Here is a 54256-nt window from a genome sequence, read left to right as displayed (position 1 = left end):
GCTCCCGGGCGGCTCCGTAGGCGGTGAACGGGTCGCTCGTGACGGCCGGATCAGTCAGGTCGAGCTCGGGAACGGGCGGTGCGGGGGACACGGACGACCTCCAGATGGTCATTTCAGATGATCTCATCATATGAATGGTGGCGGTATCTTGGCAAGGAAGCGGACCGGGAGGACTCACGATGGCGCGGCTGACCAGGGCGCAGACGCAGGAGCGCAACCGGGCGAAAGTGCTGGCCGCCGCCCGCGAGGAGTTCACCGAGCGCGGCTTCCGCGACGCCAAGATCGACGTGATCGCCGAGCGCGCCGAGCTCACCCGAGGCGCGGTCTACTCCAACTTCCCCGGCAAACGCGCGCTCTACTTCGCCGTGCTCGCCGCCGAAGCGGAACGGTTCGCCGCCCAGCCGCCTGAACCGGACCCGGGCCTGACCCCCGCCGAAGCGCTCGGCGCGTTCGCCCGCGCGTGGGTCGCGCGGCTGCCGCTGGCCACCGATCCGGACGCGCGTCTCGGCGTCGACCTGCTCCCGGAAATCCTCGCCGACGAACTCACCCACCGGCCGTACGCCCAGTTGCTGCGGTTCGACGCGATCGTGCTCGGCCTGGTGCTGGAGCGCCTTTCGCCGTCGTCCGGACGGCTGGTGCGGGTGGCGGAAGCGGCGCTGACGATGCTGCACGGGGCGAGTCAGCTCGCCGCGGCGGCACCCGGTTTCGGGGAGCCGTTCAACGTCGTGCGCGCGTGTGAAGCGTTGCCCGCGCTGGGACTTGCCGACACGTGGCCGGAGCCGCCGATCGTGCCGCAAGCGAAAGCAGTCGGGGAAACCTGGGCCCCGCCGGAGGTTTTCGACGCCCTGCGCGAGCGTTCGGTCCGCATCGACGGCGACGGGGTGGTCGCGGTGATCGGGCTGCACCGGCTGTCCGCGGTGGAAGAAGCCTTGCGTGCGGCCAAGAATGTCACGCTGGTCGTGGTGACGGGTCAGCCGGGAGAGCTGGTGCCGCTGACCAATCTGGTGCTGGCGGATCTGCGCGGTCTGCTGAAGCGGTCGTGTCCGGGATCGGCGTGGCCGGACGTGCGAGTGATCGTGGACGAGACCGGCGCGGTGGCCGCTGCGGCCGGGGTCTCGGCGGTCAGCGACGCGACCGAGACCGCGGTCCGGGTCCACAATGGACAGATTGTGCTGCGGGCGGAGGGCTTCGGCGCCTGCCACGCCGCCGCGACGAGCACTGTCCCCGCGGAAACCCGGTAAGCCGCGCAAACCCTTCCGACGTCGGTGGACAGGGCAGGCGCCGCGGCAGATAGTGGAGCGAAGATCGGCCGAAGGGGGCGGCGATGGCCGAAATCGCTCCGGTGGACCGGCAGTTGCGCAGCCTGCTGCGGCACGGCACGTTCGCGCAGGTCCTCGACCACGCGCTGAACATCCGGGGGCTGAGTCTCGAACAGGTCCGGCAGCGGCTCGCCGGGCGGGGAGTGCGGGTCAGCCGGGCGGCGCTGAGCTACTGGCGCCACGGCCGCAGCCGTCCGGAACGGGCCGAATCGCTGCGCGCGGTGCGGGCGCTGGAGGCGGTGCTCGGGCTTCCGCCGGAATCGCTGGTCGCGCTGCTCGGCCCGCCCCGGCCCCGGGGCAGGGGAGCGGCGGCGGAACCGGGGGCCATCGACCGCAAACGGCTGTGGCCGGGCCACCGGCCGCTGCTGGCGGAGCTGGACCTGCCGCCGGACAGCCTGGTGCGCCGCCTCGACGTGCACGAGCACCTGCGGGTGGACGAGCACCGGCGGCTGACCCGGGTGCACACCCGGCTGGTCGTGGAGGCGATGGCCGACCGGGTCGACCGGTGCGTGGTGTTCCTGTGGGCCGAGCAGTCCGCCCCGGCGCTGCCCGCCGAGGTCCGGTACTGCCGACCCGGCCGGGTCCGGGTCGACGCGGAAGCCGGCGCGACGGTCTGCGAACTGCTGCTGGACCAGCGGCTCGCGACGGGCGAGCGCAGCGTGCTCGAGTACACCGCGGTCTACCCGCCCGGCCCGGAACTGACCTTCTACCACCACCGGTTCACCCGCCCGGTGCGGCAATACCTGCTGCAGGCGGAGTTCGCCGGCGCCCCGCCCGCCACCTGCGTGCCGTTCCGCCAGAACAGCGTGCAGGCGCCGCGGCGGCCCGGTCCGCCGCTGTGGATCGGGGCCTCCCGGACCGCGCACCTGGTGCTGACCGACGTCCGGCCGGGCATCGCGGGCTTGTCCTGGGAATGGGCTTGACCGGCGGTTTTCCGGGAACCGCCGGTCAAGCCCCTCCTCACCCGGTCAGTAGACGAACCAGGGGACCTGCACCTTTCCCGCCGTGCCTGACGTGTCGGTGGCGGTGATCGTCGAGTTCAGCAGACCCGAGGTGGTCTGCGGGTTTCCGGAGATCACGCCGGTGGCGCGGTCGATGGTCAGCCCCGAGGGCAGTCCGGCGGCGCTCCAGGAGTAGCTGCCGGTGCCGCCGGAGGCGCGCATCGCCAGGTGCACCGGCGAACCGTGCGGCACCGCCTGGAAGCCCGGGTCGGCCACGGTGACCGGACCGGACGAACCGCCCTGCACGGTGAGCGTGAACGTGGTGTCGTGGCTCGCCGTGGCGTTCTTGCCGGTGATCGTCACCTGGTACGTCCCCTGCGGGGTGGAGGCGCTGGTGGCGATCGTCAGCTTCGCCGAACCGCCCGCGTTGACCGACGCCGGATCGAACGTCGCGCTCGCCCCGGAGGGCAATCCGCTGGCGGACAACGCGATGTCGCCGCCGGACGGAGGCGTGGTGCCGATCTGCTGGTTCGCCCAGTCGCCCATCGAACCCCACAGCTTTCCGTGCGCGTTGTAGGACGCACAGTCGGTGCGCAGCCAGGAGAAGACGCCGTAGATCTTGCCGTTGTAGTAGTACGGCCCGCCCGAATCGCCTTGGCACAGGCCCTTGCTGCCGTCGCCGTAGCCGTCGCAGAACATGTATTCCGGCTTGAACACCGACGAATCAATGGTGCTGCAGTTCGAACCGTCCACTGTGGGCAGTACGACCTCGCGCAGCTTGGTGTTCTTGGTGGCGTCGTTGGCGTCGGTCTTGCCGTAGCCGATGGCCGTGCCTTGGGTGCCGAGCGGCAGATTGTCGGCGGAGGACGCGATCTTCGGGTAGGTCATGCCCGCCGGAACGGGGATGTCGGTCTTGGTGAAGATGATCGCGACGTCGTTGCCGTTGCGCCAGCCCTGGTCGCTCTGCGGGCTGTAGTCCGGGTGGATCCGGAACTCCGCGATCTCGATCCGGGTGCCCTTGCTCGTGTCGTTCAGGTCGTCCCGTCCGTAGATGAGGTACTTCGGGTCGCCGTCGGCGAACTTGCAGTGCGCCGCGATCAGCACCGCCCGTTTGGCGACCACGCTGCCGGTGCAGGACTGCTCCTGCGGGCGCACCCCGCCGGTGCGGTGTTCGGAAATGATGAACGGGTACTTGGCGACGGTGGTCGTCTGCCCGTTGATCACGCTCGGGCTCGCCGACGGCGCGGTGCCGTTCACCGCGGTCGTCGAGACGGTGGCGGTGGCGGATTGCCCGGCGTTGACCGACGCCGATGCCGGGTCGACGCTGAGTGAGAAATCGCCTTGGCCGGAACCGTTGACGGTGAGCGTGACCGGGGTCGTGTGCGTGGCGTCCGTGGCTTTTCCGGTCACCGTCACGGTTGTCTGCCCGGGTGAGGCCGAGGAGGATGCCGCTAGGGTGAGGGTGGAGGTGCCGCCTGCGGTTACCGAAGACGGGTCGAATGTTGCTGTGACACCGGCCGGGAGCCCGCTCGCCGACAACGCGATGCTTTGCGCGCTGCCCTTGACGACCTTGGTGGTGATCTTCGTGGTCGCCGACTTGCCCGGGTCGACGCTGAGCGAGGCCGGGTCCGCGGCGAGGGAGAAGTCGTTGGCCGCGGGCGGCGTCGCGCCGTTGATCAGCGGGTCTGCCAGGTTGTCGCCCTGCATGGAACCCCAGCCGGTGCACAGGTCGTAGCCGGTGCCCGCGTCGTAGGTGCCGTTGTTGCCGGAGACGACGTCGTGGAAGGCCGAGGAGTACTGCGAGGACTGGGCGATCGAGTACACCGTCGGGTTGATGGCGCCGAGGTTGCTCTTGCCCGCGCTTTTCGCTTTCTGGTTGACCATCGCGAGATATCCGGCCCACAACGGGGAGGACAGGCTCGTCCCGCCGACGTCCTGCCAGCCGCCGTTCATGTACACCGAAAGCGCGCCGGCTCCGTAGTCGGCGTCGAGCGCGACGTCGGGCACCGAACGGTATTTGCTGCTGCCCGGCTGCCAATCGGGCTTGCTGTAGACCGCCGAATACCCGCCGCCGGAGCGGGTGTTGCCGGTGCCGCCCTGGTTCCAGCACGACTCCGACTGGTAAGTGCCCGCGCTGTCGCTCGTCCGCAGCTGCGTGCCGCCGACGCCGGTGAACAGCGGGTCGCTGGCCGGGTAGTCGGCCTGCACGGTGGAGTTGTCGCCGTTGTAGCCGCAGCCGGTGGCTCCCCAGTCTCCGGAGGCCGACAGGAGCGTGACGCCCTGGGCGACCATTTGGGAGTAGGAATCGTGCGAGGCGGCGATCGGGTCGGACTCGCATTTCTCGCCGAGCAGCCACGAGCCCGACAGGATCGTGATCGCGTTGTCGCTCGCGATTTTCGCCATCTCGTCGACCCAGGCTTTGTCGCTGTTCGGTGCCTCATAGACGATCTGGCTCGCGCCGGGCGCGGTGGCCGCGACCGCCTGGATGTCCAGCGTCACCTCGAGCTGTCCGCTGCCCGGCTGGGAAACCCCGCCGTCCACCGGCACTACCTGGGGCTTGACCGAGGGCTGCTTGAAGTAGTTCGTCCAGGCGTCGATGTCGGACTGCTTGAACGAGTCGAACTCGATCAGCCCGACCGTCTGCCCGGATCCGTCGTAGGAACCGGAAAGCTGCTTCATGCTGTAGGCGGTGCGGAACTGGGCGGGGGTGTAGCCGCCGCCCGGGCCGCCGGGACCGGCCGGAGCGGAGGCACGGTGCGCGATCGGCCGGTTGGTCAGCCCGGTCACCGTGCGCACGATCTTCGCTACCGAGGACGGCACGCTCGGCGCGGATTCCCTGGCGTAGAAATGCTTTCCGGCCGAGTCGGCGTAGTCGCCGAGCCGGGTGCCGAACGCCGCCTCGACCTGTCCGACGGTCCCGACCGCGTCGACCACCTGGCGGTTGGCCGAGACGTCAGTGACCCGCAGGCCCTGTTTCTCCAGGTACGCCTTCGCAGCGTCCACATCGGACTCTCGCGGCGCGTAGCGGGCCGAATAGTCCGCACTGGACAGGAAATGCCGGTAGTCCGGCGAACGCGGATCGCTGACCGAGGCGACGAACTGGGCAAGCCCGGCTTCGTCGTGCGGCCGCAGCGACAGCGCGATCGGGATCTCCCGGCCTGGATCGGTGGCGCCGAGCCGTTGCGCGCCGGCCGGTGCGGAGCCGGTGGGCGCCAACGGCGTCCGGGGCTCTTGGGCGGCGGCCGAACCCGGTATCGCCAGGGCGGCCGTCAGGACGAGACCGGCTGCCGCGGCGGCCGGTCTCGCCCACAGGGAACGAGGGAGCACGATTCCTCCAAAGCGAAGCGGAGAAGAAACAGCCGGCCAAGGCTAGCCGCGGCGGCGGTCTGCGAATCGTGCTCGCTGAACGTTCGACGACGTTCAACGGTCATTCTGAACGAAGACGTTTTCCCTGGTCAGAAGGGGTGGGGTGAAACAGTTTTCCACAGAATGGCGGGTTGGTTCACCGCGCCGGGAGAACGAAACGGGAAAGGAAAACCGGCACGATCATCAGTGCGATGGCGGTCCACGGCAGCGCGCCTGTGCCGAGCAGAACTCCGCCGGTCAGCGCGCCACCCGCGACCGCGCCGTTCCAGCTGGCGATGGTCAGCGACTGCGCGATGTCGGCCCGGCGTCCGGCGAGTACCGCGGTGACCGCTTGGAACGACGTCGGCGCGCCGCCGAAAGCCAAGCCCCACAACGCACACGCGGCGAGCAGCAGTACCGGTTCCCGGCCGCCGAAGACCAGTATGCCGAAACAGCAGGCGGTGACGGCGGCGCAGCACGTGAGCACCGCGCGGGGATGCCGGTCGAGAGCGAGCCCGACCAGCCACAGCCCGGCCACCGTCGCGGTGCCGAACAGCAACAGCCCGGCGCTCAGCAATGGGAGATGTCCGCGAGCGGCGTAGAATGGTCCGAGATAGGTGTAGAACATGTTGTGCGCCAAGGAAAACGCGATCACCAGCAGTAATAGCGGGCGCAGTCCTGGCGTGCGCACCACTGTGCGGAGGCTCGTCCGGGCACCTGGTTCCTCGCCGGACAGTGGCGGAACCACCGCTACGATCCACCACAGCAGCGGCACCGCGACGAGGGCCATCCCGGCGAACACCCAGCGCCAGCCGACGAGTTCGCCGAGCGCGGCCCCGGCCGGGACGCCGAACGCGAAAGCGACCGGGGTGCCCGCCATCGCGACGGCGAGTGCGCGCCCGGCCCGTTCCGCGGGGACGAGCCGCATGGCGTAGTTCGCCACGAGGGACCACAGGATTCCGGTGAGCGCTCCCGAAGCCACTCGCGCCACGAGCACCAGCGCGAACCACGGGGACAGCGCGATCGCCAGGTTGGTCGCGACGAACCCGGCGACGAGCAGGAGCAGGAGTTTCCGGCGGGGCATCCGGGCCGACGCCGCGGTCAACGGCAGCGCGGTGAGAGCGGTGGCGATCGCGTACACGGTGACCAGCTGCCCCGCGGCGGCCGGGGACACGCCGAGATCAGCCGCGGCCGGGAGCAGGATCCCGGCCGGGACGATCTCGGTCAGGCAGCCGAGGAACACCGACGCGGCCAAGGCCAGCAGAGCGGGCAGGGGAAGCGCGGTGCGGGCGGGCGGCGCGGTGACGTCCATGGCGGGTCCTTGGGGTCGTGGCGGTCGGCCGCGTCGGTTGTGCAGGGCGGGGCGGGAGTTTGGTGGCTCGGCTGGTTATGCGCTGGGGTTGTGGTGCCGGGCTGCGTGGGTTGTGCGGGGCGGGGGTCGAGGAGCTTGACGGCCCGGCCGGTTATGCGTTGCGGGTGCGGCGGGGCGCTGGGGCCAGGGATTGTGCTGACCGGGTCGGCTATGCGCGGCGGGGTGCTGGAGTTGCGTAGCTCGCGCGGGAGGGGAGCTGGCGCGGGGATTGTGCTGGCCGGGTCGGTGATGCCTGAGCGCGGGGATGCGGCCGGGCGCTTCGGGGGCAGTGGCGCCCGGCCGCGCGCGGTTACGTCGTGTGCAGCAGCAGGTTGTGCGATCCCTCGCCCGGATCGACGACCTTGTCCTTCGTCGCCGCGTCGGTCATGCCCTTGAGCACCTGGTCCGGCGTCGCGTCCGGATGCGCGGACAGGAACATCGCCGCCACTCCCGCTGCTTCCGCCGAGGCGATCGACGTGCCGGAAACCACGCTCGACGCGCAATCGCCGGTGTTGCCCGCCGTCGGAATGTCCTTGCCTGGTGCGTAAAGGTCCACGCAGCTGCCGAAGTTCGAGGACGGCACCCGGTGGTCGGCCTGGTCGGTGGCGCCGACGGTGATCCCGGTGGTCTGCCGGGCAGGCGTGATGTCGCAGGCATTCACTCCGGCGCCGCCGGTGCCGTTGCCCGCGGCGACGGTGTAGGCGAGGCCGTTCTGGGTCATCTTGTAGAGCTGGATGTCGAGGACCGTGCCGCTGGGGCCGGCGAAGCTGAGGTTCAGCACGGCCGGGCGCTGTGCGTTGAGGTTCACCCAGTCCAAAGCGGACAGAATCTCCTCGGACGTGCCAGTGCCGTCGCAGCCGAGGGTGCGCACCGATTCGACCGAAGCCTCTTTCGCGACACCGTAGTGGCGGCCCGCGATGGCGGCTGCGACCTGGGTGCCGTGGCCGTTGCAGTCCGTTCCGCTCTGGTCCGCGTCGGGGTCGACCGCGTCGTACGCGGCGTGGGCGCGTCCGCCGAAGTCGTGGTGGCTGGTGCGCACCCCGGTGTCGAGCACGTACACGTGCACGTTCGCCGCGGTGTTCGGGTAGGTGTAGCTGCCGTCGAGCGGGAGGTCTGCCTGGTCGATCCGGTCCTGTCCCCACGAAGGCGGGTCGTCCTGGGTCCCGGCCGCGGTGTAGACCTGGTTGTCCCCGACCGTGGTGACCGCGGCGTCGGTGAGGTACTTGTCGTGCTGTTCCCGGGTCGCGGAAAGGGAAAACGCCTGCGAGACCGAGTAGTAGACCCGGCGCAGCGTGCCGCCGTACTTGGCGATCAGCGCGTTCGCGGCGGCGGTGACCTTGTCCTTGTCTTTGTCCATCGGCTTGAGCCGCACGATGTACACCGCGGTGTCGTCCGGCGCGGCGGAGGCCGCCGCCGGCAGCACGCCGGCCGCGACCGAGAGCAGGGCCGCCAGCACGACGGCTTTCGGGGTGCGTTTCATGGTCGTCCCTTCGGGGAGCCTCCGCCGGGATCCCGGGGAATCCCGGCGGAGGCGGGCGCGGTCAGAGGTTGTTCAGCCAGGTGCGCAGGTCGTCCGGGCCGCTGCCCTCGTCGAAGCCGACCACCCGGCTGCCCTTCTCCTGTCCGGCGGAGATGTCGATCAGCGTGGGGATGTACTCGATGCCGTACTTGTCGGCGATGTCCTTGTTCTGGCCCTGTTCGCTCAGGTCCACCTTCGCCCAGATCCACTTGCCGCCGTCGGCCGTGTGGTATTTCTCCAGGTACGGGGCCATTTTCTGGCAGGGACCGCACCAGCTGGCGTAGAAGTCCAGCACGACCGGCTTGGTCTTGGACATCTCCATCACCTGGTCGTAGTTGGCCGAGGTGACGTCGACGACGGTCTCGTCCTGCGGGGCCAGCGAAACGTAGGACGCCGGGGCGGCGCTCGCCGGCGTCGCCGCGGCGCCGCCGAGGACTCCCGCCGTCATCGCCGCGACGGCCGCGAACATCCGGATTCTCGTTCCCATGTTCTCTCCTCTATTCGGGGTGGGTGACGGGCACCGGCGCCGGACGCGCCGGGGCTTCGGGGGCGGGGCCGGTTTCGGTGGGATGGCCGGCGCCGACCCAGTCTTCGATTCCTTCGCGGTACTTGCGGACGTCCGCGTACCCGAGTTCGAGCAGCCGGGCGCCGACGAATTCGCTGTTGCGGCAAGGGGTGTTGGCGCAGTACACGACGATCGCCGCGGCCTTGTCCGGGACCACCCGCGGCGCGTGCTCGTCGGTGAACGCCGCGGCCTGCTCGTAGGGGAAGCCCGGGATGTTGCGGGCGCCGGGAAGGTGTTCGCGGGCGTAGTAGTCGGGCGGCATGGTGTCGACGACGATCACCGTGCCCTCGTCCATCGCGGTTTTCAGCTCTTCGCGGCCGATCAGCGGCAGCATGCCGGTTCCTCCCGGGTTCCGGCGGCGGGCGAGCAGGCCCGCCGCGAGGTGACTGACGAACGCCACGACCACCGAGTTGATCGTGGGAATCCCGAACTCGAAGACGAGCGCGAAAGCCGTCCCGAGCGCCCAGCTGACCAGCGCCGCGAGCTCCCAGTCGCGCCCGGCGACCGCTTGTCCCCGGCGCAGGGCGGCGAAAACCGGACGGCACCGGCGAAGCACGAAGTACTCCGCGATGAGCACCCCGGCGACCGGCGGGGCGAGCACGCCGACCGCGGTCAGGAACCCGGCGAAGTGGTCGGCGATCCCGAGTGCGGACGCCGCCGTGCCGAACACCCCGAGCACCAGGACCACGCGCACCCGGCTGACCTTCCGGTCGAACAGCACGTCGACGACGTTGACCAGGCCGAGCGACGACGAGTAGAGGTTCCAGTCGTTGATCTTGAGGATCGCGGTGGCCAGCACCAGGGTGCCGAGCAGCCCCGAGGAGGAGGTGACGATGCCGACGACGTCCGAGGTCGCGGCGGCGTGCGCGAGGAGCACGCCGATCAGCCCGATCAGGTACTCGCCGAGCGTCACGCTGAGCACGGTCTGCTTGACGACGTCGGCGCGGGTGCGGTTGAACCGCGTCATGTCCGGGGTCATCAGCGCGCCGAGGATGAACGCCCCGGACACCAGCGTGGTCGCCGCGCCGAGCGACAGCGGCGGTCCCGGCGGGGGAGCGGAAACCAAGTCCGCCAGCGAGTGCGTGTGCAGCGCGTCGAGCACCGAATACCCGGCCAGCAGCAGGAAAGCGGGCACGGTCAGGTAGGCGGTCCAGGCCATCAGGCGGAAGCCGTAGACGGTGATCACGGTGATCGCCGCTCCGCCGACCAGCGCCCAGCCCCATTCCGGCACCGTGCCGCCGAGGGCGTGCATCCCGTGCGCGAACACCCCGTTCTGCACGCCGAACCAGCCCGCGAGGCTGACCGCCACCAGCAGGCCGACCAGCGCGGACCCCTTCCGGCCGAACCCGGCCCAGCGGGCCAGCACCGAGGTGGACAGTCCTTCCCGCACCCCGGCGATGCCGAGCAGCACGGTGATGACCTCCAGCAGCACCGAACCGATCGTGATGGCCAGCACCGCGTTCCAGAACGTCATGCCCCAGCCCAGCAGCGCGCCGACGATGAACTGCTGGAACGAGGACACCTGCCCGAACCGCTGCACCGCGACCGAGGGCCAGGACCGGCGGGCGGCGTCCGGGACGCGGGTCAGCGAATAGTCGTCGTGGCGGTCGCTCATCGGCCGGTCGCTTCCAGCGCGGCTTCGGCGACGACCAGGAAACCCTGGCCCGGCTCGGGCCGGAACGCGAATTCCCGGTCGAAGAACTTCCGCAGAAACGGCACCCGCTGGTGGTAGACGAACATCGACCGCGGATTTCCGGTGATCAGCCCGGAACCGGCGAACAACGGGAGTTCGGCGAGGAAGTAGCGCACCGCGAGCCGCAGCGCGCCCTCGTCCGGCACGTTTCCCGTCCGGCCCTGCAGCACCCAGGTGGAAGCGCCGTAGCAGGCTGACCGGAATGCGCTGTCGGTTTCGAAGTGGTTTTCCGCCGCCGCCAGCAGCCGCCGATAGGCGGGCAGTTCGCGCAGCCGGGCCATGCCGAGGATCCGGCTCTCCGGGTCGGGCACGTCCAGCGCGCGCAGTGCGGCGGCGATCTTGTTGTGCACGTGGCAGGACTGCCGGTGCGCTTTCTGTTTCGCCCTGGCCGGCGGGTATCCGAGCGCTTCGAGCGTGTAGGCGGTGACCTCGTCCGGGACGAAAAAGCAGAACTCGGCGAAGTGCTCCGCGGTCCACGCGGCGAGCCGGGTCAGCCGGTCCGCGGTGAAATAGCCGTTGAACGGGCTCACTCCGACACAGGCGTGCCGGACGTCCGGATACAGGCGGGCGCAGCCGGAAGACAGCGGAGTCGCGTCGAACATGGAAATCCTCCACCTTTTCTCGTCTCGATTCCGCGTTTCTCCCGGCGGGGCGGGACTGGTGCGGATCACTGTGCCGGGATCCGGGCGGCGCGGGTAATGCCTGCCGGTTATGCCGTCGCGGGACGGCGAGGCCGGCGGTTCGGAAAGAGGATTTCCTACTTTGGTCGGGCGATTGCCACACTTTCGCCGGTGCACTCGCGCCGGCGGGCGTCATATCGTGAACTTTCGTGGAGTTGGAACTCAAGCATTTGCGCCACCTCCAGGCGATCGCGAAAGCGGGCAGCCTCAACCGCGCGGCCACCGAACTGGTGCTGCCGCAACCCGCCCTCAGCCGCGAACTGCGCAGGATCGAGGAACTGCTCGGCCGGGCGCTGTTCGAACGCGCCCGCGCCGGGGTGCGGCCCACGCCGTTCGGGCAGCTGATCCTCGACTACGCGGACGGGATCCTGGCGCGCACCGCCCGGATCGGCCCGGCCCTCGCGCAGCACTGCGCCCAGCGCGAAAGCGCGTTGCGGGTCGGCTGGTCGGAAACCGTCCTGTCCGGCCCGCTGCTCCGCGCGCTCGAGACGACCGGGCTCGGCGACCGGGCGGAGATCCGGACCGCCGAGTCGACCGCGGAGATGCTCGGCTGGTTCGGCCGCGGCGAACTCGACCTCGCCGTCCTGTCCGAACAGTGCGACGTGCCGCTGCCCCCGAACACCGGGCGGATCGACCTCGCCGAGGACCCGCTGCTGATGATGCTCCCGGACTGGCATCCGCTCGCCGCCCGGCACGAGGTGGACCTGGCCGAGCTGGAACACGAGCGGTGGATCTCCTCGACCGGGCCGGACCGCTGCCGCGAGTTCCTCGCCCGGGTGTGCGGCCCGTACGGCTTCGCCCCGGTGATCGCCCACTACGTGCCGGTCTCCGGCCCGCGCGACGAGATCGTCCGCTACCAGGGCGACGTCACGCTCGTCCAGGCCTCCCGCCCGCTCGCCCCGGGCGTGGTGCACCGCCCGGTTCCCGGACTGCGGGCGCGCACCAGCCATTTCCTGCTGTACCGGGAGGACAGTCCGGTCGCCGCGCGGGTCAGCCTGCTCGCCGGGTTGATCCTCGACGCCTATCACGACCACAAGGGCGGCTTCGACGGCCCGCGCGCGATTCCGGGGGAACTGCCGTGGCTGACCGCCCGGACCAGCTGATCCGCTCCGGTGCCGACCTCGAGCTGCGGCAGCTGAAGCTGCTGGTCGCGGTCGCCGAGGCGGGCAGCGTGGCGGCCGCCGCGGCCGCACTCGGAACCACCCCGGCCAAGCTCACCCTGCGGATCCGGCGGCTGGAACGGATGATCGGCGCCCCGCTGCTGGCCGCGGAACCGGCCGGGAAGCTGTTCACCGAAACTGGCGAGCTCCTCCTCGAACACGCCTCGGCGGTGGTCCCGCAGTTCGACCGGATGCTGACCGCCGCGCGCGCCGGGCTGGAGCGCCCCGTCGCGCAGATCCGGATCGGCTCGGTGCCGACGCCCGTGCTGCCGCGGCTGATCCGCGAGGTAGGGCTGCGCAATCCCGATGCCGGACTGGCTATCCGGACCGCCGAATCGGCTGCGGAGCTGGCGGAAGCGTTGCTGAGCGAAGAACTGGACCTCGGCCTGCTACGTCAGGACGCCGTGCGGGAACGCCCTCTCGGATGGGTTTCGGTGGCCACGGAACCGCTGGTGGTCGGCATTCCGTCCGGACATCCGCTCGGCGTTCCGGACTCGCTCACCCCGGCCGCGCTGTCCCGCCAGCGCTGCGTTCTCCTCGACCAGGCCGTGCAGCCGCGTACGCGGGCACTGCTCGCGGCCTTCGCCGACGCCGGTGCTGATCCGCGGCTTTGCTACGCGGACAGCGAATGGGCGGTGCTGTGTCTCGGTTACGGAGCCGGAATCCTGACCGTGACAGCGCCGCCGACGAGACCGATGCCGGACACCTCATACCGGCCGCTGCATTGCGCGGCCACGAATTCGACCCTGGTGCTCGCCTGGACGGACGACGGACTGCTCGCCGGGTGCCTCCCTCGCGTCCGGGCGGCGATGACGCGCGCGCACGCCGAACACCTTCGCGCACTGGTAAACGCGTGAGGGCCGCTTCGGAAGAAACCCGAAGCGGCCCTCACGGAACACGTCAGCCGATGCGGTAGCTGTACGGCAGAGTCGCCAGCACCTCACCGGTTCCGACCTGCGGCAGACCGGTCACGCCGGTCGGCAGCGAGGGCACGGTCACGATGTTCAAGTGCCCGGCCACCTGCTGCCCGCGGTTGCCCGACGGCGTGATCGTCACCAGGATCGTCGCGGTCTCGCCCGGCTTCACCAGCTGCGGCGTGCCGCCGGTGCCATTCGGGTCCACCGACTGGCCGTACGGGTCGCCGGTCGACGACGTCACCGAACCGTCGAAGCCCGCCGTCTGGATCGACGCCGTGTAGCTCGAATGCCCGGCAGGCGCGCCTTCCGGACCGAACGGACCGATCTCCTGCACGTCGGCGAACCAGACGCCCTTGGTGACGTAGCCGGTCTTCTCGCCGATCGTCGCGACCGACACCGTGCTGCCGTTCTGCGCGGACTTCAGGTCGCCGAGCACGTCGATGCCCGCCGCCGAACCCTGGATCTCCGCCTGCGCGGGCACGGTCGAGGACGTCGCGACGGTGAACTTGCTCGTCTCCGGCGGGATCGAGTACACCGGCGCGTTCGCGTTCAGCTCCGGCAGGTCGACCTCGGTCGAACCCTGGATCGGCTGCGGCTGCAGCGTTTGCTTCGCGTTCGTGCGCGCGTCGACGCCGATGGCGATCGGTTCGATGCCGGTGTTGCGCACCGTCACCGGCACGGTCACCGCCTTGCCCGCGGCGAGCGACGCGGACTGCGGCAGCGCGGGCGCGCTGGCCGAGACCTGGTCGAAGCCGACGGTTCCGGTGAACGGCTGGTCGATCTGCTTGCCCGTCACCGGGTTCTGCACGACGAGCACGAGGTGCCAGCGGCCCGGCAGCGGGTTCGCGTCGACGAGCTGCAACGCGGTGCCCTGCTTCAGCGTGGTGGCCGAATCGAGGTAGGCGTTGCTGTTCACGTCGGCGAGTTCGCCGTTCGGGTCGACCAGGACGCCGTCGAGCAGCGTGCCCGGGTCCTGCAGCTTCACCGCGACGTCGAGGTCCCGCTTGCCGCGCGGAACGTCGAATTCGTAGGAGAAGGTCTGCGCGGGCGACACCGCGCGGGCGTTGCCGCCGGTGATCGTGCCGCCGAACGCGCCGGGGCCGTTCTTCGTCGGGATCAGCGCGCGCAGCACGGCCGACACCGTGGTCTGGTGTCCGTCGGAGCTGCCGAAGGTGATCGAGTAGTCCGCGTCGCCGCCGCTGGCCGGGGTCTGCAGCGCGACGTGCACCGGCTTCGTCTGACCGGGGTTGAGCTGCAGGATCTGCGGCGAAACCTGGCCGTACGGGACAGCCCGCTGCGCGGTGGTCGCCAGCTGGATGTCACCGGTGTAGCCGGCCTGTCCGGACGCGGAGTACAGCACCGCGGTCCACGTGCCCGCGGCAGGGCGCGTGACGTCCACGTTGGCGTAGTTCGCCGTCGCGGCCCCGCCCTGCGGACGGCTGTTGGCGACGAAGGTGCCGTCCGGGGCGAGCAGCGTCAGCCGCACCACCGGGGTGACGGACTGGCCGTTGACCGTCTTCGGGCTGCCCTGCCACGCCATCCGCGCCAGCAGCCGCTGCGCGCCGTTCGGCACGGAGAAGGTGACCTTCTTGTACGCCCAGTTCGTGCCGTTGAAGTACGGGAACGTCGGCAGCTTGGTCGAGTCGAACCCGGTGGTCTGCGTCTGCGTCCCCATCGGCGCGAACGTCCGCGTGCCGGTGCTGACCGTCAGCGGCTTGCTGCCCGCGTTGGTGACGTTGACCGACGCATGCTGCGTGCTGCCCGGCGCGCCTTCCAGCGTCAGCTGGTCGGCCGACAGCGTGATGTTGGACGAGACGCCCGCCGGCGCCCCGGTCGAACCCGGAGCGGTGAGCGCCGCTTCGACCGCCGCGCGGGCGTCGAGAAGGCCCGCGCCCTGCTCGTCGGCTGGGAGGTTGAGGTCGCGTGCGGTGCTGGTGATGATCTGCTTCACCTGTGCGGGCGTCGGCGACGCACCGTGGTGGGAATTGCGGTAACTCTGGATCACCAGCGCGGCGACGCCCGCGGTCAGCGGGGCGGATTCGCTGGTGCCGCCGAAGGATTCGAGGTCCGTGCCTTCCGGAACGGTCTTGAAGTTGCGGCATTCCGAGTACGCCGGGGAGCAGTCGGCCCAGTTGCCCTCGCCGGGTGCGACGAGGTCGATGGTGCGGCCGTTCTGCGTGATGCCGGACGAGGACAGCGCGGAGATGTTGTCGTTCACCCATTTCCCGTTGGAGAACGGGAAAGCCGCGTAGCCGGTCTGCGCGTACAGCCGGTTGTCGGTCGTCGCGCCGGTCGAGATCACCAGCGGGTCGGTGGCCGGGCTGCCGATCGTGGACGTGGTGCCCGCGTCGCCGCTGGAGGCGGTCACGGTGACGCCCGCGGCCACGGCCTGGTCGTTGAAGACCTGGAACAGGTTGCGGGAGCTGGAATCCGGGTACTGGTTGAGGCCGAGCGACTCGTTGATCACGTCGACGTGGTCGACGGTCACCGCGTAGTCGATCGCCTGCAGCACCGCGGAGTTCGTCGCGGTCTTGCCGAAGACGTTCAGCCCGACCAGGCTCGCACCCGGCGCGACGCCCTTGACGACGATGTTGCAGCCCGCCGGGAGCGGGTGCTTCTCGTTGACGAACTTCGACAGGTCGTGCACCACGACGCCCTGCGCGGCGATCGAGGAAGCGTCGCCGAAGGCCTCGGCCCCGGCGTCGGTCGTGTTCGGGCCGTCGCCGGAGAAGTCCTGGTAGTCCGAGAACACGTGGCTGCCGTCGGGACGGATGAAGTCCGCGTAGTTCGGGTCCATGTTGTCGGCGAGGAACGCGACCTTCACGCCCGCGCCGTTGGCCAGATCGGACGCGCTCTTGCCGCCGGTGGTGCTGTACGCGCGGATCGACGTCAGCGCTTCGGGCTCCAGCAACGGTTTCGCCGGGTCGGCCGGGCAGGTCGCGTTCGGCGTGGACTGCGCGGCCGGTCCGCCTGCTTTCGGCGCGGCGGCCGGTGCGCCCGGTTTGGCGTCCGGCAGCGTCACCTTGCTGTCCGGCAGCACCTGCGCGACCGCCGGGTCGTGCGCGAGCTGTGCGGCCTGCGCGGGCGTGACCGTGGCGGAAAACGCGTTGCCCAGTGCGAAGTGCTTGACCTTGGCCGGTGCCGCGCCGGAGAGCTTGGCGAGCACCGAGTCCTGTTCTTGGGTGGCTTTGGCACGGCGAGTGCCCGAGGCCGCCTTGGTGGGCGGCGCGCTGGGCAGCTGGTCCGCGAGGACGACGATCACCGATTGCGGCGCGGTGTCCGCCGCGGCGGCCGGTGCGGCAGCCTGCGCCGGCTGGGTCGCCCCGGCCAGCACCAGGCTGCCGGTCGCAGCCATGACCAGGGCGCGAACGGATCGCGAGGAACGCCCCATGTGCAGTTCCCACTTCCTGCTAGAAGGGTTCGTGAGTTACCGGCCCCGACGAAATCGGGCGCACTCGTGCCGCGCTCGATTTCCCGATAGCAGAACTCTTTCCGACTCCCGCACGATCCACAAGCGACAATAGTGGGAAACAAATCCGGCAAACGGGACCGAATTTCCGCGCGGTCGCGCATTCGGTCCCGTTTGCCGGAATCGGGTCAGTCCTGGGGGAGGTGCCGGCGCGAGTGCCGGGTCACCACAAGGGTTCCCGCGATCGCGACCAGTGCGACGCAGGCGAGCAGAACCGGGTAGCCCGCTACTCCGTTCAGGGCGGCCAAAATTGACGGCAGCAGGAATCCGATGTAGGCCAGCGCGTAGTACACGCCGGTGAGTTCCGCGATTTCGCCCGGCCGGGCGAGGCGTTGCAATTCCAGCAGTCCGGACACCACCACGATGCCGTAAGCGGCGCCCAGCACAATCGCCGCGCCGAGGGCGATCCACGGCGATTCCCGCGCGGCGGCGAAGACGCTCAGGACGAGTCCGGCGCAGAGCACCGCCATCCCGGTGAGCACCGCCCGGGCGCTGGTGGTGCGGTCCACCCGCTTGGCGATCGGCTGGATCCCCACGCCCGCGCCGATCGCGCAGACGGTGAGCAAGGTGGAGTAGGCCAGCGCCCACGACCCGGTCTGATGCTCGACGAGCTGCGGCAGGATCGCGTATGCCACGCCGCACGAGCCGAAGATCCACGGCGCGGCGGGCAGGATCACCCGGCGGAACCGCGGATGCCGCGCGGTGGCGGGCAACGCGGCGCGGACCGATTCGGTCCGGACAGTGAGCGTTTCCGGACTGCGCGTGACCGCGAGCAGCGAGACCAGCGCGAGTCCGATGTGGACCAGGTAGGGGAGGACCATCGGCCACGGACCCCATTGCGCGAGCACTCCGGCGACGCCCGGGCCGATGCCGAGCCCGAGCGTCAGGCACAGCGCGGCGCGCCGGGTGCCGGTGTCGGCCGCGCTGTGCGGGTCGGCGTCGGCGAGTTCCTTGATCCAGGTGGAGCCCACGGCCATCGCGACCGCGACCGCGATGCCGGAGAGGAACCGGCCGGCGGCGATCCATCCGACGCCGACCGGGCCGAGTGCCAGCAGCACGCTCGCCAGCAACGACACCATGGTGCCGGCGAACATCACCGGGCGGCGACCGTACCGATTGGACAGTCCGCCGGACAGCAGCAGCCCCGGCACGAGACCGACGACGTACGCGCCGAGCAGGGCGTCGACGGTGAACGCGGAGTAGCCCGCGGCGTGGTACATGACGAGCAGCGGGGTGAACTGGTTGCCGCCCCAGCCGCACGCGAACACCGCGGCGGCGGCCGGAAACCAGGCCGGACGGGCGGTTGTCTCGGGTGTTTCGGGCAGGGGAGCGCGGTCAGCAGTAGTGGTCATCGACGGTGCACCGAATCCAGGTGTGCTCGCAGGGCCGGGGCGAAGGTGTCGGCCTTCGTCTCCGCCTCCGCGATGATGTTCAGGAGGTCTTCGTGCTCGCCGACGACCTGGGGCAGCCGAGCCGGGATCGGCGCGAGCGCGTGGACGTTCATCCGGCGCTGCCGGTCGGCGAGCGTGGTGTAGAAGCTGAGCAGCAGCGCGTTGCCGCCCGCCTCGACGATCGTGCGGTGAAACAGCGCGTCGGCTTCCGCGAACGCGGGCACGTCGCCCGCTTCCGCGTGCTGCCGCTGGACAGCCAGCACCGCGCGCAGCTGCTCGAGCGCCGCCGGGATCAACTCCGGACGCCTGCCCAGCCGTTGCACCGCCGCGCTTTCGACGGCCTCGCGGGCTTCGAGCACGTCCTCGGCCTCGCCCGGGGTGATCGGGACGACGATCGCGCCGCGCTTCGGGATCAGGTTGAGCAGCCCCTCGACCTGCAGCCGCAGGAACGCCTCGCGCACCGGCGTCCGGCTCACCCCGAGCCGCTCGGCGATCTCGCCCTCGCTGAACAGGTGTCCGCCGGGCAGTTCGCCGGTGAGCACGAGCTCCTTGGTGAGCTCGTACGCGCGATCGGCGGCGGGTTTCAACGCGTTCACAGATGGGACGCTAGCATGCATCTCAGCTTGTATCTAAGGCGTTGTGACCTGCGGCTCAGATGGTTCTGTCGGTGCCGTGTGCCATGCTCGTCGGCGTGCTGTTCCTCGATGCCCCACCGACCGTCCGCCAAGCCGTCGACGCCATCCGCACCGCCTTGACCGGCGGCCTGGACCCGGACCAGGACCCGCCTCGGTCTGTCGTACCCGTGCCCACCGGACAGTTTCTGCTGATGCCCGCGTTCTGGGACCGCTACGCCGGGGTCAAGGTCGCCTCCGTCGCCCCGGACAACCCGGCTCGCGGCCTGCCGCGGATCCAAGGCCACTACCTGCTGATGGACGGCCCGACGCTCACCCCCAAGGCGCTCCTCGACGGGATCGCCCTCACGGCAGTCCGCACGGCGGCGGTTTCCGCCGTGGCGGTCGACCTCCTGGCCGAGCCGGACGCGGAACGCCTGGTCGTGTTCGGGACAGGCCCGCAGGCGCAGAGCCACATCGAAGCCTTCCGCGCCGTGCGGCCGGTGCAGGACGTAGTGGTGGTCGGCCGCAATCCCGAACGTACGCAAGCCCTCGCCGAGCAGTACCCCTTCGCCCGGGCAGGCACGCCGGACGACGTGTCCTCGGCTGATCTGGTCGCCTGCTGCACCTCGTCGCGAACCCCCGTGTTCGACGGCGCGAAAGTCCCCGAGCACGCCACCGTGGTAGCCGTCGGCTCGCACGAACCCGATGCCCGGGAAGTCGGCGATGTCCTCATTGGACGGTCCACAGTGGTTGTCGAAGGCATTGGCGCGGCTACTCGCGAGGCCGGAGATGTAGTGCTGGCAATGAAATCCGGCGTCCTCGCGGCGGACGACTTGGTGCCGCTCGTGGAACTGGCACAGGGGCGGACGGTGGCATCGGGTCCCCGGCTGTTCAAGAGCGTCGGAATGGCTTGGGAGGATCTGGTGGTCGCGGCGGCGGCCTATGAAGCTGTCACGTGACATCCCGGCGCAACGGGAACGCGACTGCTAGCCCGGCCGCGACCAGTGCGTATCCGAGGAGAACGAGCGCGCCGCCCGTGGTGGGCAGCAGTTGTCCGCCCGCGTGGCCGGTCTGCTGGGCGAGCGCGTCGGTGAGATAGCCGAATTCGGTGAGCGCGGCGGTGGCTCCGCCGGGAAGGTAGGGGTAGATCGTGTTCACGCCGGGAATGGCGAGCAGCGCGATTTCGACCAGGTACAAATACCCGATCACCACCGCCAGCGCGGCGACCTGATTCCGCAGCAGCGCACCGATTCCCACGCCCAGCACGGTGTAGATCGTCATCGCGGCGGCGATCCGGAGCAGCAGCTCGACGACTGTCGCCGGGGCGAGGCCGACGGTCACCCCGTGGAGGGCGGCGCTGCCGTAGAGCGCGAGCCCGGCGGCCACTGCGGTGACGACGCCGTAGCAGAGGCCGCCGATGGCGAACGCCGCGAGTTTCGCAACGAGGATCCGCCAGCGGCGCGGTGCGAAGAGGAACGTGACGGAAATCGTGCGGTGCCGGTATTCCGACGTCATCGCGACGGTGCCGAACACGGCGGGGAACAGGACCGTCACAGTCGCCATGCCGAGCACGTTCCGCACCCCGGCGGCGGTGTCGAGACCGGGCATCGGCGGCTGGACCTGCTCCGGGCCGATCACGCCGATCAGCCCGACCAGGCCGCCGCCGCACACCGCGGCGGTGACGAGCGCCCACAGCCACAGCCGGGTGGAGCGCAGCCGGCGGAGTTCCGCGGCGATCATCGGCGTTCTCCCGCGGTGAGGGCGAGGAAAACCTGTTCCAGGCCGGGTTTTTCCGGGGTGAGCTCGTGGATCCGCAGTCCGGCCGCGGCCGCCCGGTCCGCGATCTCGGCGGTGCTGAGGCCGGAGACGCGAAGCAGATCCGGCGCGATCCGTTCGGCGGCCCCGCTCAACGTTCGAGCGAGGTCGTCGGCGTCGGGGGAGCGGACGAGCGCGGCGGGTGCGGTCGAGACGGACAGCTCCGCCAGGGTGCCGGTGGCGACGAGGCGGCCGTCGCGGATGACCACGACCTGCCCGGCGATCTGCTCCAGTTCGCTGAGCACGTGGCTGGAGACCAGCACGGTGCGGCCGCTCGCGGCGAACCCGGTGAGCAGGTCGCGCAGCGACGCCATGCCCCGCGGGTCCAGTCCGTTGCCCGGTTCGTCGAACACCAGCACTCGCGGGTCGCCGAGCAACGCGGTCGCGAGGCTGAGCCGTCGCCGCATGCCGGTGGAATAGCCGCGCGAGGGCCGTCCCGCGAAGGCGGTCATCTCCAGTTGCTCCAGCACCTCGTCGACGCGCCGGCGCGGCAGCCGGGCCATCGTGGCGTAGATGCGCAGGTGCTCCCGCGCGGAACAGGACGGATGCGGGTCGGCCCCGTCGAGCACCGCGCCGACGGTGCGCGCCGGATGCGGCAGCTCGGCGTACCGGACGCCGTCGATCGTCGCGGCCCCGGCGTCCGGCCGGACCAGCCCGAGGAGCATCCGCATCGTGGTGGTCTTCCCGGAACCGTTCGGCCCGAGGAAACCGGTGATTTCCCCGGGACCGGCGGAAAACGTCAGATCGGCGACCGCGGGCGTCGCGGCGAACCGCTTGGTCAGGTTCTCGACGGCGATGCTCATGCGCGGGCCTTGAGCGCTTCGGCCAGCTCGGCCGCGTCGGGCAGGCTGAGCAGCAGCTCGCCGAACTCCCCGCCGTCGAGGACGATCCGCAGCGCCGGGCCGGACCGGCGCACCGACACCAGCTGGCGCGTCCCGGTGCCCAGCCCCCAGATCCCGACCTTGACCACCCCGCTGACCAGCATGCCGATCCGGCCGCCGCGCGTGCGGGCCAGCGGATTCCCGATCTCCTCGACCGTCCGGATGCGAGCCAGCGGGACCGTGATCTCTTCTCGCCACACGGCGATCCGCTCCCAGCGGGAGAACCGCACCCGGAGCCCGTCGCCGACGATTTCGGCTGCCGCCATCGTCTTCACCCCCTGCGTTAGCTGTTCTATTAGATGTATAGCAGATATCCTGGACGGGTGCTGCTGACATTGGATCTCGACAGCGAGACGCCGATCTACCTGCAGATCCGCGACCGGGTCGTGGAGGCGATCGCCCAGGGCGACCTCGGCGAGGGCGACGCGCTGCCGTCCACCCGGCAGCTCGGCGCCGACCTCAGCATCAACTTCCACACCGTGAACAAGGCCTACGACCTGCTCCGCGCGCAGGGCCTGATCCGCATCAACCGCAAGAGCGGCGCGGTGATCCGCCGCGATGCCCGATCCGGCCCCGCCGAACCCGGGTACGCCGACGAATGGCAGGAACGGCTTCGCACGCTCCTGGCCGAGGCCGTCGCGCTCGGGCTGGACGCCGACGAGGTGACCGCCCGGTGCGGCTCGGTGCTGGAATCCTTCCGCGTCAAGGCGGCGTCGTGACGTCGTCGGTCTATGTGGATCTCGTGCTGGTGGCGTTGCTGGCCGCTGCGTTTTGGGCGGCGCCCGCGTTCGCCCGGCCGACGGTTCCGTTCGGTGTGCGGGTGCCGGCGGCGCGCGTTGCCGAACCGGAGATCGTTCGTGCGCATCGTCGTTACGCGCGCGGAGTGCTGGTGGCCGGCACTCTCGCGTTCGTCCTGGTCGCTTTCGCCTCGGCCGGACTGCGCTGGGAGCCGGCGGCCGCGTTCGCCGCACCGGTTCTCGCGGCTGCTTGCTGCGGCCTCGGCTACCAGGCGCACCGCACGGTCGCCGCCGCGAAACGCTCCGGCGACTGGTACTCCGGAACCCGGCAGGCAGTCGCGACCGACACCTCGCTGCGCACCGACCCGGTCCATCCACAATGGATTTTCCTGGCCCCGGCGGCAGTGCTGTTCGCGATCACCGCGGCGATCGGGGCGTGGCGCTACGGCGACCTGCCCGCGACACTGCCGACACCGAACGGAATGACCGTCGACTCCGTCCGGCGCGGCGCGACGACGGTCGGCCGCGCGTTCGCGACCGTCACCGCGCAGCTGCTGATCATCGTCCTCGTGGCTCTGCTGGGTATCGCGTTGCCGCGTGCCCGGCCGGAACTCGACGCGGCGCAACCCGCCGCCTCGGCCGCCCGGTACCGTGACTACCTCGCCGGCGTGCTGCGGCTGCTGTTCGGCACCGCCGGATGCGTGGCCGCGAGCTTGCTGGTGGCGTCGCTGGAGGTGTGGGAAATCGTCCCGGCCACGACCGGCGCGACTGTCGTCAGCTACGTCCCGCTCGCTGGCGCGGTGGTCGCGTGGGTGGCGTTCGCGTTCCGGGCGGGTGATGCCGGGCACCGGCTGCCTGCGGACGAAGAGGATTCCGGCCGCGTACAGCGCGACGACGACCGGTACTGGCACCTCGCGGGCATGGTCTACGCGAACCGCGGCGATCCGGCCCTTCTCGTGCACCGGCGCTCTGGGGTCGCCTGGACGCTCAACCTCGGCCACCCGATCAGCTGGGCCCTCCTCGCCGCACTCGCGGTGTTCGCTGCGCTGGCTGGGTCCGGCGTCATCGAACTGCCTTCCCGGGGCGGATAGCCTGGGCTCCTTCGACGGCGAGGGGAACTGGGATGTCCGAGGAACTGACCACTGCGGCGGAACTGTTCGACGCGATCGGCGCCGGGTACGAGGACGCGTTCGGCCGCCCGCCGGTGGTGGACGCGGCGGTGCGGGAGCTGCTCGCGGTGCTGCCGCCGTCGGCGCGGGTGCTCGACGTCGGCAGCGGGACCGGCCGCCCCGTCGCGGCGGATCTGGTCGCCGCCGGGCATCGGGTGACCGGGATCGACGTGTCCGCGGAGATGGTGCGGATCGCCCGCGAGCAGGTGCCCGGGGCCGAGTTCGTGCAGGCCGACGTGCGGGAATGGGAGTCGGAACCGGGGACGTGGGACGCGGTGTGCGCGTTCTTCCCGTTCCTGCAGCTGCCGCGGGCCGAAACGGAGCGCGCGCTCGGCCGGATCGCCGGCTGGCTGGCCCCGGGAGGAAGGTTCGCGCTGATCACGGTGCCCGCCGACGTCGAGGACGTCCCGGTCGACTTCCTCGGCCACACGATCCGGGTGACGAGCTTCCCGGCGGACGCGCTGGCCGACCGGGTCCGCGCGGCCGGACTGGAAGTGACCGGGACCAGGACGGAAACGTTCGCCCCGGACAAGCCCGGGGCGGAGCCGGAGGAACACCTGCTGATCTCGGCCCGCAAACCCGGCTGAGCGGCTCCGGACCACGGAACTGTGAAAGAAATTCAGCGAAGCGGATGCGGCACGGAAAAGCGGGGCGGCATTTTCGCGCGGTCCGGGTGAATACGCCGGAAACTGCGCCGAAACACCGCCCCGCCCGCTCGTCGCTGCTGGTCTCAATCCCTGCCGAGGCCGGGTTATTGCGGGGTCACTACGGTTTGCTCACGGCGACCGATTCGCGAGGTTTGGCAGCTGAGTTGTTGCACCCGCGGCCGCCGACGTTCACGGCTCGTTTTCGCTCGCGGCGGCTGGTCTCGTTTCGCCGCGGAGGCTGGCCGTTGCGACACATTCCCGCAGCCGACCGCGGTTGCCGACGCGCACAGCTCTCTTGCCCCGGCCGGTTGCCGAGGCTCGTGACTTGCGCGGTTCGCTCGCCGCGGCCGATCTGCGGACTTCCGGTGGCAGTGGATTTCGCGCGAGGTTCGCCTGCTTGGCTGCCTCCCGACTCGCGCAGTTCCTTTTGCCGCCAACGATTTCCCGGTTCTCGGCGGGGCAGACCTGCGCGGTCCGCCCCCGGTGCGGGAACTCAGGCGGGAACTGCCCTCGTTACTGCTGGTTGCCCCACTGCTGCTCGCCCTGCTGGCCGCCTTGGTCGAAGCCGCCCTGCTCGCCCTGGCCGAATCCGCCCTGGCCGCCTTGCTCGCCTTGACCGAATCCGCCTTGGCCGCCTTGCTCGCCCTGGCCGAATCCGCCTTGGCCGCCTTGCTCACCCTGGCCGAATCCGCCTTGGTCGCCCTGACCGAAGCCGCCCTGCTGCTGCCCGCCGCCTTGTTCCTGGCCGCCTTCCTGGCCGCCGCCGAAGTTCTCCTTCAGTTTGTCCGCGCCCTGGCGGATCTGGTCGCCGTGCTTGCCGCCCGTTTTCTCGTCGGCGAATTCGGCGGCCTTGTCGATGCCCTGGCCGACCTTGTCCGGGTTGTTGCCCGCGAATTCCTGGATCTTGTCCTTGGCCTGGTCGAAAAAGCTCATCGAAAATCCTCCTTGATCTATTCGTGACCCATGGATACCAGCCGGGTACCCGAAGGGCGCGGCCGCGAGACGCCAGTCCCCGGTTCGGGTGAGGCCCGGCGCCGGTTCTGCCCGGGTCGGGCCACGGGTGGGTTACCCCACACGCCCGGACGCGGACCGGACCGGCCGGTAGGGTCGCCGCGGCAGGCGCCGGAGCCGAGGAGGACACGTGGCGGGACCGTTGAGCGGGCTGAGGGTCGTCGAGCTGGCCGGGATCGGGCCGGGGCCGCACGCGTGCATGGTGCTCGCCGACCTGGGCGCGGACGTCGTCCGGGTGGAACGGCCTTCCGGATCGCTCGATCTCAGCGGCGGCAAGCCGGACCCGCTGCTGCGCGGGCGCCGCTCGGTCGCCGCGGACCTCAAGACCCCCGAGGGCCGCGAGCTCGTCCTGCGGCTCGCGGCGAAGGCGGACGTGCTGGTCGAAGGCCTGCGGCCGGGCGTCACCGAACGGCTCGGCGTCGGGCCGGACGACTGTTTTGCGCGCAATCCCCGCCTGGTGTACGGCCGGATGACCGGCTGGGGCCAGGACGGCCCGCTCGCCCAGCGCGCCGGGCACGACATCAACTACCTCGGCCTCACCGGCGTGCTGCACGCGATCGGCCGCGCGGGCGAGCGTCCGGTGCCGCCGCTCAACCTGGTCGGCGACTTCGGCGGCGGGTCGATGTTCCTGATCGCGGGCGTGCTCGCGGCGCTGTGGGAATGCGGCCGGACCGGGCGCGGCCAGGTCGTGGACGCGGCGATGGTCGACGGTGCGAACGTGCTGTCCCAGATGATGTGGGCCTTGCGCGGCTTGGGTTCCTGGTCCGACGAACGCGGCACGAACCTCCTGGACGGCGGCGCGCCGTTCTACGACACGTACGTCTGCGCGGACGGCCGTTACGTCGCCGTCGGTTCCCTCGAGCCGCAGTTCTACGCGGCTCTCCTGAACGGCCTGGGCCTCGCCGCGGAAGACCTCCCGGCGCAACTGGACCGCGACGGCTGGCCCACCCTCCGCGCCACCTTCACCCGGGCCTTCCTCACCCGCACCCGCGACGAATGGGCCGAGGTCTTCGACGGCACCGACGCGTGCGTCACGCCGGTCCTCGCTCCCGACGAGGCTCCCCAGCACCCGCACATCGCCGCCCGGTCCGGCCTGGTCACGCTCGACGGCATCGTCCAGCCCGCTCCGGCGCCGCGGTTTTCGCGCAGCACGACGGATGTGCCGACGCCGCCGCCGGTGCCGGGCGCGGACACCGAGGACGTCCTCGCCGATTGGAAGGCCTAGCCCCGCAACCGCACCGGCAACGTCAGATGCCCGTTGGTGATGAACGACGGCACCGGCTCCAGCTTCTCTCCCGCCACTGCCAGCGCCAACTCCGGGAACCGCCCGAACAGCGCAGGCAGCGTCAGCTCGGCCCGGTCGAGCCTGGTCGCGCTCGACGGCATTGTCCAGCCCGCTCCGGCGCCGCGGTTTTCGCGCAGCTTGGAAGGCCTAGCCCCGCAACCGGACCGGCAGCGTCAGGTGCCCGTTGGTGATGAACGACGGCACCGGTTCCAGCTTCTCCCCGGCCACTGCCAGCACCAAATCGGGGAACCGCCCGAACAACGCAGGCAGCGCCAGCTCCGCCTCCATCCGGGCGAGCTGCGCGCCGAGGCAGTAATGCACGCCGTAGCCGAACGCGAGCGCTGATTTGTCCTTGCGGGCCAAGTCGAACTCGTCCGCGTCCGGACCGTGGTGGGCTTCGTCGCGTCCGGCGGGGCCGAAGGACGGGAGAATCGGGTCGCCCGCGCGGATGACCGTGCCCTCGACCTCGATGTCCTCTCGCGCGAACCGCAGCGGCAGGTGCGAAATCGGGGCCTGCCAGCGCAAAGTCTCGTCCACCACGTCCGACCAGGTGCGCGTTCCGTCGAGGACCTGACGCAGCTGCGCGGGATGCGTGAGCAGTGCGGTCACGGCCTGGTCGAGCAGGTTGACCGTCGTCTCGTGACCCGCGGTGATCACCAGCATCAGCGTGTCCACCAGCTCCTCTTCGCTCAGCCGGGAGCCGTCGGAGTCGCGGGCGGCGATGAGCGCGCTGGCGAGGTCGTCGCCGGGCTCGGCGCGGCGCCGGGAGACGAGGTCGGCGAAAATTCCGTACAGCAGCTCGACGTTCGCGGTCGCTTCTTCCGCGGTCGCCGACGTCGCGAAGACCCCCGCCACCGCGGTGCGCAGGCCCGGCCGCGCTTGTTCGGGGACGCCGGCCAGCCGGCAGATCACCTCGATTGGCAGCCGGTAGCAGTACTGTTCGCGCAGGTCGGTTTCGGACGGTCCGGCGTCGAGCTCGTCGAGCAGGCCGTCGACGATTTCGGCGACCACCGGGCGCAGCGCGGCGATCCGTCCGGGCGCGAAAGCCTTGGACACCAGCGACCGCAGCCGCCGGTGCTCGTCGCCGTAGGCGGTGAACATGTTCTGCACCGAAACCCAGATGTGCAGCGACCAGTCGGACGAGATCTCGCCGTCCCGGTAGGCGGGCCAGTGCCGCCGGGGATCCTTCGACACCCGCGGGTCGGCGAGCAGGGCGCGCAGCAGCGGCAGGCTGGTGACCGACCAGGCGAGCACGCCGCCCGGCAGTTCGACCACGGTCAGCGGTCCGCGGGCGCGCAGCCGGGCGCCCTCGCCGTGCACATCCGGCGCCGCCGGGTCCAGCACGAAGGGGGTGACGGCGTGGTCCATGGGCGCTCCCTCGCGGCCCGACAGTCCACAATGGACGGACGATGGGGGAGGTGTCCGTTGCGGCCGCCGGGTCCGTGACAAGCGTAGTGCGGCTAAGGATCCTCTTGTCCGGCTTGAGGGGTGGCCCGGGCCGGGCGGGAGAAGGGGTTGACGTCAGCCGTCGGCGCGCTTGCGGTGCAACGAGAACCGCTCGAACACCGACAGCTCGCCGGTCGGCTTGGTGACGTTGTAGTAGGTCACGTGCATGGTCGTCGTGCCGCCGGGTCGGCGCCCGGGGTCCACGGTGAACGCGGCGAAACCGTAGGGGTGGTCGAGGTCGCGCACCGCGCTCCACACCGCTTTTTCGCGCACGTAGGTCGGTTTCCGCTTGCCAGTGGCGGGATCCCGCTTGTCCGCGACGGCGGTCAGCACCTTTCCGGTGCCGTCCTTGAAGAAGCTGCCGTTGGTGGTGCCGGAGACGCCGCCTCCGCCGAGAACCATGTGCACGGTGCCGTGCGTCGCGTCGATGTCGTCGGTCGCGTCGGACACCGGGTTCGGCGTGAGCGTCTCGCTTCCCGCGACGACGCCGTGCACGGCGAGGGAGCGTTCGTAGTCGTGCTCGTGCCCGCAGAGCACCAGGTCGACGCCGTAGCGGTCGAACAGCGGGCCGTACTTCTCGCGCAGGCCGAGGTCGGCGCCGTTCGCGTCGGACGTGCTGATCATGACCTGGTGCATCGCGACGACGATCCAGTCCACGTCGCGCGACGCCCGTGCCGCGGCGAGTTCCTTCTCCAGCCACGCGAGCTGCCGCCCGCCGGAGTAGCCGCTGACGTAGACGTCCCCGCCGTCTTGCAGGCAGTTGTCGTCGTTCTGCAGCACGATCACCCGCACCGAGCCGACGGTGAAGCCGTACCAGAGCCCGGCCAGTTCGGGGTCGGTTTCGGTGGAGGGGAGCTGGAAGTACGCCTGGTAGGCGTCCATGCCGATCGCGCCGTTCTGCTTCTCGATCTCGTGGTTGCCCGCCGCGGGCATCCACGGCCGGTACCGCGCCGAGCGGGTGTTGTTGGTGAAGAAGTTGTTCCAGGTGCGCACGCCGTCGACGTCGAGGTTGGCGTAGCAGAGGTCGCCGTTGAGCAGGTGGAACAGCGGCGCGACGGTCTCGATGCCGGTGACGATGTCCTTCGTCGCCGGGGTGGAGAAGAAGTCGAGCGCGGGCGCGCCCTTGAGATCCCAGGTGACCTGCGGCGCGGACTGGTCGCCGAAGCTGGTGAAGGTGAACGCGGACCGGCCGCTGGGCGCGGTGCGGAACGTGCCCGCGTCGGGCGTCGCGCCGTCGTGCTGGGCGACGTAGAGGTACTCGGTGTTCGGGCAGAGGCGGTTGAGCTCGGCGTGGTGCACCCAGACGGTGCGGTTGGACGCGCCGTCGAGGTAGGTGCGGGTGACTGCGGGCGCGTATGAGCCGAAGCCGTCGTCGAGCGTGCCGTAGCGGACGCGGGGACGGCCGACCGGACCGTCGGTGAGCCACGAAACCACCATCTGCCGCGCGGGATCGCGGCCGAACGTGAGATGCAAACCCTGCACCGGGGTGGCGCCACCGCCCGGCGTCGGCATGAGCGGAGCGGCGGCTGCCGTACCAGTGCCGAGCAGTGGTACGGCAGCGCTCGCGCCCATGAGACCCAGTGCTCCTCGACGGCTGACGGTGCTGGACATGGCGGCCTCCTCCGGCTCTCCGGCGGAAGCGAAGCTATGCTGGCCGCGCGGCCCGCCGATGAACGCGAGCTGTCCGGGGCGTGAAGCGTCTTTTCCGCCGGTTCCGGTTCGTTCCCTTTGCCGGGAAACGGGTTCCGGACTGTCCGAAGTGGATTCTCCCGGCTCAGCCTGATCGATTCAGAATTCTTCTGCTAGCCTCCGGGGTGACGTGCGGCTCGCCGTGGTGCCGCGTTGCTGCCGGGGCGCTTCACGGAGCGTGCGCTGAGTGCTTCGGCTCGAACCTCCGAGGAGCGTTATGACAGGCATCGTCCGGGTCCGGGGCCGTGAGGTGCTCGACAGCCGGGGCAACCCGACGGTCGAGGTCGACGTGGTGCTGGCGGACGGGTCGGCGGGCCGGGCGGCGGTGCCGTCCGGGGCCTCCACCGGCACGCGCGAGGCCGTTGAGCTGCGGGACGGCGACGCGAAGCGGTTCCACGGCAAGGGCGTGCGCAAGGCGGTCGACGCGGTGAACGGCGAGATCGCCGACGCCGTGGTCGGCATGGAGGCCGAGGCGCAGGCCGACGTCGACCGCGCGCTGATCGCCCTCGACGGCACCGAGAACAAGGCCCGCCTAGGCGCGAACGCGACGCTCGGGGTTTCGCTGGCGGTGGCGAAGGCGGCCGCCGCGGCGAACACGCTGCCGCTGTACCGCTACGTCGGCGGGGTGTACGCGCATCTGCTGCCGATGCCGATGATGAACATCATCAACGGCGGCGCGCACGCGGACAACCCGATCGACTTCCAGGAGTTCATGATCGGCCCGGTCGGCGCCTCGTCGTTCGCCGATGCTGTGCGGATGGGCTCGGAAGTGTTCCACACGCTGCGGAAATCGCTGCACGACGCGGGACACAACACGAATGTCGGCGACGAGGGCGGGTTCGCGCCGCAGCTGGGGTCGGCCGACGAGGCGCTCGAGTTCGTGGTCCGCGCGATCGAGCAGACCGGGTACGAGCCGGGCAAGGACATCGCGCTGCTGCTGGACCCGGCGGCGTCGGAGTTCTACCGCGACGGCGTCTACGACTACACCGGCGAGGGCCGCAAGCGCAGCGTCGAGGAGCACGTCGCGTATCTGACCGAGCTGACCGAGCGTTTCCCGATCGTGTCGATCGAGGACGGTCTCGCCCAGGACGACTACGCCGGCTGGAAGCAGCTGACCGACGGCATCGGCGACCGCGTGCAGCTCGTCGGCGACGACCTGTTCTGCACGAACGTCGAAATCCTGCGCGACGGCATCAAGCGCGGCATCGCCAACTCGATCCTCATCAAGGTCAACCAGATCGGCACCCTGACCGAGACGCTGTCCGCGGTCGACACCGCGCACAAGGCGGGCTACTCGGCGGTCATGTCGCACCGTTCGGGCGAGACCGAGGACACCACGATCGCCGACCTCGCGGTAGCGACCGGCTGCGGCCAGATCAAGACGGGTTCGCTGTCGCGGTCGGACCGCACGGCGAAGTACAACCAGCTGATCCGCATCGAAGAGGAGCTGGGCACCGAGGCTCGCTACGCGGGCTGGGACACCCTGCGCTGAGCTGGTTCTTTTGAGGCGGCCCGGGCCCTTCGCCCGGGCCGCCTTGCTTTACTTCTTCACCCTCAGGAACATCGCCGCGGCAGTGAAGGCCGCACTGACCCAGAACGCCGCACGCGCATGCGCCGCATCGACGACGACTGCCCCCGCCACCGCAGGCCCGACCACCGCGCCGAGATTGAACGCAGTAGTCGCGATCGCCCCGGCCACCCGCGGCGCGTCATTGCTGGCAGACGTGACAATCGCAGCAATCAACGCAGACCCGACGCCGAACGCCATCGCCCCGGTGAGCAACGCGGCGGCGATGAGCCCCGGAAGACTCTGCGCCGCGAAGAACGCCGCCACCCATCCGGCGGTCAGCACAACCGTGCCCGCTTTGAGGATCCGCGGCCCCGCCTTGCCCGCGATCGTGACACCGACGAACGACCCCACCCCGAACACCGCCAGCACGACCGGAACCCATTCGGAGGGGGCGGTCATCGTGCCGAGGTAGGTGAAGGCCGCGAAGGTACCGCCGTTGACGAGAACGCCCTTGCCGACGGTGACCACGACGCGCGGCTGCGCCAGAACCCGCCACTCGCGATACACCGGGCTTGTCGCTGGAGGGTTGTCGAACTTCGCTGCTGTTAGCGCTACAGCGGCTGCCGCCGTGATCGCCGCGATCGCCCAGAACGCGGCCTGCCACCCGGCGTACTGCCCGAGCACCGTCCCGGCCGGAACGCCGACGATGCACGCGAGCGTGACACCGGACAGCAACACGGAAGTCGCCCGCCCGACGGAGTCCTCCGCGACGAGCGACGGCAGCGACGCGAGCGCTATTGCGAGAAACCCAGCATTGGCGAATGCCGCGAGGGCGCGGGTGGCGAGGAGAAGGGGAAAGTCAGTGGTGAGCGCACCGACTACGTGAACTGCTGCGAAGAGCCCGAGGAAGCTGATGAGCGCGATCTTGCGGGGGAGTTTGCTGCCGAGCATCGCGAGAACCGGCGCGCCGACGACCATTCCGGCCGCGAAGAGAGACGTGAGCAACCCGGCGGTGCCGAGCGAGACGCCGGTGGCTGCGGCGATCTGGGGGAGGAGCCCGGAGAGGACGAACTCCGAGGTGCCTTGGGCGAAGACTGCGCTGGCTAGGAGGAAAATGATGGGAGGCAAGGGAATCGACTCCGAATGGCTTTTGGCGTCGAGGACGCCAGAGGGTTGAGGACGGTTCGTTTGCGGAGTGGGTGCCTTGGGCTCGCGGGCAGCAGCACGCGCGGTGGCCTGGGTGCTTGGCGGCAGCTGCGCGGGGCGAAACCTTGCCGCGGCGTGGCGGCTTGCGAGCAGGCTTCGCCCGAGTGCTGCGGTGTCAAGCACGTTCTGCCAGCGGTGCTCCGCGTGCGAGAGTGCTTTGCCCGCGGTGCCGAGTCCGGTCAGCGGTGCTGCGATGCCGAGCGTGCTTAGCCAGCGGCTCTGCTGTGTCCAAGCTTCGCCAAAGCACGTATCGAACGGCGAGTTTTGCCTGTGGCCTCAGACTTCACCACGGCGCGGCCAGGGTTGATGCCGGTTAGAACCGGCGTCAACACTCACTAGAACTTGCTCAGGGCACAACTCAACAGCTCGGCGTATGTGGTGAAGCTTTCGCTGGTCAGCTCAGTCCGGCAGCAAGTCCGGCACCCGTCACTCCGCCGCCCAGCTTGCTGCTGGGCGGCTACCGTCTGCTGGCCTCCGGCGACGTCATGCTTCGGACTTTACCTTGCCTCGCTCAGGGAGTCGCGTGGGTTCTGCTGTTCCTTCCGTGTGGAGCGACCCGTCCGGTCGTCGGTGTGCGTCACGGGTTGGGGAGATCGTCGGAGCCTTGCGTTCGACGCGTGACAGACGGTGGAGAACCTGCGTCGGTACGCGGTAGGCACATGACGAACTTGTCGCGGTGTCGCATGAGAGGTTTCCGCGCACCGGCAATTCGCCGTGGCAGGTGAGGAGCATTGGTCCGGGCAACGGGGTGTCGGTTGGGTGCGCGGGTTCAGTTGAGTCCGGCGTGGGCGGCGATGTCGTCGGCGAAGGACGTCACCCTCGTGTACATCCCGGGTTTGCCGGGCTTTCCGCAGCCGTCGCCGTAGGAGACGATGCCTACTACCGTGTCGCCGACTACCAGTGGGCCTCCGGAATCTCCTTTGCAGGCGTCGATGCCGCCGTTCGGGTAGCCGGCGCACAGCATGCTTGTCGCGGAGTATTCCGGGTACGCGGTGTGGCAGAAGGAGTCGTCGGCCACGGGGACGGTGGCTTGGCGCAGGTAGTCCGACCGGTCGCCGCCGTCGGCGGTTCGGCCCCAGCCCAGGACGGTGGCGTTGGTTCCGGCGGGGTAGCGGCTCGGATCGCGGGCCAGGTCGGCGGGGCGGTAGGGGAGCGAGCCGCGGACGGTCAGGACGGCGATGTCCGAACCTTGTTGCGGGGTACGGAAATCCGGGTGCTTCCAGGCAGCGGACACGGCGCGGACGACCCCGTCTTGGCTGCGTTTGTCTTCCCGTCCGGCGACTACGCGGAGTTCGCCGGGCGGGACGGTGGCGGCGCAGTGCGCGGCGGTCGCGACCGCGGTGCGGCTGACGATGACGCCGCCGCAGAACTGGGTTCCGTGACTGTCCACTAAGTACACTGCGTACGGATGCTGTGCCAGGGAAGCTTTTTCTCCTCCGATAACGGTCGGGGCGGCCCCGGCGGCGGATGTGCTCAGGCTGATTACGGACAGGACGACGGCGATGATGAATGCGAATCGGCGTGGCATGGCGGACCCCCTCGGCTGCGGCAGCGCACGAAGACCACTTTAACCGGCGGTTGAGGGGAAAACCGTCGCTGAACCGGGTGGAAACCGCGGGAGCCCGGATCCGGACTCCCGCGGCGGCTGAGGGGGATTGCTTCCCGAACACGGCTCGGGCCAAGGGATCGCGGACGGCGCGTGGAGAGAAGGCTTGCGGAGAGACGGGAACAGGGTGAAGAACGGCTCGGGGAAACGGAATTCGGAGACGCGGTCCGCCGGGAGAGAGGGGAGCAGGCGGGGTTCTCGGAGCGAAACCTGGCGACGCCGGGGTCGTTGGCGAGGAACTGCCCAGGAGCGGAGTGCTCGATCGAGGGCCTGAGGGGAAGCCTGGTCGGAGCCGTCGGCGCGGACCCGGTCTGAAGTCCCCGGCAACCCGCGATCAATTCGGCAGAACGGAAGTGCGAACGGGAGCCACCGGTGCGGAGTCAGCCCCAGACCCCGCACCGGCACCCCCAGGACTCAGCAGAGCGGAGCCACCGGTCCGTCCGAGCCGGTTTTCACGTAAGTGTCCGAGATGTAGTGCCCAGGCCCGATCCGGTCCCAGATCTTGCTCGTCCCGAATTTCCCGGTCACCGAATCCCCGTTGACGTAGCATTCGATGTTCACCTTGGCGTAGTTCGCCGCCAGGCCCTTCACCGACGAGGTCGTGTGCGCGCCCGACCGGACGTTCACCGGGTCGCCTGCCGTCTGCACCAAACCGGTCGCCGCGGCCGAGCCCGTCCAGAGGTAGGTGACCTTCACGTTTCCGTTGTCGCCCAGGCCGACTCCCGAGCTGAAGGTGCCGTCGGCCAGGTCGATGCCCGCGGGGTTGCCCACTTTGTACCCGAGATCGTCGCGGCCGCCGTTGTAGCCGTTGTGGTAGGCGGCGTAGGCCTCGGGCTGGCCTTGCGGCAGGTCTTTGTACTCCGCGCGCACCGAGGGCGGGTTCCAGTAGTCGTCCTTGGTGTTCCACGGGCCGACGTCCCAGACCGGCGCGTATTCGCAGCGGCTGTTGTCCGTCTTGCACACTCGCACGGTGTAGTTGCCGGTTCCCTTGGGCGACAAGGCTTTTCCGGACGGCAGCGCGACGAAGTGGTCGTTGCTCGCGATGACGTGGCCGTTCGCGGTGGTGTGGCCGGTGAGGCCTTCGCGGGTGGCATAGATGGTGTAGGTCAGCGGGGTGGCCGCGGCGATGGCGTTCGCTTGCGGGGACAGCGAACCGGTCAGGTCGACCTCGCGCACGGTCGGGCGGGCGGCGGTGGTGCTGGACAGCGTGATCCTGGTCTGCACAACGCTCACCGCCCGCGGGAGTGCGGTGCCGGCGGGGGTCCATTCGGTCCAGTCGTCGGCGCCGGAGCGGCCGCGGACGTCGACGTCGACCGTGGTGCCCTGCGGGGCGTCGGCGGAGATCTCTGCGGCTACCCGGTTCACCGGCGCGGGCAGGCGCCGTTCGGCGGAGAGCAGGTAGCCCTCGCTGCCCGCGGCCCGGTCGGCAGGTCTCCACGCGGCGTCTCGCAGCGTGAGCGTGCCGTCGGCCGCCGCGACGTTGACGTCGTCACTGCCCACTGAGGACAGATCGGCTCGCCACGCGGCGGCTTCGGCGGCGCTCGCCGGCGTCGCGACTGCGGTGACCGCCCCCGCGGCGAGCAGTGCGGCGACCGTGCGCCGGACCGTCACATTCCCGACCACGACGGATCTCCCTTCACTCGTCCGAATCGAACTGCCGGAGTGTCGGCGGGATCCGTACACGATCCATACAACGATCTCGCCCGGTCGTGTACCGGACGTCGGAGGTTGACAGCGCTGAGTCACGGATATAACTTTGCAAACAAAGTTAATTTAAGAGCAAAGGAAGTACGGGATGACCATCCTGGTGACGGGGGCGCGCGGGAATGTCGGGAGTGAGGTCGTCCGGGCGCTTCGCGAGGGCGGGCACGAGGTGCGCGGCTCGGCGCGCGACGCGGCTGCGCTGGATCTGCCGGACGCGGTGTCGGTGGATCTCGCGGCGGAGGGCGGGTTCGAGGACGCGCTGCGCGGCGTGGACGCGATCTTCCTGTATCCGACGCGACCGAACGGTGTGGCGGATTTCCTTGCGGCGGCGCGAAAATCCGGAGTCTCGTACGTCGTGCTGCTGTCGTCGCCGGATGTCTACGAGGGCGCGGCGGGCAACCCGATCCGGCGGGGGCATTTGCCCGCGGAGACGGCGGTGGCGGAGTCCGGATTGCCGTTCACGGTGCTGTACCCGGGCTGGCTGATGGGCAACACCCGGCGCGACTGGGGTGCGGCGATCCGGGCCGGGGGACCGGTGCGGCTCTTCTCCCCGGAGTCGCAGTTCACGCCGACGGCCGAGACGGATGTGGCTGCGGTAGCCGCGAAACTGCTCACGGAGCGTAGCTACCCGGGGCGGATGCTCTCGGTAACTGGGCCGGAATCGATGACGCAGCGTGCGATCGTGCAGACCCTGGCGGAGGAACTGGGTCGCTCGATCGAAGTGGTGACCGAAACGCGGAGCGAGGCGCTGGCGCGCCGTCCGGAATGGATGCCCGCGGCGGTCCTGGAGCATCTGATGGACGTGGAGGAGGCAGCGGTGGGCCGCCTTGCGCCGGTGAACAACACGGTGGAGCGGTTCGCGGGACGGGCGACGTCATTCCGCGAGTGGGTGCGGGCGCACAAGGACGACTTCGCGCCGGGGCGATAAGGAGTCCACTGTGGACAGAAGCTACGCGCGCTTCCAGGAAACGCAGGCAGGTCGCGTCCGGGATTCGCACAGTTCCCGCACGGCGCGCAGCACTTCCTCGACGGAAACCTCGCTCCCGGGCGGCTGCGGGAAGTGCGCTCCCTGCAGGCTGTAGTAGTCGACAGTCGTCTCGCCGACGCCGTCCGCGGGCAGGAAAGTCTCGCCGTTTTCGTGCCACGCCAGGCTTCCTCGCGCACCGCGCACACCGGCGACCAGATACGGCGTCCGCGGCTTCCGGCCCGCGTACAGCCACCAGACGACCCCGGCGTCCGGCACGGGCGGTTCGGCGGAGCGCAGGGCGGACAGCACGTCGTCGACAGTCGTCTCGGTGACGTCGTACCCGGTCCGGCGACGGGCGTCTTCGATGCTCGCCATGGTGCGCTCCGCTCGTGAAGTGTCCTGATACTACTCGGTGCCGATCGGCGAGCGACTTGTGGAATGGCCGGCGCGCAGGCGAGCCGCGCGCAGCGTCAGATAGCGCTGTTCAGCGGTGTTTCCGGTACGGGCGGCAGCCGCGGTGTAGTGCCGGACGGCTTCCTCCCGTTCGCCGGCCAGCTCCAGCAGGTGGGCGCGGGCGGCGGCGAGGCGGTGGTGGTCAGGGAGCCGGTCGTCGAGTCCGGCGAGCATGGTCAGCCCGGCGTCCGGTCCCTGCACCATCGCAGTCGCGATCGCGCGGTTGAGCGTTACGACCGGATTGCCGGTCAGGGCCTCGAGTCGCGTGTACAGCGTGAGCACGCGCGGCCAATCGGTGTCTTCGGCCCGCAACGCGATGTCGTGCGTCGCGGCGATCGCGGCCTGGAGGCGGTATTCGCCGATGCCGTCGCGGGTCAGCGCGGCGGTGATCAGCGCGACGCCTTCCCGGATCAGCGAACGGTCCCACCGCGACCGGTCCTGGTCGGCGAGCGGGATGAGGTCGCCGTCCGGTCCGGTGCGGGCCGGCCGGCGGGCGTCGGTGAGCAGCATCAGGGCGAGCAAACCGGCCGCTTCGCCGTCGTCCGGCAGCGCGGCGTGCAGCAGCCGCGCCAGCCGGATCGCCTCGGCGGACAGTTCGGTGCGGTGCAGACGGCGGCCGCCGCTGCTCGTGTAGCCCTCGTTGAACACGAGGTACAGCACGTGCAGCACGGACCGCAGCCGCGCCTGCCGCTCGTCCGCGGCGGGCATCCGGAACGGCAGCCCGGACTTCTTGATCTTCGCCTTCGCCCGGCTGATCCGTTGCGCCATCGTGGTTTCCGGCACGAGGAACGCGCTGGCGATCTCCGCGGTCGTCAGGCCGCCGACCGCTCGCAACGTCAGCGCGATCGCCGACGCCGACGTCAGCGACGGGTGCGCGCACAAGAACAACAGCGTCAGCGTGTCGTCCCGATCCGGCACTTCGGCGCCCGGCGGCTCGGCGGCGACAGTGTCCTCGCGCCGCCGCCGGGCCTGGTCGCTGCGGAAGATGTCGATGATCCGGCGGCTGGCGGCCTGCAGCAGCCAGCCGCGCGGATTCTCCGGAATCCCCTCGCCAGGCCAGTGCTGCACCGCGGAGAGGAGAGCTTCCTGAGTCGCGTCCTCGGCCGCGCCGAAATCGCCGGACCGGCGCGCGAGGACGGCGAGTACCTGGGGCGCGAGCGTGCGCACCAGGTCCTCGACCTCGGCCCGCGGCATCACACCTCCGGTGCGCTCATGACCTGGCGCACCTCGATCGGCACCCGCAGCGGGGCGCCTTCGGGGCCGGGTGCGGCCGAAACCCGGGTCGCGATCTCCAGCGCCCGCGCCTCCGACTCGACGTCCACCACCCGGTATCCGGCCAGCAGTTCCTTGCCCTCCGCGAACGGGCCGTCGGTGACGACCGCGCCGCCCTTGCCGTCCGCGACCACGGTCTTCGCCGCTTCCGGCCCGGCCAGCCCCTCCGCCTCGACGAGCTCCCCGGCCTCGGTCAGCTCGGCGTTCAGCACGTGCTGGAACTGGATGTGCGCGCGGATGTCCTCCGGGGCCCATTCCGGCAGCGGCATGTCGCAGTCCTCGCCCTGGGCGTAGGTCTGCAGCAGCATGTACTTCGGCATAACGTTTCCTCCAGGTTCCGGCTCGCCGCTTCCGGGCGGGCTCATCAAGGGAACGGAACCCGCGCGCCGTCCTCGACACGTATCGCGTCATCTTGCCGGGAAATTCGGCGACCGGGGGCGGAACGGGTGGCGTGAGTCTCAGTGCCCGGGACGTCCGAACGGCCTAGCAGGTAGGTTGCGGGAAGCAACTCACCTGGAGGGACCCGTGAGCACGACGACCTTCGCCGCGGTGTCGGCGGTCAAGCAGCGTTCGGACACCGAGTTCAGCGTCGACCTCAGCCCGGCGTGGACCATCGGCGGCCGCCCGAACGGCGGATACCTGCTGGCGACCATCGCGCGCGCGGCGACCGTCGTTTCCGGGCATCCGGACGTGCTCGCCGCCAGCGCGCACTACCTGCGCTCGCCCGAACCGGGGCCGGCGGAGATCGAGGTCGAGGTGCTGCGCACCGGCCGGACCGCGACCCAGTTGCGCGGACGGCTGCTCAAGGACGGCGTGCCGCAGGTCGAGGCCCTGCTGACGCTCGGCGTCCTCGGCGCGGCCGAGCCGTTCTGGCAGGACGGCGTGCCGCAGCCGGAGTTCGGGCCGTTCCCGGAAGAGCCGTGGGGCCCGGACGTGCTGTCGTCCGGTATCCCGATCGCCATCCGCGACGAAATCGACGTGTATTTCGACCGCCCGCTCGCCGACGGGCCCAGCGGCCGCGGCGAACTGCGCGCCCTGCTGGCGCTGCCCGGCGACGAGCCGTTCGACCCGGTCAGCCTGCTGTTCGCGGTCGACGCCCTGCCTCCGGCGACCCTCGACGTCGCGCCGTCCGGCTGGGTGCCGACGCTCGAACTGACCGCCTACGTGCGGGCCCATCCGGCGCCCGGCCCGGTGCGCGTGCTGCACCGCGCCCACCTGATCGGCGACGGGCGGGTCGACGAGTCCTGCCACGTCTGGGACAGCGCCGGGACGCTGGTCGCGCAGGGCACGCAACTGGCCGGGATCCGGATCGGCTGAGTTCCTGAGCTACTGCCCCGGGTACGGCGGCTGCTGCTGCGGGTAGCCGGGGTACGGACCGGGGGCGGGCGGCAGCGAGCTGGAGAACGTCGGCGCGGCCGCTGGCGAGTTCATCGACATCAGCAGGTTTTCGACGGTCCTGCGACGCGCGCCCGCGACGACCGCGACGGCCATGATCTCGAGCGCGAGGCCGAGCACGAACCAGAACAGGTGATAGCTCGTGAACGACTCGAGGTCGGTCGAGCGGCACGACGTGTAATTCGGCTCGTTGCGGGACACCTCGCACGTCCAATGCGGTTGGGTGATCAGCACCATGATCAGCCCGACACCGATGCTCGCCAGCCCGGCGACCATGAAGAAGACCTGCAGAATCCGCGCGAAGATCGACATGCGCGGAGCGTAGCGACCCGGTGCCCGCCGGGTCAGCGGGTTCCGGCAAGTGCCCCCGTGGTGACCAACCGGTACCCGGTGCGCCCGGAGAACTCCGCGGTGAGCGCGAACCGGTCGCCGCGGACCAGCGTGTGCCGCCATTCGATCCGTTTGCCCGCGCTGGTGCCGAGGCGTCCGATGGAGAACGCGCCGACGGTTTCGCCGCAGCCGAGCAGGGTGCGTTCGGCCCGGGTCGGCACGACGGCGCGGATCTGCTCCTCGCCGTGGTCGAGTCGGACGCCGGTGCGGCGGTGGAGTTCGCCGTACAGGCTGGTGTGCTGGAAATCCGCTTCCAGCAGCGGCCGGGCGAGGTCGGCGGGCAGCCACACCCGGTCGACGGCCAGCGGGTCGTTTCCGGCCAGCCGCACCCGTTCGAGGTACAGCAGGGGAGTGGAGCCCTCCAGCGACAGCCGTTCGGCGACCACCGCGTCCGCGCGGATGTCGAGCCGGCGCACGACGCTGTGCTGGTCGAGCCCGGCCTCCTCGACCGCGGCGAAGAGGCTGTAGAGCGCGCCGAGCGGCTGCTGGATCTCCGCGGCCGCGGCGACGCGGGGCTGGCGTCCGCGTTCGGCGATGAGCGTGCCGTCCGCGCGCAGTTCCCGCAGCGCCTGCCGGACGGTCTGCCTGCTGACGCTGTATTCGTCGGCGAGCGCGAGCTCCCCGGGGAACGCGCTGTCGAACTCCCCGGCGCGGATGCGCACCAGCAGTCGCTGCTGCAACTGCCGCCACAGCGGCTGTCCGCCGGTGCGGACCAGCTCTGCCTCGCCCATGCCGGGAACACTACCGCTTGCCAAATGTACGGACAGCTCTTAGATTAAATGTACGTACATTACGGAGGAGGCCAGCAGTGCGCACAGGAGTGAACCGGTGACCGGCGCGACGCTCGGAGCGACGCGCGCGACGGTGCAGTGGCGGGCCAAGCTCGCCCGCCCGGTGCCGGGGCTCGCGGTCGCGCTGCTGGTCGCGGCGGCGGCGACGGCGGGCGGCAAGCTCGTTCCGGTGGTCGGCGGGCCGGTGCTCGCGATCCTGCTCGGCGCGGTCGCCGGCGCGGTCGTCCCGGGGCTGCGCGGCTGGCGGTTCAGCCCGGGCTACGCGATCGCGTCGCGGCCGGTGCTCCAGCTGTCGATCGTCGTGCTGGGCACGGGGCTCTCGATCCAGCAGGTCTTGCACGTCGGCGGGCAGTCGCTGCCGGTGATGCTCGGCACCCTGGCGGTCGCGCTCGGCGGCGCGTGGGTCCTCGGCAGGCTGCTCGGCGTCCGCGGGGACACGCAGACGCTGATCGGCGTCGGCACCGGCATCTGCGGTGCGTCGGCGATCGCGGCGACCAGTGCGGTGCTGAAGCCGAAGGAAGCCAACATCGCTTACGCGCTCGGCACGATCTTCACCTTCAACGTCGCCGCGGTCCTGCTGTTCCCGCCGCTCGGGCACGCGCTCGGGATGTCGCCGCACGCGTTCGGCCTGTGGGCCGGAACCGCGGTGAACGACACGTCTTCCGTGGTCGCGGCCTCCTACGCGTATGGCGGCGACGCCGGTTCGTACGGCCTCGTCGTGAAGCTCACCCGCACGCTCACGCTGATTCCGATCGTGCTGTTCCTCGCCGTGCTCGCCGCGCGCAAGCAGTCCGGCGGCCGGGTTTCCTTGCGCGCCATGCCCTGGCACCGGCTGGTGCCGCCGTTCCTGATCGGCTTCCTGGCCGCCGCGACGGTGGAAAGCGCGGGCTGGATCCCGGAATCGTGGCACGCGCCGCTGTCGACGCTCGGCACCTTCCTGATCACCATGGCGCTCGCCGGGATCGGCCTCGCGCTCAAGCCGTCCGACCTGCGCAAGGCGGGACACAAGCCGCTGCTGATGGGAGCCATCCTGTGGATCGCGGTCGCCGCCTCGAGCCTCGGGTTGCAGGCGCTGACCGGCGGGATGTGACGCGCTAGCGCACGCGCGGATTCCGCTTCCGCCGCCTGCGCTCGGTCAACGCGTCGAGGAGCCGGGGCAGACCTCGGCTCCGGCGCACGAACACAATGGATTCGCCGCGCGGGACCGGTTCGGTCCCCGCGGCGAATCCATCGCGCCGGAACTTGCGGAGCCCCGCGGCGAACTCGTCCGGGTCGCCGCCGACGTCCGGGTGGTGGGTGCGCACGAATTCGCGGTAGGCCGCCTTGTCGGCTTCGGACCACGCCTTCCGCTCGTCCACTGCCGTCCTTCCCCGGTTGAGGGTTCTGCTGGACCTTCCTGCCGGAAGTCGCGTCGAACTGCCAACCGGCGGTTCAACGATACAGTTCAGGCACATGATCGAACTCGACCTCTCCGAGCTTCGCGCCGTGACGGCCTACGCGGTGGCTTGTGCGGAACCCGCGCTGCCGATCTTCGAACAAGCCCGTCCAGGCGATCGGCGTCCGCACGAGGCGATCGAGGCGGCCCGGGCGTTTGCTCAGGGAGCTCAGCGCAGCAAGGCGATTCGCGACGGTGCGTGGGCGGCGCAGCGGGCGTATCAGGAAGCCCGCGACGCCGGTCAGGCCGCGGCGAGCGAGGCTGCTCGGGCGGCGGTCGCGGCTGCCGGTGCGGCGTATCTGCATCCGCTCGCGAAGGCGACCCAGGTGTGGCACATCCTCGGCTCGGCCGGTCATGCGGCGTATGCCTGCGAATTGGCCGGGTTGACGGCGCAGCATCCGGCGGCTGATCCCGTGGTGGTGCGGGTGCTGTCGCGGTATCCGGCGGCTCCGGGCGGCCGGGGCCGGGCGGGGGAGTTGGTGCGCGAGCTGGATGCCTTGCTGCGCAAGGGTTAGCGAACCCGCTCCACCCGCCGCTCGTCCCAGACCGGTTCCGGAGTCTCGCGCACCACGCCGTCCGAGCCGAAGACCAGGTAGCGGTCGAACGAGCGCGCGAACCAGCGGTCGTGGGTGACCGCGAGCACCGTGCCCTCGTACGACTCCAGCCCGTCCTGCAGTGCCTCGGCCGATTCCAGGTCGAGGTTGTCGGTCGGCTCGTCCAGCAGCAGCGCGGTGGTTCCGGCCAGTTCCAGCAACAGGATCTGGAACCGCGCCTGCTGGCCGCCGGACAACCGGTCGAACGCCTGCTCGCCCTGGCGGTGCAGTTCGTACCGGCGCAGCGCCGCCATCGCCGCGCCGCGGTCGGCCGCATGTTCCGTCCACAGCACGTCGACCAGCGTGCGGCCGGTGAGTTCCGGACGCGCGTGCGTTTGCGCGAAATGGCCGGGCACGACGCGGGCTCCGGTCTTCCATCCGCCGGTGTGCGCGACGTCGCCGCCCGCGAGCAGCCGCAGGAAATGCGACTTCCCGGAGCCGTTCGAACCGAGCACCGCGACGCGCTCGCCGAAGAAGATCTCCAGCGAGAACGGCTTCATCAGCCCGGTGAGTTCGAGGTTCTCGCAGGTCACCGCGCGCACGCCGGTGCGGCCGCCGCGCAGCCGCATCCGGATGTCCTGCGGCCGCGGCGGTTCCGGCGGGGGACCGGCCTCCTCGAACTTCCGCAGCCGGGTCTGCGCCGCCTTGTACCGCGACGCCATTTCGTCGCTGCGCGCGGCGTACTGCTGCATGTCTCGGACCAGCCGTTTGAGCTGAGCGTGCTTCTCGTCCCAGCGACGGCGCAGTTCGTCGTAGCGGGCGAAGCGAACCTGGCGCGCCTCGTGATAAGTCGCGAAACTGCCGCCGTGCACCCAGGCGTCCGCGCCGTCGCCGCCCGGCTCGACGCTCACGATCTTGTCCGCCGCTCGCGCGAGCAGCTCGCGGTCGTGCGAGACGAACAGGACGGTTTTGCGGGTTTCCTTCAGCCGGGCTTCGAGCCAGCGTTTGCCGGGGACGTCCAGATAGTTGTCCGGCTCGTCCAGCAGCAGCACCTCGTCCGGCCCGCGCAGCAGCGCCTCCAGCACGAGGCGTTTCTGCTCGCCGCCGCTGAGCGTGCGCACGAGCCGCCAGCGCGCGCGATCGAACGGCACGCCGAGCGCCTCGGTCGTGCACATGTCCCACGTGGTCTCGAACTCGTACCCGCGGGCCTCTGCCCAGTCGCTGAGCGCCTGCGCGTACCGCATTTGCGCGGCCTCGTCGTCGACCTCCAGCAGCCGCTCCTCAGCCGCGTCGACCGCCAGTGCGGCGTCGCGAACCCGTTGCGGGGCAACCGAAACCAGCAGATCGCGCACCGTGCGTTCGTCGCGCACCGACCCGACGAACTGCGCCATCACGCCCAGCCCGCCGGACACCGTGACCGAGCCCTCGTCCGGCTTCAGCTCTCCGGACAGCATGCGCAGCAACGTGGTCTTGCCCGCGCCGTTGGGGCCGACCAGCGCGACGACCGCGCCCTCGCCGACCCGGAACGAGACGTCGCCGAGCAGCGGACGCCCGTCGGGCAGCACGTAGCGCAGATGCGCGGCTTCCACATGCCCCATGTCCGCGCACTCTACCGAGGCGGCCGCGAATCGCCGCACGGTTTTTCGCCTGTCCACAGAGGACTCGTGAGCGGCAATCGCGGTTCTAACCGCGATTGCCGCTCACGAGGGTCGTGCTTATGCCTTGCGCTGCATGCTCTCGCGGGCCGGGTTCGCCTGCTCGGCCGCCTTCGGGTCCTTCTCGTCCTGCTTCGCGCGCACGCCGGACTCGACGCGGTCGCCGAGGTCCTTGTCCACGTTGTGCCAGTACTCGAAGGCCCGCTTCAGCACCGGTTCGGTCACCCCGTTGAGCAGGTGCCCGACGATGTTGTCGACCAGCCGCTCGCGCTCGGCGTCGTTCAGCACCTCGCGCACGAGCGTGCCCGGCTGGGTCCAGTCGTCGTCCTCGGCGTGGTCGACGTAGGCCGAGCGGACCATCTCGCCGTCGGCGTGCCAGCCGGCGGGCGTGCCGTAGCGTTCGGTGTCCGCGCGCGGGCCGCCCTTGGAGTTCGGCGCGTACACCGGGTCGGAGACCTTCGCGTAGCGCATCGCGCCGTCCTTGCTGTAGCTGTGCACCGGCGCGTGCGGGGCGTTCACCGGAAGCTGCTTGTAGTTCGCGCCGATCCGGTACCGGTGTGCGTCGGCGTAGGCGAACAGCCTGCCCAGCAGCATCCGGTCCGGGCTCGGGCCGATGCCGGGCACCATGTTGTTCGGCTCGAACGCGGCCTGCTCGATCTCGGCGTGGTGGTCGGTCGGGTTGCGGTTCAGCGTCATCCTCCCGACCTCGATCAGCGGGTAGTCGCCGTGCGGCCACACCTTCGTCAGGTCGAACGGGTTGAACCGGTAGGTCTTCGCGTCCTCGAACGGCATGACCTGGACGTGCAGGGTCCAGCTCGGGTAGTCGCCGCGCGCGATCGCCTCGAACAGGTCGCGGGTGTGGTAGTCGGTGTCCGCGGACGCCATCTGGTCGGCCTCGTGCTGGGTGAAGTGCTCGACGCCCTGGTCGGTCTTGAAGTGGTACTTGACCCAGAACTTCTCGCCCGCGGCGTTGACCCACATGTAGGTGTGCGAGCTGTAGCCGTTCATGTGCCGCCACGTGCGCGGGATCCCCCGGTCGCCCATCAGCCAGGTGACCTGGTGCGCCGATTCGGGGGACAGCGTCCAGAAGTCCCACTGCATGTCGTGGTCGCGCAGGTTGCTGTCCGCGCGGCGTTTCTGCGACCGGATGAAGTGCTGGAACTTCAGCGGGTCCTTGATGAAGAACACCGGGGTGTTGTTGCCGACGAGGTCGTAGTTGCCCTCGGAGGTGTAGAACTTCAGCGCGAACCCGCGCGGGTCGCGCCAGGTGTCCGGGCTGCCGCGTTCGCCGGCCACCGTGGAGAACCGGGCGGCCATCTCGGTTTTCGTGCCCGGCTGGAACACCGCCGCCTTGGTGAAGCGGCTGACGTCGTTCGTCACCTCGAAGTGCCCGAACGCGCCGCTGCCCTTCGCGTGCGGCTGCCGCTCCGGCACCCGTTCCCGGTTGAACTGCGCCATCTGCTCGATCAGGTAGTGGTCCTGCAGCAGGATCGGGCCGCCCGGGCCGACGGTGAGCGAATGCTCGTCGCTCTCGGCCGGGATCCCGGAGTCCGTGGTGGTCGCCGGGGGTTTCGGTTCTTCGGTCATCTCGCGAGCTCCTCGTGGTGGTCGGAAACGCCGGAGCAGTCCGGGCACAGACCCCAGAAGACGATCTCGGCCTCGTCGACGGCGAACCCGCGCCGGTCGTGCGGCGTGAGGCAGGGGGCCTCGCCGCGGACGCAGTCGACGTCCTCGGCCCGGCCGCAGCGGCGGCACACCACGTGGTGGTGGTTGTCGCCGGTCCGCCGTTCGAACCGCGCCGGATGCCCGGACAGCTCGATCCGGCGGACGAGACCCGCGTCGCCGCACGCGGCGAGCACGTCGTAGACCGCCTGGATCGACACGCTGCCCAGGCTTTCGCGCACGCCCGCGGCGATCGCCTCGACCGTCGCGTGCGGATGCTCGCCGAGCCAGCCGAGCACGGCTTGCCGCGGTTTGGTGACGCGCAGGCCCGCCGCTCGCAGCGTCGCCGCCGAGTCCGGCATCGGAGTCCTCCCCGGGATCTGGAACCGCTCCAGTTCCGCCGGTTACCCGGTCTCCGCGCCGCTCACACCTGGGTGTCACCCACCGGTCGGACGAGTTCGGCGAGATGCGCGCGAAGGACCGCGACGCACTCCTCCGGCGAGGTGAGTCCCGGCTGCAGCACGGCCCGGAACGCGAGCCCGTCCAGCAGTGCGGCCAGCCGGGGTGCCTCGACTTCCGGGTCCTTCGGCTCGAAGCGGCCGCTGCGGGCCTGGGCGTCGAGGATGCGGCGGGCCAGCGTCACGGTGCCCTGGACCGCTTCCCGGGCCAGGTCGTCCAGCCCCGGATCGGCGCGCGCGGCCATCAGGAATTCGACCAGCACGGTCACCTCGGTGCGCCGTCGTTCGTCCAGCGGCAGCAGTTCGGACAGGAACTCGGCGAGCTGGTCGACGGCCTCGTCCGGCGGCAGCTCCGACAGCGAACCGATCTTCTCGCGGTGTTCGACGAGCCGCGCGGTCGTCCGGTCGATCGTGGTGCGCATCGCGAACCGCATCAGCGCGTGCTGGCTGTCGAAGTAATGCCGCACCGAACCGATGTTCAGGCCCGATTCCGCCGCCACCGCGCGCAGCGAGACCGCGTGCAGCCCGTCCTTCGCGGCCAGCCGCAGCACCGCGTCGGCGATGTGCGCGCGCCGCTCTTCCCCGTCCACCACTCTAGGCACTGGACTTTTATATCACAGCCGTGATAGAAACGGTTTGTATCACAGGTGTGACAGAAAGGGGTGCGCTGTGGAGACGGTGCTGAACATCCTGCTGATCCGGTTCGGCATCATCGCCGGGATCGTCGTGGTCGTCGGGCTGGGCGCGTTCGCACTGATCGTTTCGCTGCGGCGGCGCGGCAAGGGGGAGCGCGTGCGCGAAGGCGCGGCGGTGCTGGCGAAATCCGCGGCCAGGGCGATGGACCGGCGCGGGGCGCGGGGAATGCGCGGGCGGGTCGGCGGCGAGGTCGTGCGCCAGGCCGCGCGGTGGCTGGACGAGGACCCGGGCCGGAAGCGGTCCGGCCGGTGAACGCGGTCCTGCTCGCCGACGGGGACGAGATGCTGCAGCACCTCGTGCACGATCTGTTCGTGAAGGGGCTGATCGTGCTGGGGGCGGTGCTGGTGGCGGTCGTCGGGATCGTGGTGATCTGGAAGAAAGTGGGGCGCTGAGGCGGGGCGCGCGCCAGTCGGCGGGAGGAATGCGCGCGGTACGCGACGCGTGGCGGTGCCCGCCGGGTCCGGGATTTCGGCACGATGGAGTCTTCCCCTGGAAGACGGAGGCCGTCGATGAGTTATCCGTTCGATCCCGAAATCGCCGCCGCGGTCCCGATGCTGCCCGAGGTCGACCTTCACGACATCGCTGCCGCGCGGGCGGGCATGGCCGAGCTGATCGCCACGATGCAAGGAGACTTCGACGAAACCGGAGTAAGCACGCGCGACGAGTCCGTGCCCGGTCCCGAAGGCGACATCCCGATCCGCGTGTACACGCCCGATCGCGTCGCGACGAAGGCGCTGGTGTTCGACATCCACGGCGGCGGTTTCGCGCTGGGCGACCTGGAGGTGGACCACGCGGCCAACCTCGAACTGGCCAGGGACCTCGGCGTCGTGATCGTGTCGGTCGAGTACCGGCTCGCGCCGGAGAACCCGTACCCGGCCGGGCTGGAGGACTGCTACGCGGCGCTCGAATGGTCGGTCAAGCACGCGGACGAACTGGGCGTCGACCCGGAAAAGGTGGTGCTGTACGGCGTGAGCGCGGGCGGCGGACTGGCCGCGGCGCTCGCCCTGCTGGCCCGCGACCGCGGCGGCCCGGCGATCGCGTTCCAGTTCCTCGCCGTGCCCGAACTGGACGACCGCCTCGAGACCGGCAGCATGCGCCGGTTCGCGGACACGCCGATCTGGCACCGCGGAGCCGCCGAGACGAGCTGGGACTACTACCTCGGCGAAGCGGTCAAGCGCGGCGGTTCGGACGTCCCGATTTATGCGGCGCCTGCCCGGGCGACGGATCTTTCGGGGTTGCCGCCTGCTTATGTGTCGGTGATGGAGTTCGACCCGCTGCGCGACGAGGGAATCGCTTACGCGCAAAGCCTTCTGGCGGCTGGGGTGCCTACGGAACTGCACTTGTTCCCAGGGACATTCCACGGTTCCGGGGTGATCCAGCACGCGACGGTGAGCCGCCGGGAGACCGCGGAGCGACGGGCGGTGCTGGCTCGGGTGCTGGGGGTCGAGGAGGGCTGAGGCCGGGGTTCTCGTGAGTGTCTGTTCCGGTGAGAACCGGCATGGACACTCACGAGATCTCGCTTTTCGCCAATCTCCGCGCCGCCAACGCTAGCCGCGCCCGGAATCGTCCCGCCGGGTCGTCCAGCGACCATCCCAGTGCGTCCTCCACGTGCGCAAGCCGCGCCGCCACCGAACTGTGGTGCCGGTGCAGCGCGATCGCCGCCTGGCGGAGAGAACCGGTGCGGCAGAAGGCTTCCAGCGTTTCCAGATCGCCGCTCTCGGCGAGCGCGTTCAACGCCAGCACGTCCGGCTGCGCGCGCAGGTGCTCGACTGGGATTTCCGCCAGCAGTGTCACCGCGCCGAGGTCTTCGTGCACGATCAACGGCCGCCCCGTCGCCGCGAACCGTTGTGCCAGACGGGCTTGCAGCCACGAGCGCCGGGCTTCGAGGCCGTCCACCGCGTCGCCGACTCCCACCCGGGGCAGCGTGCGGTCCTTGGCCCGCAACGCCAACGTCTCGTTCAGCGTCGGGACAACCGAATCCGGGCCCTCGCGCGGTTGCACCAGCACCGCGGCCACCCCGCCGACCACGGCCACCCGCGCGCCGAGCGGTTTGCCGCGGGCGACGAGCGCGACCGCGTCCGCGCCGGCATCGCGACCCGCGCCCGAAGCGACCGCCACCACTCGCAGCGGACGCGCGGTGTCCAGGCCGAGCAGGGTCAGCGCCCGCGCTCGGTCCTCGTCCGCCGCCTGCTCGCCCAGCACCAGCTCGACCAGCGCCGGGTCGGCGAGATGTGGTGCGGCAGGCGGCGGTTCGACCGGGTTGAGCATTTTAGCCGAGATCGCGAGCCGTTCGAGCACCAGATCGTCGAGCGGTCCCGGTTCTCCCGCGCGTTCCAGCCAGACCCGCCCGGCGCCGTCGAGATCCGCGACGACCGCGCCGGGCGGAACCGGGCCGTCGCCGCCGGGTTCGCCGGTCGGCCGGTACCGGAGCACGGTTCCGTCCGCACGGCGAATCCCGGCTGCGCATTCCGCGAGAAAAGCCGTGGCGCGCAGCAAATCCGGCAGCGTCGCGCGCCGGGCGATCAGCTCGTCGAAATACGCGATGACGCGCACCGCCGTTTCCGCGCCGGAATCGACCGCGGACAGCCGCAGCAGCAAGCCCTTCACGAGTTACAGCCTAGCGCGAGTCTCATGTGGACAGTCCGGCCAGCGGATGCAGCTCCTCCCACCGCGGGACGCGCGGCGGGAAACGCAGCGTCAGCCCGGCTTCGGCGGGCGTGCGGTCGGCCTTGCGCGCGTTGCAGCTGCGCGCCGACCCGCCGCACGCCGCGACGGTGTTGAGCCAGCTCGTGCGCGGACCGCCGCGCGACACCGGCGTGATGTGGTCGACCGTGGTGGCCCGGCGCCCGCAGTAGGCGCACGTGTGCCGGTCTCGCCGCAGCACGCCGGTACGCGACCAGCGCGGCGGCCCGGAATAGCGCCATTTCATCACGACGTAGCGCAGCAGCCGCACCACCTTCGGCCGCGGGAAGACGCCGAGGTCCGGCCCGTCGCTTTCGTGGACGACCGCGACCTGGCGGACCAGCATCCGGATGGCATGGGGGAGCGAGACGGTGTGCAGGGGCTCGTAGCCGGCATTGAGAACCAGGACTCCCATGGCGACGGGCACCTCCTTTCGGGGCTGAACGGGCCGCGAACGCAAAAGCCGCCCGGCCGGCGTTCCGGCGGGCGGCTCCTCGCTCACGGCGTGGCAGGCCACGTCATGGCGCGGAGCCGGGAATGCCCGACAGGTGCATGCGTTCGGTGCGACGCGGCATTCCGTGGGTTCCTTTCGTGGCTGGACGACTTCATCATTGCCGCCCCGCGCCGCCGCGTCAACGGAAAATGATCGCCCCGGGTTCAAGATCCACAGTGGACTATCGCGGGCGCGCGATAGAGGTTTTTGGCGGCTTCCGGTACAGCTCGCCGAGCAACGCGACCGCGGCGTGCGTGGCCGGATGCGGATCGTGGGCGCGCCACGCGAGCTGGACCGGCACCGGCGGGGCGTCGCGGACCCGGCGGTACACGATGCCGTCGCGGCGATACTGCGTCACCGTGGAATGCGGGGTGACGCCGACGCAGCGGCCGGTGGCGATGGCGGCGAGCCAGTCGTCGACGTCGTGCGTGTACTCGATCCGCGGGCGCGATTCCGGCGGCCACAGCTCGGCGGAAGTGGTTCCGGTGCGCGGATCGATCACCAGCAGCCGCGACGCGAGATCGGCGAGCGTGACGGTGCGGCGCCCGGCGAGCGGATCGTCGACGGCCATGGCGCAGTAGCGGTCCTCGTGGCCTACCGTCGCGTGCGCGTACTTGCCCGACGGCACCTGGTGGCGCACCACGGCGAGATCGACGAGTCCTTCCGCCAGCCCGGCGGTCGCCGTGTTGGCGCGCACGAGCAGCAGTTCGACATCGGGATACCGGGCAGCCCAGCGGCGCTGGAATTCCGCGGTGTGCCTGCCCATCGCCGACCACGCGTGGCCCATGCGCAGCCGCGTGTGCCCGGTGGTCGCCTCGCGGACGAGGTCGTCGGCCTCGGCGAGCAGATGCCGGGCGCGGGCGAGCACCTGGACGCCCGCGGTCGTCGGCTCGAGGCTCCGGCTGGTGCGATGCAGCAGCTGCACGCCGAGAACCCGTTCCAGCGACGCCAGATTCCGGGATACCGCCGCCTGCGAGACGCCGAGTTCCAGCGCGGCGTCGGTGAACGTGCCCGCGTCCACGATCGTCACGAGGCAGCGCAGCTGGCGCAGCTCCAGATCCATGCGTCCAGCGTATCGCTGATGCGGTCAATGCATTTTGCGCATGGATCGGCCGGTCGCATGCTCGACCGCATGGCGACTACGGAACTGGCTCCGCGCACGCGCGGCGGCGACGCCCGGGCGGCCGGCGCCGCGATGCTGCTCGGAAGCGCGCTGTCGAACCAGGTCGGCGCGGCGACCGCGGCGCTCGCGTTCCCGGTGCTCGGCCCGCCGGGCGTGGTGGCGGTCCGCCAATGGGTGGCGGCGGTGGTGCTGCTCGCGGTCGGACGGCCGCGGCTGCGGAGCTTCACCGCGCGGCAGTGGTGGCCGGTGCTCGCTTTGGCCGCGGTGTTCGCGACGATGAACCTGTCGCTCTACACCGCCGTCGACCGGATCGGCCTCGGACTGGCCGTGACGCTGGAATTCCTCGGCCCGCTGGCGATCGCGCTGGCCGGCTCCCGGCGCCGGACGGACCTGGCGTGCGCGGTGGCCGCCGCGGTCGCGGTCGGCGCGCTGATGCGGCCGCAGCCGAGCACCGACTACCTCGGGATGGGGCTCGCGCTGGTCGCCGCGTCGTGCTGGGCCTGCTACATCCTGCTGAACCGGACCGTCGGCCGACGCCTGCCCGGGGCGGCGGGTTCGGCTGCCGCGGCCGGGGTGTCCGGTCTGCTGTACGTGCCGATCGGGGTGTTCGCGATGCTGCACCACCCGCCGACGCCCGGCGCGCTCGCGGCGGCGCTCACCGCCGGGCTGCTGTCGTCGGCGCTGCCGTTTCTCGTCGACCTGATGGCGTTGCGCCGGGTGCCGACGCAGTTCTTCGGGGCGTTCATGAGCGTCAACCCGGTGATGGCCGCGCTCGTCGGGCTGGTGCTGCTGGACCAGCGGCTCGACGCCGTCGCGTGGGCGGCGATCGGGGTGATCGTGGCGGCGAACACGGTGGCGGTGCTGCGGCGGGCCGGGTAATTGTCGGTGCGGGGGGATAACGTAGGCGTCGTCGGCAAAGGGAGGTGCGGCATGGTGCGGATCGCGGATCAGGAGTGGCCGTCCACGGTCGTGCCCGCCGACGCGCGCGAACGCGCCCAGTCGACGGGCGTGCTGGTCCGCCGCATGGGCTGGGTGTCCGAGCGGCTGACGCGGGAGGAACGCGACGACGTCGAGCGGCAGCTGGAGTTCTGGTACTCCAACGGATACTGCCCGGACGCGCTGCTGATCGCGATGAGCGCGCTGCCCGACGGGACCCGGCAGCGGCCGCGCCGCGCGAGCGAGAAGCCGGGCGACTTCCTGCGCTCGCGGATGAAGGCCTGGTTCGCCGACGAGTCGGCCGCCGACCTGGCTGAGGTGCGCGAGCCGCCCCGGCGCGGGCAGACCTTCGAGGCCTGGCTCGCGAACCGGCGCAAGCAGGCTGCCGACGAGGGCACGTACCAACGGCGCTCGCGCCTGACCGACGTGGGGGAGTGGGCCCGGGCGGACGCTCGCTCGATCGCGGCGTCCCGGCGGAAGGATCCGCTCGCGCGCGTGCGCGAGAGTGAACGCCGGCGTGCTGCGGCGCTGGAGAGTCTGCGAGTGGTCGGCGAGGCGGTCGAGGTGCCACCGCCGCCTGCCTCGGCGGGCGCGACACCGCGGATGGTGGCGTCGTTTGCTGGGCGGCAGTCGTTGGCCGCGCATTCGCCGCAGGTGCTTCGGATTGTCGAGCGGTTGCGGGCGGAGAAGCGGGGGCCGTCGGCGGCTGAGCTGGCGGTGCTGCGGAACGCGGTCCGGGACGCACACCACAATGCCGGGCTGGGGACGTTGGAAGCGGCGAGCGCGGAAGTCAACGACGTGGATTCGCTGACCCCGGACGGCCAGCGGATCAAGGATTTCCTCGCGCGCGCGGCGGACGATCGCCTGCCGCTCGACGCGACGGTGCGGTTGCTTCACTCGATGCGGTGAGCAGCGCGTGTCGGGTCACCCGCGGCGGGGAGGGTGCTTCCACACTCGCCCGGTGACGAACACCGCGATGGACGATGCCGGGCGCTGTCTGCTTTCGGTGGCGTGGAATATCCGGACCGGCGGTCCTCGAGCGGACCCGTGCGCGGACGCGGTGCGCGAGCGGTTGCGGACGGTGTGCCGGGAGCTGGGGCATGCGGCTTGTCGTTTTGCTGCCGCGGATGCGGGCGGGGATCCGGTGCCGTTGTTGCGGTTGGCGGATCGGGCTTATGAGGTGGACACGTTGTTGTTGCTGGTGGGGACTTCGCTGATTCCGGATTCGGGGCGGGATTCGCGGTGGTGGGGGGAGATCGAGCGATTGGTGGGGGAGGTGGACGGGATGGTTGTGGAGGCTGCGGCTGTCCTGGGTGGGGTTTGTGTTTGAGCTTCCTGGGCAGCTCGGTCGGCTCGTCGCCTGGCGGCGACATTGCGTTTGAGGTTGGCCCACCACCCCTCAGCCTGAGTGTGACTACGGCGCGGGGGTGCTTGTCAAGGCGGGAAAGATGCCTTGACAAGCACCCCCGCGCCGTGTTTTTGGCTGTGTATCGGGGTTGCGGGGGTGTGGGTGCCTTGGCTCGTTGGGTGCATCGGCTGCGGTGGGGCGGGCGGGACGCGGCTTGGGTGGTTGGTTGCGGCGGGTTCGCGGTGGCGAGCGCCCCAATGAGGATTTTTCATCCTGGTTTGTGCTGGTCAGGGTGTT

Annotated in this window: 53 protein-coding genes and 1 pseudogene (1 of these 54 cut by a window edge); 20 read left to right on the top strand and 34 right to left on the bottom strand. The window is 70.5% G+C overall.

The window, feature by feature from the left end:
• Positions 1–112 carry the 5' end (the start) of a cytochrome P450 gene (locus EIZ45_RS15900; RefSeq protein WP_167756463.1) on the bottom strand. The gene continues 1055 nt to the left of window position 1, outside the view, so only the first 112 of its 1167 coding nucleotides appear in the window; its start codon is at positions 110–112; its stop codon lies off the left edge, out of view.
• A 67-nt stretch (positions 113–179) separates the two neighbouring features.
• On the opposite strand from EIZ45_RS15900, the gene EIZ45_RS15895 reads away from it, so the two are divergent.
• A complete protein-coding gene (locus EIZ45_RS15895) occupies positions 180–1241 on the top strand; it encodes a TetR/AcrR family transcriptional regulator (protein ID WP_134663446.1) in 1062 nt (353 codons plus the stop codon).
• A gap of 83 nt (positions 1242–1324) precedes the next feature.
• Positions 1325–2242: a transcriptional regulator gene (locus EIZ45_RS15890; protein WP_037818629.1), complete on the top strand. Its 918-nt coding sequence runs from the start codon at positions 1325–1327 to the stop codon at positions 2240–2242.
• Between the two features lie 45 nt (positions 2243–2287).
• Here EIZ45_RS15890 and EIZ45_RS15885 read toward each other — a convergent pair whose 3' ends face one another.
• The 7 genes and pseudogenes from EIZ45_RS15885 to EIZ45_RS15860 form a co-directional block, all read right to left on the bottom strand.
• Positions 2288–5587, bottom strand: a complete 3300-nt coding sequence (locus tag EIZ45_RS15885) for a protease pro-enzyme activation domain-containing protein (protein ID WP_134663445.1) — start codon at positions 5585–5587, stop codon at positions 2288–2290.
• 175 nt (positions 5588–5762) lie between these two features.
• On the bottom strand, positions 5763–6917 hold the full coding sequence (locus tag EIZ45_RS15880; protein ID WP_134663444.1) for an MFS transporter: 1155 nt from the start codon (positions 6915–6917) through the stop codon (positions 5763–5765).
• 349 nt (positions 6918–7266) lie between these two features.
• Positions 7267–8436, bottom strand: a complete 1170-nt coding sequence (locus EIZ45_RS15875) for a S8 family peptidase (RefSeq protein ID WP_134663443.1) — start codon at positions 8434–8436, stop codon at positions 7267–7269.
• Positions 8437–8497: 61 nt separating this feature from the next.
• A complete protein-coding gene (locus tag EIZ45_RS15870; protein ID WP_037818633.1) occupies positions 8498–8962 on the bottom strand; it encodes a co-chaperone YbbN in 465 nt (154 codons plus the stop codon).
• Positions 8963–8972: 10 nt separating this feature from the next.
• Positions 8973–9374 carry a rhodanese-like domain-containing protein gene (locus EIZ45_RS46840; RefSeq protein ID WP_240690666.1) on the bottom strand — a complete coding sequence of 134 codons (402 nt, stop codon included), beginning with the start codon at positions 9372–9374 and terminating at the stop codon, positions 8973–8975.
• A gap of 144 nt (positions 9375–9518) precedes the next feature.
• A pseudogene (locus EIZ45_RS46835) lies at positions 9519–10514 on the bottom strand (cytosine permease); the annotation flags it as partial.
• Between the two features lie 137 nt (positions 10515–10651).
• Positions 10652–11335 (bottom strand): tRNA-dependent cyclodipeptide synthase, encoded by a 684-nt coding sequence (locus EIZ45_RS15860; RefSeq protein WP_134663441.1) that lies wholly within the window; start codon positions 11333–11335, stop codon positions 10652–10654.
• A 227-nt stretch (positions 11336–11562) separates the two neighbouring features.
• Between EIZ45_RS15860 and EIZ45_RS15855 the strand changes: the two genes are divergently transcribed.
• Both EIZ45_RS15855 and EIZ45_RS15850 read left to right on the top strand, forming a co-directional pair.
• On the top strand, positions 11563–12516 hold the full coding sequence (locus tag EIZ45_RS15855; protein ID WP_134663440.1) for a LysR family transcriptional regulator: 954 nt from the start codon (positions 11563–11565) through the stop codon (positions 12514–12516).
• Positions 12492–13430, top strand: a complete 939-nt coding sequence (locus EIZ45_RS15850) for a LysR substrate-binding domain-containing protein (RefSeq protein WP_134663439.1) — start codon at positions 12492–12494, stop codon at positions 13428–13430. The genes EIZ45_RS15855 and EIZ45_RS15850 overlap by 25 nt, the downstream gene beginning before the upstream one ends.
• A gap of 43 nt (positions 13431–13473) precedes the next feature.
• Here the strand turns inward: EIZ45_RS15850 and EIZ45_RS15845 are convergent, their stop codons facing one another.
• The 3 genes from EIZ45_RS15845 to EIZ45_RS15835 form a co-directional block, all read right to left on the bottom strand.
• Positions 13474–16845, bottom strand: coding sequence for a S8 family serine peptidase (locus tag EIZ45_RS15845; RefSeq protein ID WP_240690653.1), 3372 nt, complete (start codon positions 16843–16845; stop codon positions 13474–13476).
• 242 nt (positions 16846–17087) lie between these two features.
• Entirely contained in the window at positions 17088–18311 is a 1224-nt protein-coding gene (locus EIZ45_RS15840; RefSeq protein ID WP_134663437.1) for an MFS transporter, read from the bottom strand.
• Positions 18308–18946, bottom strand: a complete 639-nt coding sequence (locus EIZ45_RS15835; protein WP_037818639.1) for a GntR family transcriptional regulator — start codon at positions 18944–18946, stop codon at positions 18308–18310. The genes EIZ45_RS15840 and EIZ45_RS15835 overlap by 4 nt, the downstream gene beginning before the upstream one ends.
• A 71-nt stretch (positions 18947–19017) precedes the next feature.
• Here EIZ45_RS15835 and EIZ45_RS15830 point away from each other — a divergent pair, with 71 nt between their 5' ends.
• Positions 19018–19923: an ornithine cyclodeaminase family protein gene (locus EIZ45_RS15830; RefSeq protein ID WP_235146778.1), complete on the top strand. Its 906-nt coding sequence runs from the start codon at positions 19018–19020 to the stop codon at positions 19921–19923.
• Here the strand turns inward: EIZ45_RS15830 and EIZ45_RS15825 are convergent.
• The 3 genes from EIZ45_RS15825 to EIZ45_RS15815 are packed head-to-tail and all read right to left on the bottom strand — an operon-like array spanning position 19916 to position 21926.
• The gene (locus EIZ45_RS15825) at positions 19916–20704 is read right to left on the bottom strand and encodes an ABC transporter permease (protein WP_043833553.1); all 789 of its coding nucleotides are present in this window, start codon (positions 20702–20704) and stop codon (positions 19916–19918) included. The genes EIZ45_RS15830 and EIZ45_RS15825 overlap by 8 nt on opposite strands.
• Positions 20701–21582 carry an ABC transporter ATP-binding protein gene (locus EIZ45_RS15820; RefSeq protein WP_134663436.1) on the bottom strand — a complete coding sequence of 294 codons (882 nt, stop codon included), beginning with the start codon at positions 21580–21582 and terminating at the stop codon, positions 20701–20703. The genes EIZ45_RS15825 and EIZ45_RS15820 overlap by 4 nt, the downstream gene beginning before the upstream one ends.
• A complete protein-coding gene (locus EIZ45_RS15815; RefSeq protein ID WP_134663435.1) occupies positions 21579–21926 on the bottom strand; it encodes a hypothetical protein in 348 nt (115 codons plus the stop codon). Before EIZ45_RS15815 ends, EIZ45_RS15820 begins: the two co-directional genes overlap by 4 nt.
• A gap of 57 nt (positions 21927–21983) precedes the next feature.
• Here EIZ45_RS15815 and EIZ45_RS15810 point away from each other — a divergent pair, with 57 nt between their 5' ends.
• From EIZ45_RS15810 to EIZ45_RS15800, 3 genes are read left to right on the top strand one after another with little or no spacing between them, the layout of a single operon-like run.
• Positions 21984–22379 carry a GntR family transcriptional regulator gene (locus tag EIZ45_RS15810; protein ID WP_134663434.1) on the top strand — a complete coding sequence of 132 codons (396 nt, stop codon included), beginning with the start codon at positions 21984–21986 and terminating at the stop codon, positions 22377–22379.
• Positions 22376–23488 (top strand): DUF1648 domain-containing protein, encoded by a 1113-nt coding sequence (locus EIZ45_RS15805; protein WP_043833546.1) that lies wholly within the window; start codon positions 22376–22378, stop codon positions 23486–23488. Before EIZ45_RS15810 ends, EIZ45_RS15805 begins: the two co-directional genes overlap by 4 nt.
• A 32-nt stretch (positions 23489–23520) precedes the next feature.
• Positions 23521–24153, top strand: coding sequence for a bifunctional 2-polyprenyl-6-hydroxyphenol methylase/3-demethylubiquinol 3-O-methyltransferase UbiG (locus EIZ45_RS15800; protein WP_134663433.1), 633 nt, complete (start codon positions 23521–23523; stop codon positions 24151–24153).
• 573 nt (positions 24154–24726) lie between these two features.
• On the opposite strand, the gene EIZ45_RS15795 is transcribed toward EIZ45_RS15800, so the two are convergent.
• Positions 24727–25146 (bottom strand): antitoxin, encoded by a 420-nt coding sequence (locus EIZ45_RS15795; RefSeq protein WP_134663432.1) that lies wholly within the window; start codon positions 25144–25146, stop codon positions 24727–24729.
• Positions 25147–25354: 208 nt separating this feature from the next.
• On the opposite strand from EIZ45_RS15795, the gene EIZ45_RS15790 reads away from it, so the two are divergent.
• A complete protein-coding gene (locus EIZ45_RS15790) occupies positions 25355–26449 on the top strand; it encodes a CaiB/BaiF CoA-transferase family protein (protein WP_043833543.1) in 1095 nt (364 codons plus the stop codon).
• On the opposite strand, the gene EIZ45_RS15785 is transcribed toward EIZ45_RS15790, so the two are convergent.
• From EIZ45_RS15785 to EIZ45_RS15775, 3 genes are all read right to left on the bottom strand, one after another.
• Complete coding sequence (locus EIZ45_RS15785) at positions 26446–26610, bottom strand: hypothetical protein (protein ID WP_205669951.1); 165 nt, start codon at positions 26608–26610, stop codon at positions 26446–26448. The two genes, EIZ45_RS15790 and EIZ45_RS15785, sit on opposite strands and share 4 nt — an antisense overlap.
• A gap of 46 nt (positions 26611–26656) precedes the next feature.
• Positions 26657–27877 carry a cytochrome P450 gene (locus EIZ45_RS15780; RefSeq protein ID WP_205669950.1) on the bottom strand — a complete coding sequence of 407 codons (1221 nt, stop codon included), beginning with the start codon at positions 27875–27877 and terminating at the stop codon, positions 26657–26659.
• Positions 27878–28030: 153 nt separating this feature from the next.
• A complete protein-coding gene (locus EIZ45_RS15775; RefSeq protein WP_134663431.1) occupies positions 28031–29566 on the bottom strand; it encodes a fibronectin type III domain-containing protein in 1536 nt (511 codons plus the stop codon).
• A gap of 295 nt (positions 29567–29861) precedes the next feature.
• On the opposite strand from EIZ45_RS15775, the gene eno reads away from it, so the two are divergent.
• Complete coding sequence (gene eno, locus EIZ45_RS15770; RefSeq protein WP_134663430.1) at positions 29862–31136, top strand: phosphopyruvate hydratase; 1275 nt, start codon at positions 29862–29864, stop codon at positions 31134–31136.
• Between the two features lie 48 nt (positions 31137–31184).
• Here eno and EIZ45_RS15765 read toward each other — a convergent pair whose 3' ends face one another.
• The 3 genes from EIZ45_RS15765 to EIZ45_RS15755 all read right to left on the bottom strand — a co-directional run bounded on the left by EIZ45_RS15765 (position 31185) and on the right by EIZ45_RS15755 (position 35589).
• Entirely contained in the window at positions 31185–32282 is a 1098-nt protein-coding gene (locus EIZ45_RS15765; RefSeq protein ID WP_134663429.1) for an MFS transporter, read from the bottom strand.
• An 847-nt stretch (positions 32283–33129) separates the two neighbouring features.
• On the bottom strand, positions 33130–33888 hold the full coding sequence (locus tag EIZ45_RS15760) for a trypsin-like serine protease (RefSeq protein ID WP_134663428.1): 759 nt from the start codon (positions 33886–33888) through the stop codon (positions 33130–33132).
• 492 nt (positions 33889–34380) lie between these two features.
• A complete protein-coding gene (locus tag EIZ45_RS15755) occupies positions 34381–35589 on the bottom strand; it encodes a hypothetical protein (protein ID WP_134663427.1) in 1209 nt (402 codons plus the stop codon).
• Between the two features lie 172 nt (positions 35590–35761).
• On the opposite strand from EIZ45_RS15755, the gene EIZ45_RS15750 reads away from it, so the two are divergent.
• A complete protein-coding gene (locus tag EIZ45_RS15750) occupies positions 35762–36598 on the top strand; it encodes an SDR family oxidoreductase (RefSeq protein ID WP_134663426.1) in 837 nt (278 codons plus the stop codon).
• 21 nt (positions 36599–36619) lie between these two features.
• On the opposite strand, the gene EIZ45_RS15745 is transcribed toward EIZ45_RS15750, so the two are convergent.
• The 3 genes from EIZ45_RS15745 to EIZ45_RS15735 are packed head-to-tail and all read right to left on the bottom strand — an operon-like array spanning position 36620 to position 38682.
• Positions 36620–37012 carry an Imm1 family immunity protein gene (locus EIZ45_RS15745; RefSeq protein WP_043833531.1) on the bottom strand — a complete coding sequence of 131 codons (393 nt, stop codon included), beginning with the start codon at positions 37010–37012 and terminating at the stop codon, positions 36620–36622.
• Between the two features lie 30 nt (positions 37013–37042).
• Entirely contained in the window at positions 37043–38284 is a 1242-nt protein-coding gene (locus EIZ45_RS15740) for an RNA polymerase sigma factor (RefSeq protein WP_134663425.1), read from the bottom strand.
• Positions 38284–38682 (bottom strand): YciI family protein, encoded by a 399-nt coding sequence (locus EIZ45_RS15735; protein ID WP_134663424.1) that lies wholly within the window; start codon positions 38680–38682, stop codon positions 38284–38286. Before EIZ45_RS15735 ends, EIZ45_RS15740 begins: the two co-directional genes overlap by 1 nt.
• 205 nt (positions 38683–38887) lie before the next feature.
• On the opposite strand from EIZ45_RS15735, the gene EIZ45_RS15730 reads away from it, so the two are divergent.
• Positions 38888–39679, top strand: a complete 792-nt coding sequence (locus tag EIZ45_RS15730; RefSeq protein ID WP_043833526.1) for a thioesterase family protein — start codon at positions 38888–38890, stop codon at positions 39677–39679.
• A gap of 9 nt (positions 39680–39688) precedes the next feature.
• Here EIZ45_RS15730 and EIZ45_RS15725 read toward each other — a convergent pair whose 3' ends face one another.
• Positions 39689–40069 (bottom strand): hypothetical protein, encoded by a 381-nt coding sequence (locus EIZ45_RS15725; RefSeq protein ID WP_134663423.1) that lies wholly within the window; start codon positions 40067–40069, stop codon positions 39689–39691.
• Positions 40070–40101: 32 nt separating this feature from the next.
• Positions 40102–40878, bottom strand: coding sequence for a GntR family transcriptional regulator (locus EIZ45_RS15720; RefSeq protein ID WP_051729615.1), 777 nt, complete (start codon positions 40876–40878; stop codon positions 40102–40104).
• Between the two features lie 97 nt (positions 40879–40975).
• Between EIZ45_RS15720 and EIZ45_RS15715 the strand changes: the two genes are divergently transcribed.
• Positions 40976–42028 (top strand): YeiH family protein, encoded by a 1053-nt coding sequence (locus tag EIZ45_RS15715; RefSeq protein ID WP_134663422.1) that lies wholly within the window; start codon positions 40976–40978, stop codon positions 42026–42028.
• A 4-nt stretch (positions 42029–42032) separates the two neighbouring features.
• Here EIZ45_RS15715 and EIZ45_RS15710 read toward each other — a convergent pair whose 3' ends face one another.
• Positions 42033–42296, bottom strand: a complete 264-nt coding sequence (locus EIZ45_RS15710; RefSeq protein WP_043833523.1) for a hypothetical protein — start codon at positions 42294–42296, stop codon at positions 42033–42035.
• A 94-nt stretch (positions 42297–42390) separates the two neighbouring features.
• Between EIZ45_RS15710 and EIZ45_RS15705 the strand changes: the two genes are divergently transcribed.
• Entirely contained in the window at positions 42391–42888 is a 498-nt protein-coding gene (locus EIZ45_RS15705) for a putative immunity protein (RefSeq protein WP_134663421.1), read from the top strand.
• Here the strand turns inward: EIZ45_RS15705 and EIZ45_RS15700 are convergent.
• The 4 genes from EIZ45_RS15700 to EIZ45_RS15685 all read right to left on the bottom strand — a co-directional run bounded on the left by EIZ45_RS15700 (position 42885) and on the right by EIZ45_RS15685 (position 47283).
• On the bottom strand, positions 42885–44504 hold the full coding sequence (locus EIZ45_RS15700; protein WP_134663420.1) for an ABC-F family ATP-binding cassette domain-containing protein: 1620 nt from the start codon (positions 44502–44504) through the stop codon (positions 42885–42887). The two genes, EIZ45_RS15705 and EIZ45_RS15700, sit on opposite strands and share 4 nt — an antisense overlap.
• A gap of 117 nt (positions 44505–44621) precedes the next feature.
• Positions 44622–46148 (bottom strand): catalase, encoded by a 1527-nt coding sequence (locus EIZ45_RS15695; protein ID WP_043833518.1) that lies wholly within the window; start codon positions 46146–46148, stop codon positions 44622–44624.
• Positions 46145–46585: a Fur family transcriptional regulator gene (locus tag EIZ45_RS15690; protein ID WP_037818672.1), complete on the bottom strand. Its 441-nt coding sequence runs from the start codon at positions 46583–46585 to the stop codon at positions 46145–46147. Before EIZ45_RS15690 ends, EIZ45_RS15695 begins: the two co-directional genes overlap by 4 nt.
• A gap of 62 nt (positions 46586–46647) precedes the next feature.
• Positions 46648–47283 carry a TetR/AcrR family transcriptional regulator gene (locus EIZ45_RS15685; RefSeq protein WP_134663419.1) on the bottom strand — a complete coding sequence of 212 codons (636 nt, stop codon included), beginning with the start codon at positions 47281–47283 and terminating at the stop codon, positions 46648–46650.
• A gap of 67 nt (positions 47284–47350) precedes the next feature.
• Between EIZ45_RS15685 and EIZ45_RS15680 the strand changes: the two genes are divergently transcribed.
• The 3 genes from EIZ45_RS15680 (at position 47351) to EIZ45_RS15670 (ending at position 48834) form a co-directional block, all read left to right on the top strand.
• Positions 47351–47629, top strand: coding sequence for a hypothetical protein (locus tag EIZ45_RS15680; protein WP_167756462.1), 279 nt, complete (start codon positions 47351–47353; stop codon positions 47627–47629).
• Positions 47626–47769, top strand: a complete 144-nt coding sequence (locus EIZ45_RS15675) for a hypothetical protein (RefSeq protein ID WP_205669949.1) — start codon at positions 47626–47628, stop codon at positions 47767–47769. Before EIZ45_RS15680 ends, EIZ45_RS15675 begins: the two co-directional genes overlap by 4 nt.
• Positions 47770–47886: 117 nt before the next feature.
• Positions 47887–48834, top strand: coding sequence for an alpha/beta hydrolase (locus EIZ45_RS15670; RefSeq protein ID WP_167756461.1), 948 nt, complete (start codon positions 47887–47889; stop codon positions 48832–48834).
• Between the two features lie 49 nt (positions 48835–48883).
• Here EIZ45_RS15670 and EIZ45_RS15665 read toward each other — a convergent pair whose 3' ends face one another.
• The 3 genes from EIZ45_RS15665 to EIZ45_RS15655 form a co-directional block, all read right to left on the bottom strand.
• Entirely contained in the window at positions 48884–49984 is a 1101-nt protein-coding gene (locus tag EIZ45_RS15665) for a helix-turn-helix domain-containing protein (RefSeq protein WP_134663416.1), read from the bottom strand.
• Positions 49985–50006: 22 nt separating this feature from the next.
• Entirely contained in the window at positions 50007–50474 is a 468-nt protein-coding gene (locus tag EIZ45_RS15660) for an HNH endonuclease (protein WP_037818681.1), read from the bottom strand.
• Positions 50475–50733: 259 nt separating this feature from the next.
• Positions 50734–51615 carry a LysR family transcriptional regulator gene (locus EIZ45_RS15655; protein WP_134663415.1) on the bottom strand — a complete coding sequence of 294 codons (882 nt, stop codon included), beginning with the start codon at positions 51613–51615 and terminating at the stop codon, positions 50734–50736.
• 69 nt (positions 51616–51684) lie between these two features.
• On the opposite strand from EIZ45_RS15655, the gene EIZ45_RS15650 reads away from it, so the two are divergent.
• From EIZ45_RS15650 to EIZ45_RS15640, 3 genes are read left to right on the top strand one after another with little or no spacing between them, the layout of a single operon-like run.
• On the top strand, positions 51685–52554 hold the full coding sequence (locus EIZ45_RS15650; RefSeq protein WP_051729629.1) for a DMT family transporter: 870 nt from the start codon (positions 51685–51687) through the stop codon (positions 52552–52554).
• A 51-nt stretch (positions 52555–52605) separates the two neighbouring features.
• Complete coding sequence (locus tag EIZ45_RS15645; protein ID WP_134663414.1) at positions 52606–53520, top strand: hypothetical protein; 915 nt, start codon at positions 52606–52608, stop codon at positions 53518–53520.
• A 52-nt stretch (positions 53521–53572) separates the two neighbouring features.
• Positions 53573–53941, top strand: a complete 369-nt coding sequence (locus EIZ45_RS15640; RefSeq protein WP_240690652.1) for a hypothetical protein — start codon at positions 53573–53575, stop codon at positions 53939–53941.
• The last annotated feature ends 315 nt before the right edge of the window (positions 53942–54256 follow it).

The sequence above is a fragment of the Amycolatopsis sp. CFH S0740 genome, from assembly GCF_004522315.1.
Lineage (GTDB): Bacteria > Actinomycetota > Actinomycetes > Mycobacteriales > Pseudonocardiaceae > Amycolatopsis > Amycolatopsis nivea.
The sequence above is the reverse complement of the archived record's forward strand: the minus strand, read 5'-3'. Positions and strand labels throughout refer to the sequence as shown.

Excerpts from the sequence above, each read along its gene's own strand:
- EIZ45_RS15740 (WP_134663425.1), bottom strand. The coding sequence starts at position 38,284 with ATGCCGCGGGCCGAGGTCGAGGACCTGGTGCGCACGCTCGCGCCCCAG.
- EIZ45_RS15660 (WP_037818681.1), bottom strand. The coding sequence starts at position 50,474 with ATGGGAGTCCTGGTTCTCAATGCCGGCTACGAGCCCCTGCACACCGTC.
- EIZ45_RS15870 (WP_037818633.1), bottom strand. The coding sequence starts at position 8,962 with ATGGGAACGAGAATCCGGATGTTCGCGGCCGTCGCGGCGATGACGGCG.
- EIZ45_RS15860 (WP_134663441.1), bottom strand. The coding sequence starts at position 11,335 with ATGTTCGACGCGACTCCGCTGTCTTCCGGCTGCGCCCGCCTGTATCCG.
- EIZ45_RS15785 (WP_205669951.1), bottom strand. The coding sequence starts at position 26,610 with ATGCCGTCGAGCGCGACCAGGCTCGACCGGGCCGAGCTGACGCTGCCT.
- EIZ45_RS15670 (WP_167756461.1), top strand. The coding sequence starts at position 47,887 with ATGAGTTATCCGTTCGATCCCGAAATCGCCGCCGCGGTCCCGATGCTG.
- EIZ45_RS15750 (WP_134663426.1), top strand. The coding sequence starts at position 35,762 with ATGACCATCCTGGTGACGGGGGCGCGCGGGAATGTCGGGAGTGAGGTC.
- EIZ45_RS15815 (WP_134663435.1), bottom strand. The coding sequence starts at position 21,926 with ATGGCGGCAGCCGAAATCGTCGGCGACGGGCTCCGGGTGCGGTTCTCC.
- EIZ45_RS46840 (WP_240690666.1), bottom strand. The coding sequence starts at position 9,374 with ATGCTGCCGCTGATCGGCCGCGAAGAGCTGAAAACCGCGATGGACGAG.
- EIZ45_RS15720 (WP_051729615.1), bottom strand. The coding sequence starts at position 40,878 with ATGGGCGAGGCAGAGCTGGTCCGCACCGGCGGACAGCCGCTGTGGCGG.
- EIZ45_RS15845 (WP_240690653.1), bottom strand. The coding sequence starts at position 16,845 with ATGGCTGCGACCGGCAGCCTGGTGCTGGCCGGGGCGACCCAGCCGGCG.
- EIZ45_RS15890 (WP_037818629.1), top strand. The coding sequence starts at position 1,325 with ATGGCCGAAATCGCTCCGGTGGACCGGCAGTTGCGCAGCCTGCTGCGG.
- EIZ45_RS15775 (WP_134663431.1), bottom strand. The coding sequence starts at position 29,566 with ATGTCCAGCACCGTCAGCCGTCGAGGAGCACTGGGTCTCATGGGCGCG.
- EIZ45_RS15745 (WP_043833531.1), bottom strand. The coding sequence starts at position 37,012 with ATGGCGAGCATCGAAGACGCCCGTCGCCGGACCGGGTACGACGTCACC.
- EIZ45_RS15840 (WP_134663437.1), bottom strand. The coding sequence starts at position 18,311 with ATGACCACTACTGCTGACCGCGCTCCCCTGCCCGAAACACCCGAGACA.
- EIZ45_RS15820 (WP_134663436.1), bottom strand. The coding sequence starts at position 21,582 with ATGAGCATCGCCGTCGAGAACCTGACCAAGCGGTTCGCCGCGACGCCC.
- EIZ45_RS15645 (WP_134663414.1), top strand. The coding sequence starts at position 52,606 with ATGGTGCGGATCGCGGATCAGGAGTGGCCGTCCACGGTCGTGCCCGCC.
- EIZ45_RS15795 (WP_134663432.1), bottom strand. The coding sequence starts at position 25,146 with ATGAGCTTTTTCGACCAGGCCAAGGACAAGATCCAGGAATTCGCGGGC.
- EIZ45_RS15875 (WP_134663443.1), bottom strand. The coding sequence starts at position 8,436 with ATGAAACGCACCCCGAAAGCCGTCGTGCTGGCGGCCCTGCTCTCGGTC.
- EIZ45_RS15780 (WP_205669950.1), bottom strand. The coding sequence starts at position 27,877 with ATGGACCACGCCGTCACCCCCTTCGTGCTGGACCCGGCGGCGCCGGAT.
- EIZ45_RS15725 (WP_134663423.1), bottom strand. The coding sequence starts at position 40,069 with ATGTCGATCTTCGCGCGGATTCTGCAGGTCTTCTTCATGGTCGCCGGG.
- EIZ45_RS15760 (WP_134663428.1), bottom strand. The coding sequence starts at position 33,888 with ATGCCACGCCGATTCGCATTCATCATCGCCGTCGTCCTGTCCGTAATC.
- EIZ45_RS15690 (WP_037818672.1), bottom strand. The coding sequence starts at position 46,585 with ATGCCGGACTCGGCGGCGACGCTGCGAGCGGCGGGCCTGCGCGTCACC.
- EIZ45_RS15650 (WP_051729629.1), top strand. The coding sequence starts at position 51,685 with ATGGCGACTACGGAACTGGCTCCGCGCACGCGCGGCGGCGACGCCCGG.
- EIZ45_RS15895 (WP_134663446.1), top strand. The coding sequence starts at position 180 with ATGGCGCGGCTGACCAGGGCGCAGACGCAGGAGCGCAACCGGGCGAAA.
- EIZ45_RS15700 (WP_134663420.1), bottom strand. The coding sequence starts at position 44,504 with ATGGGGCATGTGGAAGCCGCGCATCTGCGCTACGTGCTGCCCGACGGG.
- eno (WP_134663430.1), top strand. The coding sequence starts at position 29,862 with ATGACAGGCATCGTCCGGGTCCGGGGCCGTGAGGTGCTCGACAGCCGG.
- EIZ45_RS15800 (WP_134663433.1), top strand. The coding sequence starts at position 23,521 with ATGTCCGAGGAACTGACCACTGCGGCGGAACTGTTCGACGCGATCGGC.
- EIZ45_RS15655 (WP_134663415.1), bottom strand. The coding sequence starts at position 51,615 with ATGGATCTGGAGCTGCGCCAGCTGCGCTGCCTCGTGACGATCGTGGAC.
- EIZ45_RS15695 (WP_043833518.1), bottom strand. The coding sequence starts at position 46,148 with ATGACCGAAGAACCGAAACCCCCGGCGACCACCACGGACTCCGGGATC.
- EIZ45_RS15705 (WP_134663421.1), top strand. The coding sequence starts at position 42,391 with ATGATCGAACTCGACCTCTCCGAGCTTCGCGCCGTGACGGCCTACGCG.
- EIZ45_RS15825 (WP_043833553.1), bottom strand. The coding sequence starts at position 20,704 with ATGATCGCCGCGGAACTCCGCCGGCTGCGCTCCACCCGGCTGTGGCTG.
- EIZ45_RS15735 (WP_134663424.1), bottom strand. The coding sequence starts at position 38,682 with ATGCCGAAGTACATGCTGCTGCAGACCTACGCCCAGGGCGAGGACTGC.
- EIZ45_RS15880 (WP_134663444.1), bottom strand. The coding sequence starts at position 6,917 with ATGGACGTCACCGCGCCGCCCGCCCGCACCGCGCTTCCCCTGCCCGCT.